This window comes from Streptomyces glaucescens (assembly GCF_002154375.1).
GTDB lineage: Bacteria > Actinomycetota > Actinomycetes > Streptomycetales > Streptomycetaceae > Streptomyces > Streptomyces glaucescens.
This window is the reverse complement of record NZ_MUND01000199.1, coordinates 1-40,390: the sequence shown is the minus strand read 5'-3', so window position 1 is coordinate 40,390 and position 40,390 is coordinate 1. Positions and strand designations below refer to the sequence as shown.

38 protein-coding genes and 2 pseudogenes are annotated in these 40,390 nt (G+C 71.6%); 32 read left to right on the top strand and 8 right to left on the bottom strand.

All coding sequences use genetic code 11. The annotated features are described in order from the left end of the window. A pseudogene (locus CCN42_RS14925) lies at positions 1 to 294 on the top strand (hypothetical protein); the annotation flags it as partial. A 58-nt stretch (positions 295 to 352) separates the two neighbouring features. On the opposite strand, the gene CCN42_RS14920 reads toward CCN42_RS14925, so the two are convergent. After that, positions 353 to 658 carry a ferredoxin gene (locus CCN42_RS14920; protein ID WP_086169175.1) on the bottom strand — a complete coding sequence of 102 codons (306 nt, stop codon included), beginning with the start codon at positions 656 to 658 and terminating at the stop codon, positions 353 to 355. Between the two features lie 245 nt (positions 659 to 903). Here CCN42_RS14920 and arc point away from each other — a divergent pair, with 245 nt between their 5' ends. The 6 genes and pseudogenes from arc to prcA all read left to right on the top strand — a co-directional run bounded on the left by arc (position 904) and on the right by prcA (position 6,711). Then, positions 904 to 2,670 carry a proteasome ATPase gene (gene arc, locus CCN42_RS14910; protein ID WP_086169176.1) on the top strand — a complete coding sequence of 589 codons (1,767 nt, stop codon included), beginning with the start codon at positions 904 to 906 and terminating at the stop codon, positions 2,668 to 2,670. 233 nt (positions 2,671 to 2,903) lie between these two features. Further along, positions 2,904 to 4,415, top strand: a complete 1,512-nt coding sequence (gene dop / locus CCN42_RS14905) for a depupylase/deamidase Dop (RefSeq protein WP_339384256.1) — start codon at positions 2,904 to 2,906, stop codon at positions 4,413 to 4,415. 169 nt (positions 4,416 to 4,584) lie between these two features. Continuing rightward, positions 4,585 to 4,803 (top strand): ubiquitin-like protein Pup, encoded by a 219-nt coding sequence (locus tag CCN42_RS14900; protein WP_086169178.1) that lies wholly within the window; start codon positions 4,585 to 4,587, stop codon positions 4,801 to 4,803. A gap of 144 nt (positions 4,804 to 4,947) precedes the next feature. Continuing rightward, a pseudogene (locus CCN42_RS43755) lies at positions 4,948 to 5,105 on the top strand (endonuclease domain-containing protein); the annotation flags it as partial. After that, entirely contained in the window at positions 5,057 to 5,902 is an 846-nt protein-coding gene (prcB, locus tag CCN42_RS14890) for a proteasome subunit beta (RefSeq protein ID WP_086736085.1), read from the top strand. The pseudogene CCN42_RS43755 and the gene prcB, both read left to right, overlap by 49 nt. Positions 5,903 to 5,961: 59 nt before the next feature. After that, positions 5,962 to 6,711, top strand: coding sequence for a proteasome subunit alpha (gene prcA, locus CCN42_RS14885; RefSeq protein ID WP_086169180.1), 750 nt, complete (start codon positions 5,962 to 5,964; stop codon positions 6,709 to 6,711). A gap of 68 nt (positions 6,712 to 6,779) precedes the next feature. Here the strand turns inward: prcA and CCN42_RS14880 are convergent, their stop codons facing one another. Next, the gene (locus CCN42_RS14880; RefSeq protein ID WP_086736083.1) at positions 6,780 to 7,796 is read right to left on the bottom strand and encodes a LacI family DNA-binding transcriptional regulator; all 1,017 of its coding nucleotides are present in this window, start codon (positions 7,794 to 7,796) and stop codon (positions 6,780 to 6,782) included. A 116-nt stretch (positions 7,797 to 7,912) separates the two neighbouring features. On the opposite strand from CCN42_RS14880, the gene CCN42_RS14875 reads away from it, so the two are divergent. The 17 genes from CCN42_RS14875 to CCN42_RS14795 all read left to right on the top strand — a co-directional run bounded on the left by CCN42_RS14875 (position 7,913) and on the right by CCN42_RS14795 (position 25,220). After that, entirely contained in the window at positions 7,913 to 9,172 is a 1,260-nt protein-coding gene (locus tag CCN42_RS14875) for an MFS transporter (protein WP_086736082.1), read from the top strand. A 9-nt stretch (positions 9,173 to 9,181) separates the two neighbouring features. Next, positions 9,182 to 10,543, top strand: a complete 1,362-nt coding sequence (gene pafA / locus CCN42_RS14870) for a Pup--protein ligase (RefSeq protein WP_086169183.1) — start codon at positions 9,182 to 9,184, stop codon at positions 10,541 to 10,543. Between the two features lie 130 nt (positions 10,544 to 10,673). Continuing rightward, positions 10,674 to 11,675, top strand: a complete 1,002-nt coding sequence (locus tag CCN42_RS14865) for an FKBP-type peptidyl-prolyl cis-trans isomerase (RefSeq protein ID WP_086736080.1) — start codon at positions 10,674 to 10,676, stop codon at positions 11,673 to 11,675. Positions 11,676 to 11,782: 107 nt separating this feature from the next. Next, positions 11,783 to 12,154, top strand: a complete 372-nt coding sequence (locus CCN42_RS14860) for an FKBP-type peptidyl-prolyl cis-trans isomerase (protein ID WP_043499216.1) — start codon at positions 11,783 to 11,785, stop codon at positions 12,152 to 12,154. Positions 12,155 to 12,341: 187 nt separating this feature from the next. Next, positions 12,342 to 13,319, top strand: coding sequence for a helix-turn-helix transcriptional regulator (locus tag CCN42_RS14855; protein WP_086736079.1), 978 nt, complete (start codon positions 12,342 to 12,344; stop codon positions 13,317 to 13,319). An 18-nt stretch (positions 13,320 to 13,337) separates the two neighbouring features. Beyond that, entirely contained in the window at positions 13,338 to 14,369 is a 1,032-nt protein-coding gene (locus tag CCN42_RS14850) for a helix-turn-helix transcriptional regulator (RefSeq protein ID WP_086736077.1), read from the top strand. Further along, a complete protein-coding gene (locus tag CCN42_RS14845) occupies positions 14,366 to 14,656 on the top strand; it encodes a hypothetical protein (protein ID WP_086736076.1) in 291 nt (96 codons plus the stop codon). Before CCN42_RS14850 ends, CCN42_RS14845 begins: the two co-directional genes overlap by 4 nt. A 20-nt stretch (positions 14,657 to 14,676) precedes the next feature. After that, complete coding sequence (locus tag CCN42_RS14840) at positions 14,677 to 14,871, top strand: hypothetical protein (protein ID WP_043499210.1); 195 nt, start codon at positions 14,677 to 14,679, stop codon at positions 14,869 to 14,871. Between the two features lie 260 nt (positions 14,872 to 15,131). Next, complete coding sequence (gene tatA / locus CCN42_RS14835; protein WP_086169188.1) at positions 15,132 to 15,416, top strand: Sec-independent protein translocase subunit TatA; 285 nt, start codon at positions 15,132 to 15,134, stop codon at positions 15,414 to 15,416. A 47-nt stretch (positions 15,417 to 15,463) separates the two neighbouring features. Beyond that, positions 15,464 to 16,414 carry a twin-arginine translocase subunit TatC gene (gene tatC, locus CCN42_RS14830; RefSeq protein WP_086736074.1) on the top strand — a complete coding sequence of 317 codons (951 nt, stop codon included), beginning with the start codon at positions 15,464 to 15,466 and terminating at the stop codon, positions 16,412 to 16,414. A gap of 30 nt (positions 16,415 to 16,444) precedes the next feature. Further along, entirely contained in the window at positions 16,445 to 17,335 is an 891-nt protein-coding gene (locus tag CCN42_RS14825; RefSeq protein ID WP_086736072.1) for a diacylglycerol kinase, read from the top strand. Positions 17,336 to 17,375: 40 nt separating this feature from the next. Continuing rightward, positions 17,376 to 20,228, top strand: a complete 2,853-nt coding sequence (locus CCN42_RS14820) for a DEAD/DEAH box helicase (RefSeq protein WP_086736070.1) — start codon at positions 17,376 to 17,378, stop codon at positions 20,226 to 20,228. 405 nt (positions 20,229 to 20,633) lie between these two features. After that, positions 20,634 to 22,331, top strand: a complete 1,698-nt coding sequence (locus CCN42_RS14815) for an ATP-binding protein (RefSeq protein ID WP_211294711.1) — start codon at positions 20,634 to 20,636, stop codon at positions 22,329 to 22,331. Then, entirely contained in the window at positions 22,328 to 22,738 is a 411-nt protein-coding gene (locus tag CCN42_RS14810) for a roadblock/LC7 domain-containing protein (protein WP_086169193.1), read from the top strand. The genes CCN42_RS14815 and CCN42_RS14810 overlap by 4 nt, the downstream gene beginning before the upstream one ends. Continuing rightward, positions 22,735 to 23,130, top strand: coding sequence for a DUF742 domain-containing protein (locus tag CCN42_RS14805; protein ID WP_086736066.1), 396 nt, complete (start codon positions 22,735 to 22,737; stop codon positions 23,128 to 23,130). Before CCN42_RS14810 ends, CCN42_RS14805 begins: the two co-directional genes overlap by 4 nt. Beyond that, positions 23,111 to 23,731 carry a GTP-binding protein gene (locus CCN42_RS14800; RefSeq protein WP_086169195.1) on the top strand — a complete coding sequence of 207 codons (621 nt, stop codon included), beginning with the start codon at positions 23,111 to 23,113 and terminating at the stop codon, positions 23,729 to 23,731. Before CCN42_RS14805 ends, CCN42_RS14800 begins: the two co-directional genes overlap by 20 nt. Positions 23,732 to 23,765: 34 nt before the next feature. Further along, the gene (locus tag CCN42_RS14795) at positions 23,766 to 25,220 is read left to right on the top strand and encodes a cytochrome P450 (RefSeq protein ID WP_086736064.1); all 1,455 of its coding nucleotides are present in this window, start codon (positions 23,766 to 23,768) and stop codon (positions 25,218 to 25,220) included. On the opposite strand, the gene CCN42_RS14790 is transcribed toward CCN42_RS14795, so the two are convergent. The 3 genes from CCN42_RS14790 to CCN42_RS14780 form a co-directional block, all read right to left on the bottom strand. Beyond that, positions 25,214 to 26,143, bottom strand: coding sequence for an RluA family pseudouridine synthase (locus CCN42_RS14790; RefSeq protein ID WP_086736062.1), 930 nt, complete (start codon positions 26,141 to 26,143; stop codon positions 25,214 to 25,216). The two genes, CCN42_RS14795 and CCN42_RS14790, sit on opposite strands and share 7 nt — an antisense overlap. Before the next feature lie 89 nt (positions 26,144 to 26,232). Continuing rightward, the gene (locus tag CCN42_RS14785) at positions 26,233 to 27,084 is read right to left on the bottom strand and encodes a siderophore-interacting protein (RefSeq protein WP_086736060.1); all 852 of its coding nucleotides are present in this window, start codon (positions 27,082 to 27,084) and stop codon (positions 26,233 to 26,235) included. 152 nt (positions 27,085 to 27,236) lie between these two features. Then, positions 27,237 to 28,166, bottom strand: a complete 930-nt coding sequence (locus CCN42_RS14780) for a 5'-3' exonuclease (RefSeq protein WP_245877286.1) — start codon at positions 28,164 to 28,166, stop codon at positions 27,237 to 27,239. Between the two features lie 199 nt (positions 28,167 to 28,365). On the opposite strand from CCN42_RS14780, the gene CCN42_RS14775 reads away from it, so the two are divergent. The 4 genes from CCN42_RS14775 to CCN42_RS14760 all read left to right on the top strand — a co-directional run bounded on the left by CCN42_RS14775 (position 28,366) and on the right by CCN42_RS14760 (position 32,980). After that, positions 28,366 to 29,445, top strand: a complete 1,080-nt coding sequence (locus tag CCN42_RS14775) for a quaternary amine ABC transporter ATP-binding protein (RefSeq protein WP_086736058.1) — start codon at positions 28,366 to 28,368, stop codon at positions 29,443 to 29,445. Beyond that, entirely contained in the window at positions 29,438 to 31,267 is a 1,830-nt protein-coding gene (locus CCN42_RS14770) for an ABC transporter permease/substrate binding protein (protein ID WP_086736056.1), read from the top strand. The genes CCN42_RS14775 and CCN42_RS14770 overlap by 8 nt, the downstream gene beginning before the upstream one ends. Before the next feature lie 427 nt (positions 31,268 to 31,694). Further along, the gene (locus CCN42_RS14765) at positions 31,695 to 32,261 is read left to right on the top strand and encodes a helix-turn-helix domain-containing protein (protein ID WP_086169200.1); all 567 of its coding nucleotides are present in this window, start codon (positions 31,695 to 31,697) and stop codon (positions 32,259 to 32,261) included. Continuing rightward, on the top strand, positions 32,261 to 32,980 hold the full coding sequence (locus tag CCN42_RS14760; RefSeq protein ID WP_086736054.1) for a helical backbone metal receptor: 720 nt from the start codon (positions 32,261 to 32,263) through the stop codon (positions 32,978 to 32,980). The genes CCN42_RS14765 and CCN42_RS14760 overlap by 1 nt, the downstream gene beginning before the upstream one ends. Here CCN42_RS14760 and CCN42_RS14755 read toward each other — a convergent pair. Then, positions 32,892 to 34,016: a TDT family transporter gene (locus CCN42_RS14755; protein WP_086736052.1), complete on the bottom strand. Its 1,125-nt coding sequence runs from the start codon at positions 34,014 to 34,016 to the stop codon at positions 32,892 to 32,894. The genes CCN42_RS14760 and CCN42_RS14755 overlap by 89 nt on opposite strands. A gap of 70 nt (positions 34,017 to 34,086) precedes the next feature. Between CCN42_RS14755 and CCN42_RS14750 the strand changes: the two genes are divergently transcribed. Beyond that, positions 34,087 to 35,034: a LysR family transcriptional regulator gene (locus CCN42_RS14750; RefSeq protein ID WP_211294710.1), complete on the top strand. Its 948-nt coding sequence runs from the start codon at positions 34,087 to 34,089 to the stop codon at positions 35,032 to 35,034. Between the two features lie 42 nt (positions 35,035 to 35,076). On the opposite strand, the gene CCN42_RS14745 is transcribed toward CCN42_RS14750, so the two are convergent. After that, positions 35,077 to 35,796 carry a gamma-glutamyl-gamma-aminobutyrate hydrolase family protein gene (locus tag CCN42_RS14745; RefSeq protein ID WP_086736048.1) on the bottom strand — a complete coding sequence of 240 codons (720 nt, stop codon included), beginning with the start codon at positions 35,794 to 35,796 and terminating at the stop codon, positions 35,077 to 35,079. Positions 35,797 to 35,908: 112 nt separating this feature from the next. After that, complete coding sequence (locus CCN42_RS14740; protein ID WP_086736047.1) at positions 35,909 to 36,667, bottom strand: FadR/GntR family transcriptional regulator; 759 nt, start codon at positions 36,665 to 36,667, stop codon at positions 35,909 to 35,911. Positions 36,668 to 36,744: 77 nt separating this feature from the next. Between CCN42_RS14740 and CCN42_RS14735 the strand changes: the two genes are divergently transcribed. From CCN42_RS14735 to CCN42_RS14725, 3 genes are read left to right on the top strand one after another with little or no spacing between them, the layout of a single operon-like run. Next, positions 36,745 to 38,109: a glutamine synthetase family protein gene (locus CCN42_RS14735; protein WP_086736045.1), complete on the top strand. Its 1,365-nt coding sequence runs from the start codon at positions 36,745 to 36,747 to the stop codon at positions 38,107 to 38,109. Between the two features lie 8 nt (positions 38,110 to 38,117). Continuing rightward, positions 38,118 to 39,506 carry an aldehyde dehydrogenase family protein gene (locus CCN42_RS14730; RefSeq protein ID WP_107427594.1) on the top strand — a complete coding sequence of 463 codons (1,389 nt, stop codon included), beginning with the start codon at positions 38,118 to 38,120 and terminating at the stop codon, positions 39,504 to 39,506. Next, positions 39,503 to 40,294 (top strand): 3-oxoacyl-ACP reductase, encoded by a 792-nt coding sequence (locus CCN42_RS14725; RefSeq protein ID WP_086736041.1) that lies wholly within the window; start codon positions 39,503 to 39,505, stop codon positions 40,292 to 40,294. Before CCN42_RS14730 ends, CCN42_RS14725 begins: the two co-directional genes overlap by 4 nt. Positions 40,295 to 40,390: the final 96 nt, after the last annotated feature.

Here is a 40,390-nt window from a genome sequence, read left to right as displayed (position 1 = left end):
GTCGCCGTGGTGCACTGCGACGCGGGCATCAGCACCCCGCCCGACGGCATCTATGTCCTCACCCGCGGCGCGGACGGGGCACGCGTGCGCGTGGTGGCCACCTTGGCCGACCCCAAGGACCGCTACACGGTCGAGGACTTCGCCGTCGGCGAGGGCGCGGTCACGGCGACCCTGCTCGGCTACTCGTCGGCCGACGTGCCCACCTGCTGCCCGGACACGGAGGAGCGGGTGAAGTGGCGGTGGAAGAACGGAGCGTTCGTCCGCTCGTCACCCGCGGAGGCCCGCAGCGTCTGACGGCCGCCACCGGAGCATGTGACCGATCAGACACCAGTGACGCACCGTGGGGATCAGGTCACTGTGCGTCCGGACCGTAGAGTTCGACCCTGTCCGAAACCCGACGTACGTGGATGCATTCGCCGGGACACTCCTTGGCCGAGTCGATCACGTCCGTGAGGAGCGGCAGCGGCACGGGCGTTGTGGCGCCGGGGGCCTGGAGCAGCTCGTCGGCGCCGCTCTTCACATAGGCCAGACCGTCGATGTCCAGCTCGAACACCTCGGGCGCGTACTGCGCGCAGATGCCGTCGCCGGTACAGAGATCCTGATCGATCCAGACCTCCAGAGCCTCGCCGTCGACTCCGGCCTCCTGCTGCACGGTCATCTCTCCTGCCGTTTTCTGTGCCGAGCCGCACGGGAATCCGGCCAGCTCTGGCGGGTGTTGAACACTTCGACCCTACCTCTGGTCGCTTTCCAATCGCGTTCGGTGGGTATTCCCCTGGCGTGAGGGAGAGCGCAAGGGTGAAGATCGGACACACCCCGACGGTCTTTGTGATCTAGGGGTTTCAATCGACACCCACCCAGGTAGGGTCTGGAAGCGTCCAGCTCCCCTTGGAGGAGGTGAGGACCGTGGCAGCACACGACGACGACATGAACCGCGGCATCCGCCCGGGACGCGGGTCCGACGACCCGGCCGGGCAGATCGCCTACCTTGAGCAGGAGATCGCCGTCCTGCGACGCAAGCTCGCCGACTCTCCGCGACACACGAGGATTCTCGAAGAGCGGATCGTCGAGCTGCAGACCAATCTGGCCGGCGTGTCCGCGCAGAACGAGCGACTCGCCAATACGCTCCGTGAGGCCCGCGACCAGATCGTGGCCCTCAAGGAGGAGGTCGACCGGCTCGCGCAGCCGCCGGCCGGCTTCGGTGTCTTCCTCGCGGCGAACGAGGACGGCACGGCCGACATCTTCACCGGAGGCCGGAAGCTCCGCGTGAACGTCAGCCCCAGCGTCGAGCTGGACGAGCTCCGGCGCGGCCAGGAAGTGATGCTCAACGAAGCGCTCAACGTGGTCGAGGCCATGGAGTTCGAGCGCGTCGGGGACATCGTCACCCTCAAGGAGATCCTGGAGGACGGCGAGCGCGCCCTGGTGCTCGGGCACACCGACGAGGAACGGGTGGTGCGGCTCGCCGAGCCGCTGCTGGACGTCACCATCCGTCCCGGCGACGCCCTGCTGCTCGAACCCCGCTCCGGCTACGTCTACGAGGTCGTGCCCAAGAGCGAGGTCGAGGAACTCGTCCTCGAAGAGGTCCCCGACATCGGCTACGAGCAGATCGGCGGCCTCGGCAACCAGATCGAGGCCATCCGCGACGCGGTCGAGCTCCCGTACCTCTACCCGGACCTGTTCAAGGAGCACGAACTGCGGCCGCCCAAGGGCGTCCTGCTGTACGGCCCCCCCGGATGCGGCAAGACGCTCATCGCCAAGGCCGTGGCCAACTCGCTGGCCAAGAAGGTCGCCGAGGTGACCGGCCAGGCCGCCGGCAAGAGCTTCTTCCTCAACATCAAGGGCCCCGAGCTGCTCAACAAGTACGTCGGTGAGACCGAGCGGCAGATCCGCCTGGTCTTCCAGCGGGCCCGGGAGAAGGCCAGCGAGGGCACCCCCGTCATCGTCTTCTTCGACGAGATGGAGTCCCTCTTCCGCACCCGTGGCTCGGGCGTCAGCTCGGACGTGGAGAACACCATCGTCCCGCAGCTGCTCGCCGAGATCGACGGTGTGGAGGGCCTGCAGAACGTGGTGGTGATCGGCGCCTCCAACCGCGAGGACATGATCGACCCCGCGATCCTGCGGCCCGGCCGGCTCGACGTAAAGATCAAGATCGAGCGTCCGGACGCCGAGGCGGCCAAGGACATCTTCGGCAAGTACCTCACGGAACGCCTCCCGCTGCACTCCGAGGACCTCGGCGAGCACGGCGGCGACCGGGGGGCGTGCGTCCAGGCCATGATCCAGACGGCCGTGGAACACATGTACGCCGAATCCGAGGAGAACCGCTTCCTGGAGGTCACCTACGCCAATGGTGACAAGGAAGTCCTCTATTTCAAGGACTTCAACTCCGGCGCCATGATCGAGAACATCGTGGGCCGGGCCAAGAAGATGGCGATCAAGGACTTCCTGGAGCACAGTCAGAAGGGTCTCAGGGTCTCCCACCTCCTCCAGGCGTGCGTGGACGAGTTCAAGGAGAACGAGGACCTGCCGAACACCACCAACCCGGACGACTGGGCCCGGATCTCCGGCAAGAAGGGCGAGCGGATCGTCTACATCCGCACCCTCATCACCGGAAAGCAGGGCGCGGACACCGGGCGCTCCATCGACACGGTGGCGAACACCGGACAGTACCTGTAAAACGCGGGGCGGCTGCGGGTGCCCTCGCCGGGTACCCGCAGCCGACTGTTTTTCAGGCCACGGCTGGAGCAGGCAATGACGCAAATGATCTCCCCACCAGCGCAAAGGCGTTCTAGGCTCTTCCATACCGCCGAGTCGCGCAGTGCGGGGACGGGCACCGCATTCGCAACCGAGCGCCAGCGGTATCTGAGCGGGGCCCACGACCGAGGGCTTCGCCGGGCAAGGAGGGCCGCATGACCGTACGGCGAGTAATGGGCATCGAGACGGAGTACGGAATCTCCGTCCCCGGCCACCCCAACGCCAATGCCATGCTCACCTCGTCCCAGATCGTCAACGCCTACGCGGCGGCGATGCACCGGGCCCGCCGGGCCCGCTGGGACTTCGAGGAGGAGAATCCGCTGCGCGACGCGCGGGGCTTCGACCTCGCCCGCGAGGCCGCCGACTCCAGCCAGCTCACCGACGAGGACATCGGCCTGGCCAATGTGATCCTCACCAACGGCGCCCGCCTCTACGTCGACCACGCCCACCCCGAGTACAGCGCGCCCGAGGTCACCAATCCGCGCGACGCCGTCCTGTGGGACAAGGCAGGCGAACGGATCATGGCCGAGGCCGCCGAACGGGCCGCTCAGCTCCCCGGCGCCCAGCCGATCCACCTCTACAAGAACAACACCGACAACAAGGGCGCCTCCTACGGCACGCACGAGAACTACCTGATGAAGCGGGAGACCCCCTTCTCGGACATCGTGCGCCACCTGACGCCCTTCTTCGTCTCCCGCCAGGTCTTCGCCGGCGCCGGCCGCGTCGGCATCGGCCAGGACGGGCACGAGCACGGCTTCCAGCTCAGCCAGCGTGCGGACTACTTCGAGGTCGAGGTCGGCCTGGAGACCACCCTCAAGCGCCCGATCATCAACACGCGCGACGAGCCGCACGCCGACGCGGAGAAGTACCGCCGCCTCCACGTGATCATCGGCGACGCGAACCTGTCCGAGGTCTCGACCTACCTGAAACTGGGCACCACGGCCCTGGTCCTGTCCATGATCGAGGACGGCTTCATCGCCGTCGACCTGGCCGTCGACCAGCCGGTACGGACCCTCCACCAGGTCTCGCACGACCCGTCCCTCAAGCGCCTGATCACCCTGCGCAGCGGCCGGACACTCACCGCGGTGCAGCTCCAGATGGAGTACTTCGAGCTGTCCCGCAAGTACGTCGAGGAGCGGTTCGGGGCCGACGCCGACGAGCAGACCAAGGACGTCCTCGCGCGCTGGGAGGACACCCTCAACCGGCTCGAGCACGACCCCATGAGCCTCGCCGGCGAACTGGACTGGGTCGCCAAGCGGGAGCTGATGGAGGGCTACCGGCGCCGCGACAACCTGGACTGGGACGCGGCCAGGCTGCACCTGGTCGACCTCCAGTACGCCGACGTGCGCCCCGAGAAGGGCCTCTACAACCGCCTGGTCGCCCGCGGCCGGATGAAGCGGCTGCTGGACGAGGCGGAGGTCGAGCGGGCCATGCTGAAGCCGCCGGAGGACACCCGCGCGTACTTCCGCGGGCGCTGCCTGGAGCAGTACGCCGACGACGTGGCCGCGGCCTCCTGGGACTCCGTGATCTTCGACCTCCCGGGCCGGGACTCCCTGCAGCGCGTCCCAACCCTGGAACCGCTTCGCGGAACGCGTAATCACGTCAAGGAGCTCCTGGACCGCTGTCGCACCGCCGAGGACCTGGTCAAGGTGCTCTCCGGCGGCTGAGCGGGTACCCGGGGGAAGCCGGCCGGGCAGGGTGGAAAGCACCGGGTCCGGGAATCATCGAGGTGGGCCCCGTACGTTGGAGAAACTGCGGGGCCATTGTCGGACCCGGCGAGTAGGGTCTGATCTTGACCGAGCAACTGTGTCGGGCGAACCGAGCGGGGTGAGGGCTATGGCGACCAAGGACACCGGCGGCGGACAGCAGAAGGCCACCCGGTCCAGCGAGGAGGTCGAGGAGCAGGCGGCGGAGACGCAGGCTTCCGAGGACCTCAAGGAGCGGCACGAGAAGCTGAGCGACGACGTCGACTCCGTCCTCGACGAGATCGACGACGTGCTCGAGGAGAACGCCGAGGATTTCGTGCGCAGCTTCGTGCAAAAGGGTGGCCAGTGAAGGCAGCCTGCCTCATCCGCCTTTGAACCGAAGGGTTGGAGAGGGCGAGGGAACGCCCGGAAGCGGTACACCGGCGCGGTGCCGGGAGCGCGCGGCGGAGTGTCCTGCCGTGCGCGACCGGCGCCGCGCCGTCGTAACCGTTCCGCTTCCGCCGCGCATGTGGATCACCGCCCGACGGCGGGTAGGGTCCGTGGCGTACTGTGCTTCAACTGCAATTCCGGCCTCGGCCTGTTGACTACTTGGAAGGAAACGCGTGGAAGCCAACACTCGTAGCACCGGGCGTCTACCAGCTGCCTTCCTGACGCCTGGATCTTCTTCGTTCATGGACTTCCTCTCGGAGCACCAGCCCGAGCTGCTGCCCGGCAACCGGCAGCTCCCGCCCACGCAGGGTGTGGTGGAGGCGCCGCATGGCACGACCATCGTCGCGGTCTCCTTCCCCGGCGGTGTCGTGCTCGCCGGTGACCGGCGGGCCACGATGGGCAATATCATCGCGCAGCGGGACATCGAGAAGGTGTTCCCGGCGGACGAGTACTCGGCGGTCGGCATCGCCGGCACCGCCGGTCTGGCCGTCGAGATGGTGAAGCTGTTCCAGCTGGAACTGGAGCACTTCGAGAAGGTCGAGGGCGTGCAGCTCTCCCTGGAGGGCAAGGCGAACCGGCTCTCGACGATGATCCGCTCCAACCTGGGCATGGCCATGCAGGGCCTCGCGGTCGTACCGCTCTTCGCGGGCTACGACCTGGACCGCGCCAAGGGCCGCATCTTCTCCTACGACGTGACGGGCGGCCGTTCCGAGGAGCACGGGTACGCGGCCACCGGCTCCGGCTCGATCTTCGCGCGCGGCGCCATGAAGAAGCTCTTCCGCGACGACCTGACCGAGGACGAGGCCACCACCCTCGTGGTGCAGGCGCTGTACGACGCGGCAGACGACGACTCGGCGACCGGTGGTCCCGATGTCGCCCGCCGGATCTACCCGATCGTCACCGTGATCACCGAGGACGGCTACCGCCGGCTCACCGAGGACGAGTCCTCGCGGATCGCCCGCTCCGTGCTGGAGCGGCGTCTGGAGCAGCCGGACGGCCCGCGGGCCGCCCTGCTCTGACCATGGGCGCTCTGTTGTCAGGTGATCCAGTGACTTCCACAGAAAGGGACGGATAACCGGTGTCGACGCCGTTCTATGTCTCACCCCAGCAGGCCATGGCCGACCGGGCCGAGTACGCCCGCAAGGGCATCGCCCGTGGTCGCAGCCTGGTCGTCCTGCAGTACGCCGACGGCATCGTGTTCGTCGGTGAGAACCCGTCCCGCGCGCTGCACAAGTTCAGCGAGATCTACGACCGGATCGGCTTCGCCGCGGCCGGCAAGTACAACGAGTACGAGAACCTGCGCATCGGCGGCGTCCGCTACGCCGACCTGCGGGGTTACACCTATGACCGGGGCGACGTGACCGCGCGCGGCCTGGCGAACGTGTACGCGCAGACGCTGGGTACGATCTTCTCCAGCGCGGGCGAGAAGCCGTACGAGGTGGAGCTGGTCGTCGCCGAGGTGGGCGAGACGCCGGAGGGCGACCAGATCTACCGGCTGCCGCACGACGGCTCGATCGTGGACGAGCACGGCTCGGTCGCGGTCGGCGGCAACGCGGAGCTGATCAGCAGCTACCTGGACCAGCGCCACCAGGACGGCATGACGCTGTCGGAGGCGCTGAAGCTGGCGGTCCAGGCGCTGTCCCGCGAGTCGAACGGCTCGCAGCGGGAGATCCCCGCCGAACGTCTCGAGGTCGCGGTGCTGGACCGCACGCGTCCGCAGAAGCGGAAGTTCAAGCGGATCACCGGCGGTCAGCTGTCCCGGCTGCTGGCGGAGGGCACCACCACCCAGACGGAGAGCGAGTCCGCCGAGGGTCCCGAGGAGGAGTAGCCCGGCAAAGACCCTCGTTCCACCGCGCGTGTGCCCCGGCTTCTGTGGAGGCCGGGGCACACGGCGTCTCAGGCGACCGCCGGCGGCGCCGTGGAGCCCCGTACGACCAGCTCGACGGGGATGTCCCCCCGCGCGGGTGCGCGGCCCTCCAGGACGGCCAGCAGGGCCTGCATGCCGCGTTCACCGAACAGCTCCGCGTCCAGGCGGACGGTGGTCAGCTCGGGGTCGATGGCGGTGGCCAGGGCGAGGTCGTCCAGGCCGGTGACGGAGATGTCGTCGGGGATGCGCAGGCCCAGGCGGCGGGCGGCCTTGTAGGCGCCGGCGGCGAGCTTGTCGTCGTCGCAGACGATCGCGGTGGGGCGCGGTCCCGGCGCGCTCAGCGCGGCCTCGGCGGCGGCGCGGGCGCCCTCGATGGAGATCGGGGCGGGCGCGGTGCGCACGGTGGTGCCGGGTACGGCGCCCACCCGCGCGGCCAGCTCCCGGGCGCGGATCTCGAAGGTCCAGGAGGCGACGTCGGCCGCGAGGTGCAGGAAGCGGCGGTGGCCGAGGCCGAGCAGGTGCTCGGCGACCTGGCGCACGCCGTCGGTGATGTCCAGGTTGACGGTGGCCGCGCCGAGGCTGCCGTCCGGGTCGCTGTCCAGCATGACCAGGGGCAGCTGGTCACCGCGGATGGCGGTGAGGGCGTCGGCGGCCATGGAGGAGGCGAGCACGCCGTCGAGGGCGGCCTGGGCGGAGGCGAACGGGTCGCGGGCGGGGCCGATGCCCTCGGGGGAGGGGTAGAGCACGACGCCGAAGCCGTGGGCGGCGGCGACCCGGGCGGCACCGGTGTAGACGCCGGCGAAGAACTCGGTGGTGAGGGCGGGGACGACGAGCAGGACCGTGCGGGTGCGGCCGAGGCGGAGGTTGCGGGCGGCCAGGTTGGGCCGGTAGCCGAGTGTCCGGGCGGCCTCGCGGACCCGTTCGGCGGTGGCCGCGGAGACCCGGCCGCGCCACTTCTCGCCCAGCACGAGGGACACGGCCGCCTGGGAGACTCCCGCGGCCTCGGCGACGTCGCGGCTCGTGGGGCGGGTGCTGGCTCGTGCCACCGTCGGGCTGCTCCTCGGTAGGGATCGCGCCCGGGCTCCGCCTGGACGTGCGAACAGCGCACATGGTACGTATGACGAAGGACGTTATACGTAAAACTTCAGCGGGAGGGCGGAACATGGCCGCGAGATACCTGGACATCCTCAGGACGAGGCACGCCGCCCGGCTGCTGACGGGCACGCTGGTGGGGCGGCTGCCGAACGCCACCGCCGCGATCGCGATCGTGCTGTTCGTCCGCGCGGAGGGCGGCTCGTACAGCCTCGCGGGGGCCCTGGCCGCCGTCTACGGCGTCGCCAACGCCGTCGGGCAGCCCCTGCTCGGCCGTCTGGTGGACCTGCACGGCCAGCCTCGGGTCCAGCTGCCCGCGGCCGTGCTGTCGGCCGCGGCGATGGCCGTCTTCGCCTTCGCGGGCACCGACCCGGCGCTGCTCGCCTACGCCGCGGTCGCCGCGTCCGGGCTGTTCACCCCGCCCCTGGAGGGCGGCCTGCGGGCCCTGTGGCCGTCCGTGCTGCGCAAGGAGGGCCAGGTGCACACCGCGTACGCGATGGACGCCGTGGCCCAGGAGGTGATGTTCACCGTCGGCCCGCTCCTGGTCACCCTCTGCACGTCCCTGTGGTCGGCCCAGGCCGCGCTGCTCGTGCTGAACGTGATCGGCGTCCTCGGTGCGCTCTCCGTGGTCGTGTCGCCGCCCTCGCGCGCGTGGCGGTCGGCTCCGCGGGAGGCCCACTGGCTGGGCGCCCTGCGCTCGCCGGGGCTGCTCGCCCTGCTCGCCGCGTTCCTGTTCGTCGGCGTGGCGCTCGGCTCCATCACGGTCGCCGCGGTGTCGTACGCCGACGACCACGGCGGTGACGCGGTCTACGGCTGGCTGATGGCGGCCCTGGGCATGGGCGCGCTGGCCGGCGGCGCCGTCTACGGGGCGCGGCAGTGGGCCGGTGCCCCGGAGCGGCGACTGCGGGTGCTGGTGGGTCTTCTGGCGGTCTGTTACCTGCCGCTCACGCTGATGCCGGGTCCGGTCCCCATGGCGGCGCTGACGGGCCTGTCCGGGGTGTTCCTGGCACCCGCCATCGCCTGCGCGTTCGTCATCGTCGACCGGCACGCGCCGGCCGGCACGGTCACCGAGGCGTTCTCCTGGCTGGTGACCACGTTCACGGTGGGTGCCTCGGTCGGAACCGGGCTGGCGGGGCCGGTCGTCGAGTGGGGCGGAGCGCTGTGGGGATTCGCGGTGCCGAGCGCCGCCGGCGGGGTGTCGCTGCTGGTCCTGGTCGCCACGGGACGGGTCCTCGCAGCTCCCGCGCGGACCGCGGTCGTTGCGTCTTCATCGGAAAATGATCCAAATCGTGCTGTCGAACCCCGTTTCAGTTCAGGGGATCGGGCGTAATGTTCAGTCATGGACCGCCGCATTTTCGGGCTGGAGAACGAGTACGGCGTCACGTGCACGTTCAGGGGACAGCGCCGTCTGTCGCCTGACGAGGTGGCGCGGTACCTCTTCCGCCGTGTCGTGTCATGGGGCCGCAGCAGCAATGTGTTTCTGCGGAACGGTGCCCGCCTCTATCTCGACGTGGGCTCGCATCCGGAATACGCGACACCCGAATGTGACAACGTGATCGAACTCGTCACTCACGACAAGGCCGGCGAGCGCATTCTCGAAGGTCTCCTGGTGGACGCGGAACGACGCCTGCACGAGGAGGGAATCGCGGGCGACGTCTACCTCTTCAAGAACAACACCGACTCGGCGGGCAACTCCTACGGCTGCCACGAGAACTATCTGGTGGCCCGGCACGGGGAGTTCTCGCGGCTCGCGGACATCCTCATCCCGTTCCTCGTCACCCGGCAGCTGCTGTGCGGCGCCGGGAAGGTGCTGCAGACGCCGCGCGGTGCGGTGTACTGCGTCAGCCAGCGGGCCGAGCACATCTGGGAGGGCGTCTCCTCGGCGACGACCCGCTCCCGGCCCATCATCAACACGCGCGACGAGCCGCACGCGGACGCCGAGCGCTACCGCCGCCTGCACGTGATCGTGGGCGACTCCAACATGTCCGAGACGACGATGCTGCTGAAGGTCGGCGCGACCGACCTGGTGCTGCGCATGATCGAGGCGGGGACCGTGATGCGGGACCTGACCCTGGAGAACCCCATCCGGGCGATCCGCGAGGTCAGCCACGACATCACCGGCCGCCGCAAGGTCCGCCTGGCCAGCGGCCGGGAGGCGTCGGCGCTCGAGGTGCAGCGCGAGTACTACGAGAAGGCCCTCGACTTCTGCGAGCGGCGCGGCATCCGCACCGGCACGGTGGAGCAGGTGCTCGAGCTGTGGGGCCGCACGCTGGACGCGATCGAGAGCGAGGACCTCGACCGGATCGACACCGAGATCGACTGGGTCATGAAGTACAAGCTCATCGAGCGGTACCGGGCCAAGCACAACATGACCATGTCGCATCCGCGGGTCGCCCAGATAGACCTCGCCTACCACGACATCCACCGCCGTCGCGGTCTCTACTACCTGCTGGAGAAGAAGGGCCAAGCCGCCAGGATCTGCAACGACTTGAAGATCTTCGAGGGCAAGTCGGTTCCGCCGCAGACCACTCGGGCCCGGCTGCGCGGCGACTTCATCCGGCGGGCGCAGGAACAGCGCCGGGACTTCACCGTCGACTGGGTGCATCTGAAGCTGAACGACCAGGCACAGCGCACCGTGTTGTGCAAGGACCCGTTCCGTTCGGTGGACGACCGGGTGGAGAAGCTGATCGCCGGAATGTGACCCAGGGCGACACCGGACCGATCCCCGGAACGCCACACGGGCGCCGTACGTTACCCGTACGGCGCCCTTCTCACGCCGTAGAGTTGCGCGCACGCCATCCGCAAGATCGACCGATTACGAGGCTCCCATCGTGCGCCGACGCTCACTCATGATTGCCGTTCCCGCCGGACTGGTCACGCTCGCCGGATGCGGCGACGACAAGGCCGACTCGAGCAAGGCCAGCGACAGCCCTTCGCCGACCGCGCCGGCCACCTCCGCCGCGCCGTCGCCGAAGATCGTCGACGGTCCGCTGCCGGCGATCACCGCGGGCACCGAGTTCGACGAGAAGCCGACCGTGGCCAAGGGCAGCGGGACCCCGTCGAAGGATCTCGCGGTGAAGACGGTCGTGGCGGGCGGCGGCCGTACGGTCGCGGAGGGCGACTACATCCAGGCGAACTACCTGGGGCAGATCTGGGACACCGCGAAGGTGTTCGACAACTCCTACGACCGCAAGACGCCGCTGGTCATCCAGCTGGCGCAGGGCAGCATCATCGACGGCTGGCGGTATGCGCTGACCGGGAAGAAGCTGGGCAGCCGGGTCCAGTTCTCGGTCCCGCCGGCCTGGGGGTACGGCGAGCAGGGCCAGTCCCAGGCGGGCATCAAGGGCACCGACACGCTGGTCTTCGTCGTGGACCTCCAGGGCACCTTCAACGCCACGAGCTCCGCCAAGGGCACCGAGGTCGCGCAGGACGACGCGAACCTGCCGAAGGTCGGCACCAACACCGACGGCAAGGCGCCGTCCGTCGAGATCCCGAAGACGGACCCGCCGAAGAAGCTCGTGGCGAACTACGTCATCGAGGGCGACGGCACCGAGGTCGGCGCCCAGGACAGCGTCCTGGTGCAGTACAAGGGCGTGCAGTGGACGGGCGGCAAGGAGTTCGACTCCACGTACGGCCGCAAGGCGCTGACGTCCTTCTCCCTCCAGCAGGTCGTCAAGGGCTGGTCGCAGGGGCTGACCGGCAAGAAGGTCGGCAGCCGCGTGCTGATCGTGATCCCGCCGGACCTGGGGTACGGCGACACCCCGCCGGAGGGCAGCGGCATCGCCAAGGGCGCCACGCTGGTGTTCACGGTGGACATCCTCGCCAAGATGTGAGCCCCGGCCCCGCGTTTTCGGCCCGTTGGAGTGGCTGGTCACGGCTGCGCCGGGTGGGATGAAAGACTGGGGGCGTTACTTGTCGTACACATGCAGGAGCCACAGACGTGAGCATCGATAAGCCCGAGATCGACTTCCCGGGCGGCGAGCCCCCGGCGGACCTGGAGATCAAGGACATCTGGGTGGGCGACGGCCCCGAGGCCCAGGCCGGTCAGACCGTCACCGTGCACTACGTCGGCGTCGCCTTCAGCACGGGCGAGGAGTTCGACGCGAGCTGGAACCGCGGCACCCCCTTCCGCTTCCCGCTGGGCGGCGGCCGTGTCATCAAGGGCTGGGACCTCGGCGTGCAGGGCATGAAGGTCGGCGGCCGTCGCCAGCTGACCATCCCGGCCCACCTCGCCTACGGCAACCAGAGCCCCACCCCGGCGATCAAGCCCGGCGAGACCCTGATCTTCGTGGTCGACCTCCTCGGGGTCTGACCGTCGTACAGGAGTCATGAGGGATCAGAGACGTTCCGGTCGTCGTACGAGCCGCGTGCGAGATCCGACCGGTTCCGATCATCCGGGGCCCATGCCTGTCCGGGCATGGGCCCTCGGCTTTTGCCGCAGCGCCCCTGAGCGGTACGGTCATCGGTCGGAAGCACCATAGGGAAGGCGAAGGGCGTCGATGGCCATTGCCAAGGCCGAGCGGCTGATGAACCTGGCGCTGTGCCTGCTGGGGACACGGCGGCCGCTCAGCAAGCGCGAGCTGCGCGATTCCATCGAGGCGTACGTCGAGGCCTTCGGGCCGGGAAGTGGTGGGTCCGGGTCCGAGGACTCCTTCAACCGCATGTTCGAGCGGGACAAGGACGACCTGCGTGAGCTGGGGCTCGTGATCGAGACCGTCGAGAACCTCGACGGCGAGGTCGGCTATCTCGCCCGCCGCGACAGCAACCGCCTCCCGCCCATCACGCTGGACGCCGAGGAGGCCGCCGCCCTGGGCCTGGCCGCCAAGGTGTGGCAGCAGGCCCGGCTGGCCGGGGCGGCCAGCGGCGCCCTGCAGAAGCTTCGCGCGGCCGGGCTCCCGGAGGACGTCGACCCGTACGAGGCGCACGGCGCCCTGGAGCCGCGCATCCCCGTGCACGAGGCCGCCTTCGAGCCGCTGATGCTCGCCTGCCGCGACCGCCGCCCCGTCGTCTTCGAGTACCGCAAGGCCAACGCCGCCCGCCCCGAGACCCGGCAGGTCGAGCCGTGGGCACTGGAGTGCTGGCGCGGCCACTGGTATCTGGCGGGCTGGGACCGCGACCGGGGCGCCGAGCGGGTCTTCCGGCTGTCCCGGATCACCGGCAAGGTACGCTCGCGCGCCGCGCGGTTCACCGCCCCGGTCCCCGATGTCGTCACCGTGCGCGAGACCGTGGCCGGCTGGGCCGGCGAGATCGCCGACCGCAGCGCCCGCATCCGGCTGCGCTCCGGCGCCGGCTACCCCTTGCGGGCGAAGGCCACCTCGGTGCGGGAACTGGGCGACGGCTGGGACGAGTTGGAGATTCCGTACGGGCACGGACTGGATGCCTGGCTGGTGGAGTTCGGCCCGGACGTGGTGGTCCTCGAGCCCGCCGAGCTGCGCGCCGACGTGGTGGACCGGCTGCGCGCCGTCGCCAAGGGCTGAGGGAGAGCGGGACAGACAGTGGCAGGCAAACCGGTCAGGCCCGTGAACGCCATCGACCAGACCCGGCGGATGCTCTCCCTGGTGACGTACCTCAAGGAGCGCCCCGGTGCCCGGATCGAGGACGTCGCCCGCGCCTTCGGCATCACCGAGGAGGAGCTGGTCTCCGACCTCGACGTGCTGCCCATGTGCGGCACCAGCTTCCGCGGCGGCGATCTGCTCGACATCGACACCGACGGCGAGCGCATCTGGTGGCACAACCCCGCCGCCCTCGGCGCGGAGGCGGCGGAGCCGCTGCGGCTCGCCGCCGACGAGGCGACCGCGCTGCTGGTCGCCGCCCGCGCGGTGGCCACCCTGCCGGGTCTGCGCGAGAGCGACCGCCAGGCGCTGCTGCGCGCCACCGCGAAGGTGGAGACCGCGGCCGGCGAGGCGGCGGGCGCCAGCTCCCGGCTGTCGGTGACCTTCGAGTCCGAGGGCGGTGTCTTCGCCGACGTGGACCGGGCGATCTCCGAGCGCCGCCGTCTGTGGATCCGCTACTACTCGCCGGCCCGCGACGAGGTCACCGAGCGCGAGATCGACCCGATCCGGCTGGTCAGCGTCGGCCACACCTATGTAGAGGCGTGGTGCCGGCGCTCCGAGGCGCGCCGCACCTTCCGGCTCGACCGGGTCGCCGAGATCAAGATCCTCGACGAGCCGTCCGCGCCGCCGGAGATCGAGCTGCGGGACCTGTCGGAGGGACTGGTGCAGCCGGCCGCCGAGGACCCGGAGGTCATCGTCGAGGTCGGCCCGGGCGGCCGCTGGGTCGCCGAGTACTACCCGCACGACAGCGCCGAGGAGCTTCCCGACGGCGGTCTGCGGATCACACTGCGCACCCCCGACCCGGCCTCGCTGCGCCGCCTCGCGCTGCGCCTCGGCCGCGACGGCCGGATCGTCGCCCCGGCCGAGCTGGCCGACAGCGCCCGCCGGGCCGCCCGCGAGGCACTGGCGGCGTACGAGGGCCTCGGGGACGACGCCCCCGGCGAGCGGTTCGACAGGCAGGAGCAGGGACTGTGAGCGAGTCGGCGTCCGGCGGGCGCGGCGTGCCGGTGGCGTCCGCGTTCGCCGGGATGCGCAGCGTCACCCCGGTGGTGTTCAAGGCGGGCTGCCCGGACTGCCGCGGCCGCTTCGAACTCGCCGCGAGCGCCCTGCGGCTGGCGATCGGCGCCAGCAGCCGTACGACGTTCTACTCCTTCACCTGCCCCGAGTGCGGCGCGGCCGTCCGCAAGCCCGCGGGGGAGCGGATCGTCGAACTGCTCACCGGTGGCGGCGTGCGGACCCTGCGGCTCCACTCCACCGTCTAGGACGGTCTAGGCTCGGCATCATGTTCTGGCCGATGTTCGCGATCGCTGTGGGTTTCCTGGGTCTCGCCGTCCTCGGCGTGCTGGCCGTACGGGTGTTCGTGGAGGCCCAGCGTCTCGGCCGGCAAGTGGCGGAGTCCACTCGGCGTATCAACCGGGCCGCCGAGGATCTGGAGCGGGCCGCGGTCAGCACGGCCCGCTCCGTCGACGCGCTGTGAGGGGCGCCGTACGGCTCCTGCGACTGCGGCGGGTTCATGTGCTTTGGGCCGCTTCGCCCTGTCAACTTGCCCCGCCCGGCAGGTACGCTGCTGGTCGCGGTCCGGAAAACGAGGCCCGGACGCGAACCGGGAGGACGCACGGGGATTGCCGGACGTTTACCCCTGAGCGTTACGATCGCTGCCAGCACGGTCGTTCGGACACCTGTCCGACCGGTCGGACAGCCACCCACCCACCCGCCTCGGTGAGAAGGTAAAAGCTTATGTTCGGAGGAAAGCTCGGAGCCCCCGAGATTATTCTCATCCTCGTCGTCATCATCCTGCTCTTCGGCGCGAAGAAGCTTCCGGACATGGCCCGCTCGCTCGGCAAGTCCGCGCGCATCCTGAAGAGCGAGGCCAAGGCGATGAAGGAGGACGGGAAGTCCTCCGCGCCGGCCGACCCGCCGCACACCACCGACGAGCCCGCGCAGCGCGTCATCCAGGCCGCCCCCGGTGACGTGTCCAGCTCCCGCCCGGTCACCGAGCCGACGGACACGACGAAGCGCTGACGCAGGGCCGGTGACCTCCGGCCCGCCGCACGAGATGGGAACGTGGGTTGCTGAAGTCTGCCCGCAAGAAGGAGAAGGATCCCGAGGGGCGGATGCCCCTCGCGGAGCACCTTCGTGAGCTCCGCAACCGGCTCGCGAAGGCGCTGCTGGCGATCGTGGCGGTCACGGTCGTCGCCGCCTTCTTCTACAACGACATCATCAACTTCTTCACCGAGCCGATCCTCGAGTCGGTCGGCTGCAAGCAGACCTTCGAGGAACTGGCGAAGGCCGGCGAGAACGCCGATCCGTGCGCGAACATCACGATCAACGGTCTGCTCACACCGTTCACGCTCGCGCTGAAGGTGTCCCTGATGGCCGGTGTCGTCCTGGCCGCGCCGGTCTGGCTGTACCAGCTGTGGGCGTTCGTCGCGCCCGGTCTGCACAAGCACGAGAAGAAGTACGCGTACGCGTTCGTCGGCACGGGCTTCCCGCTCTTCCTGGCCGGCGCCTACTTCGCCTACAAGCTGCTGCCCACCACCGCCCAGGTGCTGATCGAGTTCACGCCGATCGACGTGGACAACCTGCTGCCGCTGGACGACCTGCTCGACCTCGTGACCCGTATGGTCGTCGTCTTCGGCCTCTCCTTCGAGCTGCCGCTGCTGCTGGTCATGCTGAACCTCACCGGCGCCATCTCCGGCAAGCGGATGGCCGGCTGGTGGCGCGGCATGATCATGGGCATCACGGTCTTCGCGGCCATCGCCACCCCCAGCACCGACCCGGTCTCCATGCTCGGGCTCGCCGGGCCGATCTGGGTCCTGTACTTCGCCGCGGTCGGGTTCTCGCTCGTCAACGACGCCCGCCGCCGGCGCCGCGAGGCACTGGGCCCCGCCGACGACGAGGCCTCGGAGCTGGATCTGACCCCCGAGGACATCGGCGAGATCGAGGCGGTCAGCACCGCCCCCGCGCTGCCCGAACAGGCGACCAGGGACCGGGTCAACGGTTATGACGACGTGACCTGAGGAGCGCCGCCCAGCTCGTAGGGTCACTGCGTGACCTGTGAGATCACTCTCTTCGTCAATCCCACCGCGGGCCGCGGCCGAGGCGCCCACGCGGCGCAGCCGGCCGCTTCCGCGTTGCGGGCGGCCGGCTTCTCGGTGCGGACGGTCCTCGGCGAGAACGCCGGGGACGCCCTCACACGCGCGCGTGCCGCCGTCGCCGAGGGCACCGGCGCCCTGATCGCCGTCGGCGGGGACGGCATGGCGGGCCTGGCGCTCCAGGCGGTCGCCGGCACCCGGACGCCGCTCGGCCTGGTCGCCGTCGGCACCGGTGACGACTTCGCCCGCGCCCTCGGCCTGCCCGTGCGGAACCCGGCCGCCGCCGGCCGGCTGATCGCCGACGCCCTCAAGGGCGGGCGGCTGCGCGACATCGACCTCGGCCGGGCCGGGGACCGCTGGTTCGGCACGGTCCTGGCCTCCGGATTCGACTCCCGGGTCAACGACCGGGGCAACCGGATGCGATGGCCCGCGGGCCGCCTCAAGTACGACCTGGCGATGCTCGCCGAGCTGGCCGCGTTCCGCCCGTTCCCGTACCGGATCACCCTCGACGACGGCGCCGTGCGCGAGGTCGAGGCGACGCTGGTGGCGGTCGGCAACGGATCCTCGTACGGCGGCGGGATGCGCATCTGCCCCGGAGCGGACCTCACCGACGGGCTGTTCGACGTCACCGTGGTCGGGGACTGCTCCCGGCGGACGCTGCTGCGGGTCTTCCCGACCGTGTACCGGGGCGGGCACGTGGATCACCCCAAGGTCACCGTGCACCGGACTGCGAAGATCGAGATCGCGGCGGAGGGAATCACCGGCTACGCGGACGGCGAACCGCTCGGACCGCTGCCGCTGACCGCGCGCTGCGTCCCCGCGGCGGTCCGGGTGGTGGGCCCCTGAGCTGGGGCTATCTCCGGATTCACAGGATCGGATCCGGATAATGATCGTCCTGTTGTCAGTGCGGCCCGGTACGCTCGAAAGCACGATGACACAGGACCTCTCACCGGCCGAGCGGTACGCGGCAGCCCGCAGGCGGGCAGCCGAGCAGGCCACCGCGCTCGCGTCCTTCCGCGAGATGTACGACTTCGGCCTCGACCCCTTCCAGATCGAGGCCTGCCAGGCCCTCGAGGCGGGGAAGGGCGTGCTGGTCGCGGCACCCACCGGCTCCGGCAAGACGATCGTCGGCGAGTTCGCCGTCCACCTCGCCCTCCAGCAGGGCAAGAAGTGCTTCTACACGACCCCCATCAAGGCGCTGTCGAACCAGAAGTACAACGACCTGTGCCGCCGCTACGGCACCGCGAAGGTCGGCCTGCTGACCGGCGACAACAGCGTCAACTCCGACGCCCCGGTGGTCGTGATGACCACCGAGGTGCTGCGGAACATGCTGTACGCGGGCTCCCAGACGCTCCTGGGCCTCGGCTATGTGGTCATGGACGAGGTGCACTACCTCTCCGACCGCTTCCGCGGCGCGGTCTGGGAAGAGGTGATCATCCACCTGCCCGAGTCCGTGACGCTGGTGTCGCTGTCGGCGACCGTCTCCAACGCCGAGGAGTTCGGCGACTGGCTGGACACCGTGCGCGGCCACACCGAGGTGATCGTCTCCGAGCACCGGCCCGTGCCGCTGTTCCAGCACGTGCTCGCCGGGCGGCGGATGTACGACCTGTTCGAGGAGGGCGAGGGCCACAAGAAGGCCGTCAACCCCGACCTCACCCGGATGGCGCGCATGGAGGCGACCCGGCCGTCCTTCCAGGACCGCCGGCGCGGCCGGGCGATGCGCGAGGCCGACCGGGAGCGGGAGCGCCGCCAGCGCTCGCGCGTCTGGACGCCGAGCCGCCCCGAGGTGATCGAACGGCTGGACGCCGAGGGGCTGCTCCCGGCGATCACCTTCATCTTCAGCCGCGCCGCCTGCGAGGCAGCCGTCCAGCAGTGCCTGTACGCCGGGCTGCGGCTCAACGACGAGGAGGCGCGCCACCGGGTGCGGGCGCTCGTCGAGGAGCGCACCGCCTCGATCCCGCGCGAGGACCTGCACGTGCTCGGCTACTACGAGTGGCTGGAGGGCCTGGAGCGCGGTATCGCCGCCCACCACGCGGGCATGCTGCCGACCTTCAAGGAGGTCGTCGAGGAGCTGTTCGTCCGCGGGCTGGTGAAGGCGGTCTTCGCCACCGAGACGCTGGCGCTGGGCATCAACATGCCCGCCCGCTCGGTGGTGCTGGAGAAGCTGGTCAAGTGGAACGGCGAGCAGCACGCCGACATCACCCCCGGTGAGTACACCCAGCTGACCGGCCGGGCCGGACGGCGCGGCATCGACGTCGAGGGCCACGCCGTGGTGCTGTGGCAGCGCGGGATGAGCCCCGAGCACCTGGCCGGCCTCGCGGGCACCCGCACCTATCCGCTGCGCTCCAGCTTCAAGCCGTCGTACAACATGGCGGTCAACCTGGTCGAGCAGTTCGGGCGGCACCGCTCGCGTGAGCTGCTGGAGACCTCGTTCGCCCAGTTCCAGGCCGACAAGTCGGTCGTCGGCATCTCCCGGCAGGTGCAGCGCAACGAGGAGGGTCTGGAGGGCTACAAGGCCTCCATGACCTGCCACCTCGGCGACTTCGAGGAGTACGCGCGACTGCGCCGGGAGCTGAAGGACCGCGAGACCGAGCTGGCCCGGCAGGGCGCGTCGCAGCGGCGGGCCGAGGCCGCCGTGGCGCTGGAGCGGCTGAAGCCCGGTGACGTCATCCATGTGCCGACCGGCAAGTACGCCGGGCTGGCGCTGGTGCTCGACCCGGGCCTGCCCGCCGGGCGCTCCAACGGTCACCGGGGCCTGGAGCACCACGACGGGCCGCGCCCGCTGGTGCTCACCGCCGAGCGGCAGGTCAAGCGGCTGGCGTCGATCGACTTCCCGGTGCCGGTGGAGCCGCTGGAGCGGATGCGCATCCCGAAGTCCTTCAACCCCCGCTCGCCGCAGTCCCGCCGGGACCTGGCGTCCGCGCTGCGCACCAAGGCCGGGCACATCACGCCCGACCGGCACCGCAAGCGGCGGTCCGAGGCCGCCGACGACCGCGAGATCGCCCGGCTGCGGGCGGCCCTGCGGGCGCACCCGTGCCATGGCTGCAACGACCGCGAGGACCACGCCCGCTGGGCCGAGCGGTACCACCGGCTGATGCGGGACACCAAGCAGCTGGAGCGCCGTATCGAGGGCCGGACGAACACCATCGCGCGGACCTTCGACCGGATCGTGGCGCTGCTGACCGAGCTGGACTATCTGCGCGACGACGAGGTCACCGAGCACGGCAAGCGGCTCGCCCGGCTCTACGGCGAGCTGGACCTGCTGGCCAGCGAGTGCCTGCGGGCCGGCGTCTGGGAGGGCTTGGCCCCGGCGGAACTCGCCGCGTGCGTCTCGGCGTTGGTGTACGAGGCGCGGGTCGGCGACGACGCGCTCGCCCCGAAGCTGCCGTCCGGCAAGGCGAAGGCCGCGCTCGGCGAGACGGTGCGGATCTGGGGGCGGCTGGACGCCCTGGAGGAGGACTACCGCATCAGCCAGACCGAGGGCGTCGGGCAGCGCGAGCCCGATCTCGGGTTCGCCTGGGCCGCGTACATGTGGGCCTCCGGCAAGGGGCTGGACGAGGTGCTGCGCGAGGCGGAGATGCCGGCGGGGGACTTCGTGCGGTGGTGCAAGCAGGTGATCGACGTGCTGGGGCAGATCCAGGCGGCGGCGCCCGCGGAGGGGTCCACCGTGCCGAAGGCCGCGCGCAAGGCGGTCGAGGGGCTGCTGCGGGGGGTCGTCGCCTACTCGTCGGTGGGATGATCGCCCCGGGCGGGCGCCGGGGAGCGCGTGGGCTCTCGCGCCCGCGCGGCGGAGCCGCACATCGATCCGGCCCGCGCCCCTTGACCCGGTCGCCGCTCTGACACGTGAGCCGTTCACCCGTTTGGGTGGGCGGCTTTCGTGTGCCCGTGCGACATGACGTGGTGTGTTCGACTGATCTCGTTCCGTGCAAATGGAGCCGAGCGTACCCGGTGGCCGCAGCCCGTTTCAGGCGGTCCCCGAATATGACACGCCGATGATCCGGTCGGACTAAGCTCGCCCGCAGCGCACCGAGTTGCGCTGAATTCGTGCGCTTGTTCCCCATTGCCGTGAATGGCCAGACATTTCCATGACTCTTCCCCCCGCAAGCTCGCCCGACACCCAGCCGATTCGTTTCAGAGGGCCCACATGGTGAGTGTTCAAACCCCGCCCGGTCGCCGTGAACTCCCGTATACCCGCGTGCTGTTGCCGCCTGCCATAGTGATGGCGGCGGCGACCGGAGCCGCCGTCGCCGTGGTGGCGCACTCTGCCCGGTTCGCGGTCGGCCTGGTCGGCGGCATCGCCACCCTGCTGGTCCTCGTGACGGCCGTCGAAGCCGCCCGACGCGGCCGCGCCTTCCGCCGCCGGCAGACCGAACAGGCCCGGCGCGGCGCCTACCTGGAGCAGCTCCTCGCCGAACAGGACCAGCTCATCGGCCGCATCACCAAGGAGGTGCTGCCCCGCTCGGTCCGCCTGCTGCGCGGCGGCCTCCCGGCCCGCGAAGTGCTGGACCGCCTGCAGCAGACCGAACCCAGCTGCCATGACCTGCGCAAACCGCACACCGACCTGCTGAACGCGGTGCTGAAGGCGGTGGAGAGCGAGGTCACCCAGCGCGAGGGGGCCCAGCAGTCCTTCGTCCACGTCGCCCAGCGCGTCCAGGCCATCGTCCACCAGCAGGCCAAGGAACTCCGCGAGATGGAGGAGGACCACGGCCGCAACCACGAGGTCTTCCAGGACCTGCTGCGCATCGACCACGGCAACGCCCTGATCGGCCGTCTCGCCGACTCGGTCTCCGTCCTCGGCGGCGGCCGTCCGGGCCGTCAGTGGCCGCTGCCGGTGGCGCTCTACAGCGTGCTGCGCGGCGCGATGTCCCGGATCCTCGAGTACAAGCGCATCGAGCTGAAGTCCATCGCCAAGGTCAACATCAGGGGCGTCTCGGTCGAGCCGGTCATCCACGCCTGCGCCGAGATCCTCGACAACGCCACCCGCTACTCGCCGCCGCAGACCCAGGTGCACGTCACCGCGCACGAAGTGCAGTACGGCGTCGCCATCGAGATCGAGGACTGCGGCCCGCCCCTCAACGAGGAGTCCCGCGAGCGCCTCGAGGAACTGCTGGCCATGGCCGCGGAGGGCACCGACCTGGAGGTCATCGAGGACGTCCCGCGGCTGGGCTTCGCCGTCGTCGGCCGTCTGTGCAAGCAGTACGACATGCAGATCTCGCTGCGCTCCTCGGCGTACGGCGGTCTGCGGGCGGTGCTCGTGGTGCCGCGGATCATGATGACCGACGAGCCGGGCGTGCTCGGCTTCGTGCCGCACGGCATCGGCGCCCAGTCGGTGGCCCCGCGCCCGCCCGGCTCGGTCGAGGGCCCCAAGCGCAAACCCAAGATCCGTCGCCCCACCAACCCGAAGATCCCCGCCACGGTGTCCATGGAGGACGACGTCCCCGTGGTCACCGAGTGGACGGAGAACGGCCTGCCGCAGCGCCGCAGCCGGGTGAAGACCTCGCTCAGCCAGCAGCTGATCGACGAGGCGGCCTGGGACCAGGCCGTGAAGGAGGCGGCCGAGCGCGCCGCCAACGCCCACCGGATCAAGGACAACCCGTGGCTGACGCCCGACCCCGAGCCGGAGCCGGAGCCGGAGCCCGAGCCCGAGCCGGAGAAGAAGGAGCAGCCCCTGCCGGGCATGTGGGTCGAGGCCTTCTACGAGGGGCTGAAGAAGGACAACCCGGGTGACCCCACCGGGTTCACCCGCAACCCGGCCGCCTACCAGCACCTGCTCAAGGAAAACCAGCCGAACCGGATGGAAACGGCCCGCGACGAGGCCGGCGACGAGGGGGACCTCACGTGATGCAGCAGCGAGGCAACATCGACTGGATGCTCCGCGACCTCGTCGACGGCACCCTCGGCATCGAGATGATCGTGGTGCTCTCCGCCGACGGGCTGCGGATCGCCCGCTACGGCGGTGACCCCGACGCCGCCGACCGGGTCGCCGCGGCCTGCGCCGGGATGCAGAGCCTGGCGCACGCCCTCACCGCCGAGATCGAGGCCAGCGAGAAGGGCGAGATGCGGCTGCTGCTGATGGAGGTGGACGGCGGCTACTTCTATCTGATGAACGCCGGCGCCAACGCCTACATCGCCGTCCTCTCCGACATCCGCACCGAACCCGGGCTGATGAGCGGACGGATGCGCGACCTCATCGTGCGGCTCGGCACCCACCTCACGAGTCCGCCCCGGCGGAACGGGCAGACCGTATGACTCCTCCGCAACGCCAGAGGCGCCACCCCGAGCGGGAACCGGATCCCGCACCTCGCCAAGAGGGCGAGGGCAGGAACCCCGAACGGCTGTTTGTGATCGGCGAGGGGAACGACGGTGCCGCCGACATCGACCTGGTCACGTTGATCGTGGGGCGCGCCGAGGCCCCCGGCTCCCTGCCGCCGGAGCAGGCCGCGGTGATTCGGCTGTGCGAGACGCCGCTCTCCGGGGCCGAGCTGTCCGCCTACCTCCAACTGCCGTTCAGTGTGGTGTCCGTGCTGCTCACCGAGCTGCTGGCGGCCGGACTGGTGCAGGCGCGCGCGCCGATCGTCCGCCAGGCGCTCCCTGACCGTTCCCTCCTCGAAGCGGTGATGCATGGACTTCAGAAGCTCTGACACCATTCCCGGCCCGCGCGCCGAGGACCAGCTGCCGCACACGGCCGAGGCCGCGGTGAAGCTCGTGATCGTGGGCGGGTTCGGCGTCGGCAAGACCACCATGGTCGGGTCGGTCAGCGAGATCCGGCCGCTGACCACCGAGGAGACCATGACGCAGGCCGGGATCGGGGTCGACGACAACTTCGGCTCCGAGACCAAGACCGCCACCACCGTGGCGATGGACTTCGGCCGGATCAGCGTCTCCGACAAGCTGGTGCTGTACCTGTTCGGCACCCCCGGCCAGGAGCGGTTCTGGTTCCTGTGGAACGGCCTGTTCGAGGGGGCGCTCGGCGCGGTCGTCCTCGTCGACACCCGCCGCCTCGAGGTCAGCTTCGATGTGATGGGGCGGCTGGAGGAGCGCGGCGTGCCGTTCGTGGTCGCCGTCAACACCTTCCCGGACGCGCCCCGTTACCCCCTGGAGCAGCTGCGCACCGCGCTCGACCTGGCGGCGGACGTCCCCATCATCGAGTGCGACGTCCGCCGCCGGGCCTCCAGCCGGGACGTCCTCATGACCCTGATGCGCTTCCTGCACACCCTCGCCCTGACCGGCCGGCTCTCCTGACGGCCGGCCCAAGACGCCTGGAAAGCGACCCACCGTGACGTCTGACATCCCCACCACCACCGGTACGGACGACCGCGCCCTCGCCCCGCCCCCCGGCTGCCCCGCGCACGGGCTCGGCGGCGGCGCGCTGACGCGGCTCTACGGCCCCCGGCCGCTGGACCTGCGTTCCCTGTACGAGGACCTGCGCGAGGAACACGGCCCGGTGGCCCCCGTCCTGCTCCATGACGACGTGCCGATCTGGGTGGTCCTCGGCCACGCGGAGAACCTGCGGCTGGTGGGCACGCCCGCGCTGTTCAGCCGGGACAGCCGGATCTGGACCCCGCTCGTGGAGGGCAGGGTCAAGCCCGATCATCCGCTGATGCCGCACATCGCCTGGCAGCCCATCTGCTCCCACGCGGAGGGCGACGAGCACCGGCGGCTGCGCGGGGCGGTGACCCACGCCATGAAGCCGATCAACTACCGGATCCTGCGCCGGGCCGTCTACCGCCACGCGCAGGCGCTGGTCAACAAGTTCTGCGAGCGGGGCGAGGCCGATCTGGTCAACCAGTACTCCGAGTATCTGCCGATGGCGGTGATGTGCGACCTCCTGGGCATGCCGAAGGAGTACAACGAGCGGATCGTGCACGCGGCCCGCGACATGCTCAAGGGCACCGAGACCGCGATCGCCAGCAACGCCTACATCATGGAGGCGCTCGGCCGGCTCACCGCCCGCCGCCGGGCCGACCCCGACGAGGACATCGCCGGGCTGCTCGTCTCGCACGAGTCCGGACTGACCGACGACGAGGTCAGGGAGCACCTGCGGGTGGTACTGATCGCGGCGTACGAGGCCACGGCCAACCTGCTCGCCAACGCCCTGCGCATGGTCCTCACCCACCCGGGGTTCCGTGCGCAGCTGAACGGCGGCCAGATGACCGTGGGGCAGGCGGTCGAGCAGTCACTGTGGGACGAGCCGCCGTTCAGCACGGTCTTCGCGTACTTCGCCAAGCAGGACACCGAACTCGGCGGCCGGCAGATCCGCAAGGGCGACGGGCTGCTGTTCGCCCCCGCGCCCGGCAATGTCGACCCCCGGGTCCGGCCCGACCTGAAGGCCGGCATGATGGGCAACCGCTCCCACCTCGCCTTCGGCGGCGGCCCGCACGAGTGTCCCGGCCAGGACATCGGCCGTGTCATCGCCGACGTCGGCGTCGACGCGCTGCTGCGGCGGCTGCCGGACGTGCAGCTCGACTGCGAGGAGGACGAGCTGGAGTGGCGGGAGTCCATCGCCTCCCGCCATCTGGTGGAGCTGCCGGTGCGGTTCGCGACCCGCCCGCAGCAGGACGTGGAACAGATGCCGAGTCACACGCCGAACCCGCCGAAGGCCCCGTCCTGGGAGCTGCCGCCCGCGGAGCCGGTCCCCGCCGCGCCCGCCCCGGAGTCCGCCCCGGAGCCCGGGCCGGACCCCGAGCCGGGTGCCTGGCAGCGGTTCCTGCGCTGGTGGCGCGGCTACTGACCGGGCCAGGCGGCAAGCGTGCGCGTGCTGCGGAAGCGGTGTGCCACTCCCGTCACCGGATCGGTGAACTCCAGCTCCCGCGCCAGCAGTTGGAGCGGATCACGGAAGTCGCCGGCCGGGACGGGGTCGGCCACCACCGGGTAGAGGGGGTCGCCGAGGATCGGCAGCCCCAGCGCGTTCATGTGTACCCGCAGCTGATGGGTCTGGCCCGTGCCGGGCAACAGCCGGTACCGGCCCAGGCCGTCACGGTGTTCGAGCAGCTCGATCCGGCTGACCGCGTTCGGCTCGCCCGCCACCTCGACGGCCGTGAGCGATCCGCGTTCCTTGATGATCCGGCTGCGCAGGGTCCGGGGCAGGGCGAGCGCCGGATCGTACGGCGCGATCGCCTCGTACTCCTTGCGTACCAGCCGGTCCCGGAACAGCGTCTGGTACGCGCCCCGCTCCTGCGGGCGCACGGTGAACAGCACCAGCCCGGCCGTGAGCCGGTCCAGCCGGTGGGCGGCGCCGAGCGTCGGGATGCCCAGCTCGCGGCGGAGCCGGGCGAGCGCGGTCTCGGCGACATGGCTGCCGCGTGGAGTGGTGGCCAGGAAGTGCGGTTTGTCGACGACGACGATGTGCTCGTCGCGGTGCACGATCCGCAGCGGGAACGGCACCGGGACCTCCTCGGGCAGCTCCCGGTGGAACCACACGAACATCCCGGGCCGATACGGGGCGTCAGCCGGCACCGCGGCGCCGTCCGCCCCGACGATCCTCCCGGCGTCGAACATCCCGTCGACGACTCCGGGCCCCGCCCCCGACAGCCGCTCCACCAGATGGTCGCGGACGGTGGCCCACGGTCCCTCGGCGGGCAGCCGCACGCGCACCGGGTCGACCCCCTGGCGCTGGGGCAGCGGGGCGGGCGGAATACGGGCCTTGCGTCTCATCGCGGTCCAGCGTAGGCGCTCCGTCCGGGACGGCTTCCGGCGCCCGTGGGCACGGGGGAGCGGATCACGCGGCGGACGCGGGGCGTGGGTCACGCGGCGGACGCGGGGGCGCCCTCCTGCTCCGCCTCGATCCTGGCGTTCCAGTCCCGCTTGGCGGCCTGCCAGCCGTCCTCGTCGTGACCGAGGCGCCAGTAGCCGGAGACGGACAGGTCCTCGCGGGGGATCCGGTGCTCGACGCGCAGCAGCCGGCGCAGCTCCTTCACGCAGGCGGCCTCGCCGTGCACGAAGGCGTGCACCCGGCCCTCCGGGAAGGCCAGTGCGCGCACGGCCTCGACCAGGGCCTGTCCCACCGGGCGGTTGCCCCGGTGCAGCCAGACGATGTCCACGTCGCAGTCGATCTTCTGCTCCTCCACGGGGCCGGCGACCTCCACGAACGCCCGGACCTCGGCGCCGTCGGGCAGTGCCTCCAGGGTGGCCGCGATGGCGGGCAGCGCGCTCTCGTCGCCGGCGAGGAGGTGCCAGTCGGCGTCCGGGTCGGGCGCGTAGGCGCCGCCGGGGCCCAGGAAGCGGACGGTGTCGCCCGGCAGGGCGCGCATCGCCCAGGGGCCGGCCAGGCCCTCGTCGCCGTGCAGCACGAAGTCCAGGGTCAGTTCGCGCAGTTCGGGGTCCCAGGCCCGTACCGTGTACGTCCGGGTCACCGGCCACTGGTCGCGGGGGAGTTCCTCGCGGATCCGCTCCAGGTCGAACGGCTCCGGGTAGGTGATGCCCTCGGCCGGCGGGAACAGGAGTTTCACGTAGTGGTCGGTGTGGGTGCCCGCGGTGAACGCGGCGAGTCCGGGGCCGCCGAGCACCACGCGCTGCATGTGCGGGGTGAGCCGTTCGGTGCGGACGACCTGTGCCGAGTGGGCCCTCCGCGGCTTCCTGGCCGGACGTTCTGCCATGACGGCCTCCCTGTTCCCTCAACTTAGGCTTACCTAAGTTAGCATTCTCCCCGCTTGACCGACACCACTCCCCGCGAGTCCGGCGTGCGTGTCGCCTCCCGGAGCACGCGCCGGACGCCGGCGCGGCGCCCCCGGCGATCGACCGGGTACCCTCAGGCGCCCAGCGTCACCAGCAGGCGGCGCAGGGAACCGCCCAGCCCCCACCGCTCCCCGATGGCCTCGACCGCCTCGGCGTCGCGCGGGGCCCGCGGCAGGGCGGTGTCGACGTCGGGCAGCGGGACGTCGCCGGCGACCCGGACCACCTTCGGGGCGACCGCCAGATACGGCCGGGCCTCCGTCAGCCGCTTGCGCTGGGTCGGTGTGAGCCTGGCGTGCGGGTCCTCCACGGCTGCCAGGACGCCGGCCAGGTCGCCGAACTCGGCGAGCAGCTTGGCGGCCGTCTTCTCGCCGATGCCGGCCACCCCGGGCAGCCCGTCGCTGGGGTCGCCGCGCAGCAGCGCCAGGTCCGCGTACCCGCTGCCGTCGACGCCGTACTTCTCGCGCAGCCACGCCTCGTCGGTGATCTGGAGGGTGCCGACGCCCTTGAGCGGATACAGCACGCGCACCCCGGACGCGTCGTCCACCAGCTGGTACAGGTCGCGGTCGCCGGTGACGATGTCGACCGGGCCGTCGGCGCGGGCGGTGAAGGTGCCGATGACGTCGTCCGCCTCGTAACCCTCGACGCCCACCCGCGCGATGCCCAGCGCGTCGAGCACCGCCTCGATGATCGGGACCTGCGGGGAGAGGGTGTCCGGCACCTCCTCCTGGTCCGGGCCCACCGGGCGCTCCTCGGCGACGCGGTGCGCCTTGTAGGAGGGGATCAGGTCGACCCGCCACTTCGGGCGCCAGTCGGCGTCCATGCAGGCCACCAGGTGCTCGGGGCGGTGGTCCCTGACCAGCCGGTCGATGAATTCCAGCAGCCCGCGCACGGCGTTCACCGGCGTGCCGTCCGGGGCCTTCACGGACTCCGGCACACCGAAGTAGGCGCGGAAGTAGAGCGAGGCGGTGTCGAGGAGCATCAGTCGTCCGGTCACGCCTCGCATCATGCCGTACGCCACCGACAGCCATGTCCGCACCGGCAACGCGTTGCGCCCTGCGCATCCCTCGTGAACTGGCCCACTTGTGCGTTTGTCGCCGGGCGGCCCGGGCAGGGGCCGCCTCGGAGCGATGCCGGTTGCGCACCCAGCTGAATCCGTGCGCCCCTTCGCTCCGTTTTGTTGCCGTCCATGACGAGAGGTACGTGTGTCATCCAGGCTTGAGGCCGATCACCTGTACAAGGTGTTCGGCAGACGACCGGACGAGGCAGTCGACCGGCTCCGCGCCGGTGCCGACCGCGAGGAGCTGCGCGCCGACGGCACCACCGCCGCCGTGATCGACGCCTCCTTCACCGTCGAACCCGGTCAGATCTTCGTCGTCATGGGCCTGTCGGGATCCGGGAAGTCCACGCTGCTGCGCATGCTGAACGGGCTGCTGGAGCCGACCGCCGGAACGGTCCGCTTCGACGGCCAGGACCTCACCGCGCTCGGCGACCGCGAGCTGCGCGCGGTCCGGGCCCGCAAGATCAGCATGGTCTTCCAGCACTTCGCGCTGTTCCCGCACCGCAGCGTGCTGGAGAACGCGGCCTACGGTCTGGCCGTGCAGGGCGTGCCCCGCGCCGAGCGCGAGCGCCGCGCCGGCGAGGCGCTGGCCCTGTGCGGTCTGGCCGGCTGGGAGAAGTCCTGGCCCGACGAGCTGTCCGGCGGCATGCAGCAGCGCGTCGGCCTGGCCCGCGCCCTCGCCACCGACGCCGACCTGCTCCTCATGGACGAGTCGTTCAGCGCCCTGGACCCGCTGATCCGCCGCGACATGCAGGACCAGCTGCTCACCCTGCAGCAGACCCTGAAGAAGACGATCGTCTTCATCACCCACGACCTCAACGAGGCCATGCGCCTGGGCGACCGCATCGCCGTGATGCGCGACGGCCGGATCGTGCAGACCGGCACCGCCGAGGACATCCTGCTGCGCCCCGCGAACGACTACGTCGCCTCCTTCATCCAGGACGTCGACCGCTCCCGGGTGCTGACCGCCGCCGCCGTGATGGACACCGAGCTGCGCGGCGACGAGGGGACCTGCGGGTGTGAGACCGCGACGCCGGACACCCCGTTCACCGAGCTGTGCGCGATGAGCGCGCGCGTGCCGCACCCGGTCGCCGTGCTGGACGCCGGACGTGAGGTCGTCGGCGTCGTCCCGAGGCAGCGCCTCGTCGGCTTCCTCGGTGACGAGACGGGCGGCCCCGCGCCCTGTGACAGCCCGCGCGAGGGGAAGGTGACCGCCGGTGCCTAGGCTTCAGCTCGGCGACTGGGTCGACTCCGGGGTCGACTGGCTGCTGACCCATCTCTCCTGGCTCTTCGACGCGGTCAAGGCGCTCGTCGAGGGCATGTACGACGGCATCGACGCGGTGCTGGCAGCCCCCGAGCCACTGCTGCTCGCGGGCATCCTCGCGGTGCTGGCGTGGTGGCTGCGCGGCCTCGTCGCGGGCGTGCTCGCCTTCGCGGGCTTCGCGCTGGTCGACTCCCTCGACCTGTGGGAGCGGGCCATGTCGACCCTCTCCCTGGTCCTGGTCGCGACCGTGATCGCCCTGGTGATCGCCGTACCGCTGGGCATCTGGGCGGCCCGTTCCCGGCGGGTCAGCGCGACCGTGCGGCCGGTCCTGGACCTGCTCCAGACCATGCCGTCGATGGTGCTGCTGATCCCGGCCATCCTCTTCTTCGGTCTCGGCACCGCCGCCGGTGTCATCGCCACGCTGATCTTCGCGATCGCCCCGGGCGTCCGGATGACCGAACTGGGCATCCGCCAGGTCGACAAGGAGCTGGTGGAGGCCGCCGAGGCGTTCGGCACGACGCCCCGGGACATCCTTTTGCGGGTGCAGCTGCCGCTCGCCCTGCCGACCGTCATGGCGGGCGTCAACCAGGTGATCATGCTGGGTCTGTCGATGGTCGTCATCGCGGGCATGGCCGGCACCGGCGGTCTCGGCGGCGCGGTCAACGAGGCGATCGGCCAGCTGGAGATCGGCTACGGCTTCGAGGCCGGCGTCGCCATCGTCGTCCTCGCCGTCTACCTGGACCGGATGACCAGCGCCCTGGGCACGCAGATCTCCCCGCTCGGCCGCCGGGCCGCCGCGAAGGCGCGGGTGGCGAGCGGCGCGAAGGCGGTCTGGGCGCACCGTCCCCGGCCGGTCGTCCCGGTCGTCGGCGTGGCCGTGCTCGCGCTGGTCGCGGGCGGCATGGGCGTGTTCGGGTCCTCGGCAGGCACCGCCGAGGCCTCGGCGGCGAACGTGGGCCGGGGCAAGGAGATCACCATCGGGTACATCCCGTGGGACGAGGGCATCGCCTCGACGTACCTCTGGAAGGAGATCCTGGAGCAGCGCGGCTTCGACGTCACGACCACCCAGTACGCCGCGGGCCCGCTCTACACCGGCCTCGCCACCGGCCAGGTCGACTTCCAGACCGACGCCTGGCTGCCGACCACCCACGCCGAGTACTGGAAGAAGTACGGCGATCAGCTCGACGACCTCGGCAAGTGGTACGGGCCGACCTCGCTGGAGCTGACCGTCCCGGCGTACATGAAGGACGTGAACTCCCTCGACGACCTGAAGAAGCACGCCGGTGAGTTCGGCGGCAAGATCGTCGGCATCGAGCCCAGCGCCGGGATGATGGGCCTGCTCAAGAGCAAGGTCATGAAGGAGTACGGCCTGGAGGGCGCGTACGACGTCGTCGACGGCTCCACGCCCGCGATGCTCGCCGAGCTGAAGCGCGCGTACGCCCAGAAGAAGCCGGTCGTCGTGACGCTCTGGTCGCCCCACTGGGCGTACAGCGACTACGACCTGAAGAAGCTGGCGGACCCCAGGGGCGCCTGGGGCGCGGGCGACGGGGTGCACACACTGTCCCGCAAGGGCTTCGCCGCCGAGCACCCCGAGGTCGGCCGGTGGCTGAAGGACTTCTCGATGACCGAGCAGCAGCTCACCGGCCTGGAGTCGCGGATCACCAAGGCCGGGAAGGGCGGGGAGCAGGACGCCGTCCGCGCCTGGCTGAAGGAGAACCCCGGCCTGGTGGACCGGTGGGCCCCGGTCGACGGCCGGGGCGGCGGAAGCCAGGCGGCCGGGTGACCTGACGGACCCGACCGCCCGGGCGAGGGGCGGGCCACACCGATGCGGTGCGGCCCGCCCCTCGTGGTGCACGGCGGACGTACGACAAGGATTCGGACAACCACACAGCGCGACGCCCACACCCGAGCGGGATCCGGCGGGGGCCAGGAACATCGCGGACGGCGCCCGCATTGAAAAGAATGAGCGAACACTCGTACGGTTCGAGGGCCGGTGCCGTTTCGGGGCCGCCCTCCCGCGGCGCGCGGACCGCTGATCCACTGGCGCGAACCGTGAGGTCTCACCCGACGCAGTGTGCCGACGATGTGACGGGGCCCTGAAACGGTTTGCCGAACATGCGTAGGGTGCAGACAACCACTCATCGGCAGGCACACGACGAGCGGGCACACGACGAGCGGGAACACGACGAGCGAAGGAGGGAGCCGGAGCGATGGGCGACCACAAAGAACAGCCCCTTCGGGTGGGCGCGGCCGTCCGGCGGCGGCGCCGGGCCCTGGAGCTCACCCTCGCCGTCGTGGCCGAGCGCAGCGGCCTGTCGGTGCCCTTCCTGAGCCAGGTCGAGAACGACCGCGCGCGGCCCAGCCGCAGCTCCCTGGAGAAGGTCGCCGACGCGCTGCGCACCACCGCCGTGGAACTCCTCGCCGCCGCCGACCCGGCGTGCAGCGTCGACGTGGTGCGCGCGGAGGAGGCCGAGCCGGTGCTCCAGCCGCAGGTGCGGTCCCTGGTCCGCGGCCACCACCAGATGCACGCCTCGGAGTTCACCGGCGACCATGACGCGGGCCGCGAGTTCCAGCACCGCAACGACCAGCTGATGTACGTCGCGGACGGCGCCGTCGAGATCGAGGCGGAGGGCCGCGCGTACCGGCTCGGCCGCGGGGACACCCTGTACCTCACCGGCGGCGTACGGCACCGCTGGCGGGCCACCGTGCCGGAGACCCGGGTGCTCGTCGTGGCCGTGGCGGAGCACATCGAGGCCGTCCAGGACCGGCACCGGTAGTGCGGGTCGTCTCCCTGGTGCCGTCGCTCACCGAGGCGGTGGCCGCGACCGTGCCCGGGGTGCTGGCCGGCGTCACCGACTGGTGCAGCCATCCGGCGGACCTCGAGGTCACCCGCGTCGGTGGCACCAAGAACCCGAAGACCGAGCGGATCCTCGCGCTCGCCCCCGACCTGGTGATCGCCAACGAGGAGGAGAACCGGGCCCCCGATCTGGACGCCCTGCGCGCGGCGGGTGCCGAGGTGCTGGTGACCGAGGTGCGGGACGTGCCGCAGGCCTTCCGCGAGCTGGCCCGGGTGCTGGCGGCGTGCGGTGCGCCGGGCCGGCCCCGCTGGCTGGACGAGGCGGAGGCGGCCTGGGCGGCCCCGCCGGTCCCGGAGCGGCGTACGACGGCCGTGGTGCCGATCTGGCGGCGGCCGTGGATGGTGCTGGGCCGGGACACCTTCGCCGGCGACGTGCTCACCCGGCTCGGCGTGGACCACCTGTACGCGGACCACGCCGAGCGGTACCCCCGCGTCCCGCTCGACGAGCTGACCGCGGCCCGCCCGGACCTGGTCGTGCTCCCCGACGAGCCCTACCGGTTCACCGCGGGCGACGGCCCCGAGGCCTTCCCGGGGCTGCCCTGCGCACTGGTCAGCGGACGGCACCTGACGTGGTACGGGCCGTCGCTGGCCGAAGCACCACGGGTGCTGGGCGCGGCGCTGCGAGCAGCCGTCCGCTGAGCAGTCCGCCCGCCGTCCGCACGGCGGCCGTGGCCCAGGCGGCGACCAGCCCGCCGTACAGCAGCACCGCGAGCCCGTCGAAGGCGACCAGGCCGGTGTGGCGGGCCAGGGACTCCGCGCCCGTGACGCAGGTGCCGACCGGGAAGGTGAAGGCCCACCAGGTCAGCGCGAAGCCCATGCCCTGCCGGCGGGCCCGCACCACATGCGCGGTGGCGAGGCCCAGCCACAGCAGCGCGAACCCCATCACGGGCACCCCGTACAGCACGGCGGGCAGGGTGAAGGCGGGGCCGGCCGCGTGCGGTACGGCGCTCGGGGCGGTGTCCGCGAACATGCCCACCGCGGTGGTGGACTGGCCGAGCGGGCCCAGCACCAGGAACAGGGTCGGGGTCAGCGCGAGCGGCAGCGGACCGCCCGTCACCAGCCGGGCGAAGACCAGCGGCAGCATCAGCGAGGTGCCGAGCAGACTGAGCCCGAACAGCCCGACACAGGCGAACAGCAGCGTCTCCCGGGCCTGCCCGGGCGGCAGGTGCGGCACCAGGAGCGGTCCGACCGCGGCCGACACCATCGGGGCGACCAGCGGCAGCAGCCAGACGGGAGTCGCCTGTTCGGGCCGCACCCGGTGACGTACCGCCATCAGATACGGGACCGTGACCGCGACCGCCAGCCCGATCGCCGTCCCGGCCGTGAACAGCCCGGCGCCGAGCGTGACCGCCGCCGTGCCGCCGAGCCAGTCCCGGCCGAGCGTCAGGGTGCCGCCGCCGACCGACACCAGGGCCATGGCCAGACAGCCGTGGAAGGGGGCCGTGGCCGGATCGAGGAGGTGGGCGCGGGCCTGGTCGTGATGGTGGATCCAGTGCAGGGCGCGGGCGGCGAGCAGGGTCAGCAGCAGGACGAGGGCGGCGGCCCAGACGGCGGTGCACGCGGTGCGCAGTCCCGGGACGGGCAGCGGGAGCGCGGCGCCCGCCGTGCCGACGACGGAGGTCCCCATCACGGAGGCGTACCAGTTGGGGCCGAGGTGGCGGACTGCGGTGATCATGCCCTGACCGTCTCGCGCCAGGGCGGATCCCACCAGGGAGGATGTCTCTATGAGGGCATAAACTGGCTTTATGAGCAGGACGAGTGACACCCGGGGTCCGAACGGAACGGAGGAGTCCGTGCCGGCCGGCTCGCTGGCGCACCGGGTGCCCGACCTGGGTGCCCTGCAACTGCTGCTGGCCGTGGCCCGGCTGGGCAGCCTCGGCGCCGCGGCCCGCGAGGTCGGCATCACCCAGCCCGCGGCCAGCAGCCGGATCCGCTCCATGGAACGCCAGCTGGGCGTGGCCCTGGTCGACCGCTCGCCGCGCGGCTCCCGGCTCACCGACGCGGGAGCGCTGGTGACCGACTGGGCCCGGCGGGTCGTCGAGGCGGCCGAGGCCTTCGACGCCGGGGCGCAGGCGCTGCGGCACCGGCGGGACTCGCGACTGCGGGTGGCGGCCAGCATGACCATCGCCGAGTACCTGCTGCCCGGCTGGCTGCTCGCCCTGCGCGCCCAGCGGCCCGACACGGCCGTGTCCCTGCTCGCGGGCAACTCGACGGCGGTCGCCGAGCGGCTGCTCGCCGACGAGGCCGACCTGGGCTTCGTGGAGGGGCTGACGGTGCCGGCCGGGCTGGACTCGGTGGTCGTCGCCCACGACCAGCTCATCGTCGTCACCGCGCCCGGCCACGCCTGGGCCCGCCGCCGGAAGCCCCTCCCGGCCGAGGAACTCGCCTCGACCCCGCTCGTGCTGCGCGAGAAGGGCTCCGGCACCCGCCAGGTCCTCGACGCCGCCCTCGGCGGGCTCGCCCGCCCCCTGATCGAACTCTCCTCCACCACCGCCGTGAAGGCCTCCGCCGTCGCCGGCGCGGGCCCCGCGGTGCTCAGCGAACTGTCCGTCCGCGAGGAGCTGTCCACCCGCCGCCTGGTCAGCGTCCCCGTCGACCGGGTCAGCCTCCGCCGCGACCTGCGAGCCGTCTGGCGCACCGGCCACCGCCCGGCGGGACCGGCCCGCGATCTGCTGTCGCTGACGCGGGGGTAGCCACCGGGGATCCCGCAGGAGTGGGCCGCCGGCCGGCCCCCGTCAAGCGGTGCGGGAGGACGTGGGCCGGGCTGTCGCCGCGGCCTCGGTCAGGGCCCGCATCACGCGGACGTCCTCACCCATCTCCGGATGCCACTGGACCCCCAGCGTCCAGGTGCCCGCGCCGGGAAGCTCGATCGCCTCGACGGTGCCGTCGGCGGCGTGGGCGCAGGGGATCAGACCGGTGCCGAGGCGGTCCACGGCCTGGTGGTGGTACGTCGGCACGGAGGTCTCCTCGGGGACGAGCGCGGCGTACCGCGTGCCCGGGACCGGCTTGACCGGGTGGCGGCCGAAGACGCCGACGACCTCGGCGTGGCCGTCGATGTGCTGGGTGAGGGTGCCGCCGAGGGCCACGTTCAGCAGCTGCATGCCCCGGCAGATGCCGAGCAGCGGCAGCCGGGCCGCCAGTGCCGCCCGGACCAGGGCGAGTTCCCAGGCGTCCCGGGCGTGGGCCGGGGGCCCGGTGCGGGGGTCGCGCCCGGCGCCGTAACGGACCGGGTCCACGTCGGGGCCGCCCGCGATCACCAGGCCGTCCAGCCGCGCCACGGCCGCCGCCGCGTGCTCCGGCGCGTCCGGCGGGAGCAGGGCGGCCAGCCCGCCCGCGCGCTGCACCAGCCGCGGGTACCCGGCGGGCAGCAGTGCCGCCTCCAGGTCCCACACGCCCCAGCGCACCCCGGGCTCCAGATAGGTGCTGACGCCGATCAGCGGCCGCCTGTCCGTCATCCGACCTCCCGCAATGGACTCAGCGCATACCTTTGCCGAGGTGGGGGCCGCGAGGCAAGCGGCTCACCCCCGCGGCGATCCGCTCACCCCGGAAGTCGGGCGGCAGGGCCGCTCACCCCAGGAACCCGCGCAGCAGGGCCGCCGTCCCCGCGCAGTGCTCCCGCATGATCTCCCGCGCCCCGTCCGCGTCCCCGTCGAGCACCGCCTCCACCAGCGCGGTGTGCTGGTGCTGGGAGTGCTCCAGGTTGCGCACCAGCAGCGGGATGCAGTCGAGCAGGTCGTTCACGGTGGCCCGGACCGCCGCGTACTGCGCGGTCAGGGTGGGGGAGCCGGACAGCTCGGCGAGGGTGAGGTGCAGCAGGGTGTCCCGGCGCCGGTAGTCGGCGAGCGGGGCGTCCCGGGTGCCGGCCAGCGCCTCGCGCAACCGGCCCGCCCGGGCGTCCGTCAGCCCGTGCGCGGCGCAGAGCCCGGCAGCGCCGGTCTCCAGCACCTCCCGGAAGCGCAGGACGTCCTCCAGGTCGACCCCGGCGACCCGGCGCCGCAGCTCGTCCTCGCCGACGGCGTCCGCGCGCTCGCGCACGAACGTTCCGCCGTACCGGCCGCGCCGCGACTCCACCAGCCCCTGGTCCTGGAGGACCTTCAGCACCTCGCGCAGCGTCACCCGGCTGATCCCGAGCCGCTCCGCCAGCTCCCGTTCGGCGGGCAGCCGCCCGCCGCCGGGCACCAGGCCGAGCCGGACCACCTGGAGGATCTGCTCCAGCGCCTCCTCGAAGCCGTTGCCCGCCCGCACGGGGCGCAGCACCGGGGCCAGCCGGTCCTCGCCCTGCGGGACGGCATGGGTCTCGACGGGGTCCACCGGATCCAGTGGCATGTGGCCGTGCCCCCTTCCCAATCAATGGTTCTCCCTCATACCTTAGGGCTCCCGGCTGACCGAAGGAGGCCCTCCCCGTGGCAGACCGCACACCTCCGCTCAGTGTCGAGGAGCTGCACGCCCTCGTCGCGGGCGGTGAGATCGACACCGTCGTCCTGGCCTTCCCGGACATGCAGGGACGCCTCCAGGGCAAGCGGTTCGCGGCGCGCTTCTTCCTCGACGAGGTGATGAGGCACGGCACCGAGGGCTGCAACTACCTGCTCGCCGTCGACGCCGAGATGAACACCGTCGACGGCTACGCCATGTCCTCCTGGGACAGCGGCTACGGCGACTTCGCCATGCACCCGGACCTCGCCACCCTGCGCCGCCTCCCCTGGAACGCGGGCACCGCCCTCGTCGTCGCCGACCTCGCCTGGGCGGACGGCTCCCCGGTGACCGCCGCGCCCCGGCAGATCCTGCGCCGCCAGCTGGACCGGCTCGCCGCACTGGGCCTGACCGCCCAGGTCGGCACCGAGCTGGAGTTCATCGTCTTCAAGGACACCTACGAACAGGCCTGGGACGCGAACTACCGGGGTCTGACCCCCGCCAACCAGTACAACATCGACTACTCGGTGCTCGGCACCGGCCGGATCGAGCCCCTGCTGCGCCGCATCCGCAACGAGATGGCGGGCGCCGGGATGACCGTCGAGTCCGCCAAGGGCGAGTGCAACCCGGGCCAGCACGAGATCGCCTTCCGCTACGACGAGGCCCTGGTCACCTGCGACCAGCACGCGATCTACAAGACCGGCGCCAAGGAGATCGCCGCCCAGGAGGGCATGTCCCTGACCTTCATGGCGAAGTACAACGAGCGCGAGGGCAACTCCTGCCACATCCACCTGTCGGTGACCGACGCCGACGGCCGTCCCGCCTTCGCCGGGGACGGCCCGCACGGCATGTCCCCGCTGATGCGGCACTTCCTCGCCGGACAGCTGGCCGCCCTGCGCGACCTCACCCTTCTCCACGCCCCGCACATCAACTCCTACAAGCGGTTCCAGCCGGGCTCCTTCGCCCCGACCGCCGTCGCCTGGGGCCACGACAACCGCACCTGCGCGCTGCGCGTCGTCGGCCACGGCCGCTCCCTGCGCTTCGAGAACCGGCTCCCCGGCGGCGACGTCAACCCGCACCTCGCCGTCGCCGCCATGGTCGCGGCGGGCCTCGACGGCGTGGAACGGGAACTGGAACTGCCCGAGGCCTGTACGGGCAACGCCTACACCGCCGGGTACGAGCAGGTCCCCACCACCCTTCGGGAAGCCGCCGAACTGTGGGAGAACAGCCCCGTCGCCAAGGCCGCGTTCGGTGACGACGTGGTCGACCACTACCGCAACATGGCGCGCGTCGAACTGGCCGCCTTCGACGCCGCGGTGACCGACTGGGAGCTGCGCCGCTCCTTCGAACGGATGTGAGGCAACCCGTGACCCACACCCTTGAGGTGCTCAACCCCGCGACCGAGGAGGTCGTCGCCACCGTCCCGGCCGCCACCGCCGAGGACGTGGACCGGGCCGTCGTACGGGCCGCGAAGGCGCAGTCGGCATGGGCCGCGCTGCCCCCGGGCGACCGGGCCCGGCTGCTGCGCCGGTTCGCCGTCACCGTGGACGGGCACCTGGAGGAACTGGCCCGGCTGGAGGTGCGGGAGGCCGGCCATGTCATCGGCAACGCCCGCTGGGAGGCCGGCAACGTCCGCGATCTGCTGGACTACGCGGCCGGTGGAGTGGAGCGGCTCACCGGCCGCCAGATCCCCGTCCCCGGCGGCCTCGACGTGACGATCCTCGAACCGCTCGGCGTGGTCGGGGTGATCGCGCCCTGGAACTTCCCGATGCCGATCGCCGCCTGGGGCACCGCGCCCGCCCTCGCCGCCGGGAACGCGGTGATCCTCAAGCCCGCCGAGACGACCCCGCTCACCGCGCTGCGGCTCGCCGAACTCGCCCTGGAGGCCGGTCTGCCGGAACACCTCTTCCAGGTGCTGCCCGGCCACGGGCCAATCGCGGGCGACGCGCTGGTCCAGCACCCGGGTGTGGCGAAGATCGTCTTCACCGGATCGACGGCCGTGGGCAGGCAGGTGCTGGCGAAGGGCTCCGCCCACCTCAAGCGCGTCACCCTGGAACTCGGCGGCAAGAGCCCCAACATCGTCTTCGCCGACGCCGACCTGGAGGCCGCCGCGGCCGCCGCCCCGATGTCCTTCCTCGACAACTCCGGCCAGGACTGCTGCGCCCGCACCCGGATCCTCGTCCAGCGCACCGCGTACGACCGCTTCCTTCAGCTGCTGGCCCCCGCGATCGAGGCGGTCACGGTCGGCGACCCGGCCGACGAGACCACCGACATGGGCCCGCTGATCTCCCGCGCCCAGCTGGAGCGGGTGCGCGGCTACGTCGGCCCGGACGCCCCGGGCATCCGCGGCAAGGCCCCCGAGGGCCCCGGCTTCTGGTTCCCGCCCACCGTCCTCACCGGCGTCGACCCGCACGCGCGCGTGGCCGTCGAGGAGGTCTTCGGCCCCGTCGCCGTCGTCCTCCCCTTCGACGACGAGGCGGAGGCCGTGGCACTGGCCAACGCCACCGACTACGGCCTCTCCGGCTCCATCTGGACCCGTGACGTGGGCCGTGCCCTGCGCGTCTCCCAGGCCGTCCGGGCGGGCAACCTGTCCGTCAACTCGCACTCCAGCGTCCGCTACTGGACCCCGTTCGGCGGTTTCAAGCAGTCCGGCATCGGCCGCGAACTCGGCCCCGACGCCCTGGCCGCCTTCACCGAGACCAAGAACGTCTTCCTCAGCAATGTCCCCACCAGCACGGAGGGCCTCGCACAGTGACCTCTCAGAGCTCTGACATCGTCTGCCGCCGGCTCGTCGGCCGTACCGCCGTCGTCACCGGAGCCGGCAGCGGCATCGGCCTCGCCACCGCCCGCCGCCTCGCCTCCGAGGGCGCGCACGTCGTCTGCGGCGACGTCGACGAGGCCCGCGGCAAGGCGGCCGCGGAGGAGACCGGCGGCATCTTCGTCAAGGTGGACGTCACCGACCCCGAGCAGGTCGAGGCGCTGTTCGGGACGGCGTACGACACCTACGGCAGCGTCGACGTCGCCTTCAACAACGCCGGCATCTCCCCGCCCGACGACGACTCCATCCTGGAGACCGGCCTGGACGCCTGGAAGCGGGTCCAGGAGGTCAACCTCACCTCCGTCTACCTGTGCTGCAAGGCCGCCATCCCCTACATGCGGCGCCAGGGCAAGGGCTCCATCATCAACACCGCGTCCTTCGTCGCCCGGATGGGCGCGGCGACCTCCCAGATCTCCTACACCGCCTCCAAGGGCGGGGTTCTGGCCATGTCCCGGGAGCTGGGCGTGCAGTTCGCCCGGGAGGGCATCCGCGTGAACGCGCTCTGTCCGGGCCCGGTGAACACCCCGCTCCTGCAGGAGTTGTTCGCCAAGGACCCGGAGCGAGCCGCCCGCCGGCTGGTGCACATCCCGCTCGGCCGGTTCGCCGAGGCCGAGGAGATCGCCGCCGCGGTCGCCTTCCTGGCCAGCGACGACTCGTCCTTCGTGAACGCCACCGACTTCCTGGTGGACGGCGGGATCTCGGGGGCGTACGTCACGCCGTTGTAGTACTGCGCCTACAGTGCCGGGATATGAGCATGACACCGCCGCCCGGCTGGTATCGCGACCCCACGGCCCCGCACACCGAGCGCTGGTGGGACGGCA

Coding starts and splice junctions, on each gene's coding strand:
- CCN42_RS14920 (WP_086169175.1), bottom strand. CDS start 658: ATGACCGTGCAGCAGGAGGCCGGAGTCGACGGCGAGGCTCTGGAGGTC.
- dop (WP_339384256.1), top strand. CDS start 2,904: ATGACCGTACGGCGAGTAATGGGCATCGAGACGGAGTACGGAATCTCC.
- CCN42_RS14900 (WP_086169178.1), top strand. CDS start 4,585: ATGGCGACCAAGGACACCGGCGGCGGACAGCAGAAGGCCACCCGGTCC.
- CCN42_RS14875 (WP_086736082.1), top strand. CDS start 7,913: ATGGCCGCGAGATACCTGGACATCCTCAGGACGAGGCACGCCGCCCGG.
- pafA (WP_086169183.1), top strand. CDS start 9,182: ATGGACCGCCGCATTTTCGGGCTGGAGAACGAGTACGGCGTCACGTGC.
- CCN42_RS14855 (WP_086736079.1), top strand. CDS start 12,342: ATGGCCATTGCCAAGGCCGAGCGGCTGATGAACCTGGCGCTGTGCCTG.
- CCN42_RS14840 (WP_043499210.1), top strand. CDS start 14,677: ATGTTCTGGCCGATGTTCGCGATCGCTGTGGGTTTCCTGGGTCTCGCC.
- tatA (WP_086169188.1), top strand. CDS start 15,132: ATGTTCGGAGGAAAGCTCGGAGCCCCCGAGATTATTCTCATCCTCGTC.
- CCN42_RS14820 (WP_086736070.1), top strand. CDS start 17,376: ATGATCGTCCTGTTGTCAGTGCGGCCCGGTACGCTCGAAAGCACGATG.
- CCN42_RS14815 (WP_211294711.1), top strand. CDS start 20,634: ATGGTGAGTGTTCAAACCCCGCCCGGTCGCCGTGAACTCCCGTATACC.
- CCN42_RS14805 (WP_086736066.1), top strand. CDS start 22,735: ATGACTCCTCCGCAACGCCAGAGGCGCCACCCCGAGCGGGAACCGGAT.
- CCN42_RS14800 (WP_086169195.1), top strand. CDS start 23,111: ATGGACTTCAGAAGCTCTGACACCATTCCCGGCCCGCGCGCCGAGGAC.
- CCN42_RS14790 (WP_086736062.1), bottom strand. CDS start 26,143: ATGAGACGCAAGGCCCGTATTCCGCCCGCCCCGCTGCCCCAGCGCCAG.
- CCN42_RS14785 (WP_086736060.1), bottom strand. CDS start 27,084: ATGGCAGAACGTCCGGCCAGGAAGCCGCGGAGGGCCCACTCGGCACAG.
- CCN42_RS14780 (WP_245877286.1), bottom strand. CDS start 28,166: ATGCGAGGCGTGACCGGACGACTGATGCTCCTCGACACCGCCTCGCTC.
- CCN42_RS14765 (WP_086169200.1), top strand. CDS start 31,695: ATGGGCGACCACAAAGAACAGCCCCTTCGGGTGGGCGCGGCCGTCCGG.
- CCN42_RS14755 (WP_086736052.1), bottom strand. CDS start 34,016: ATGATCACCGCAGTCCGCCACCTCGGCCCCAACTGGTACGCCTCCGTG.
- CCN42_RS14750 (WP_211294710.1), top strand. CDS start 34,087: ATGAGCAGGACGAGTGACACCCGGGGTCCGAACGGAACGGAGGAGTCC.
- CCN42_RS14745 (WP_086736048.1), bottom strand. CDS start 35,796: ATGACGGACAGGCGGCCGCTGATCGGCGTCAGCACCTATCTGGAGCCC.
- CCN42_RS14740 (WP_086736047.1), bottom strand. CDS start 36,667: ATGCCACTGGATCCGGTGGACCCCGTCGAGACCCATGCCGTCCCGCAG.